Annotated in this window: 47 protein-coding genes and 1 tRNA gene (2 of these 48 running past the window's edge); 25 read left to right on the forward strand and 23 right to left on the reverse strand. The window is 40.6% G+C overall.

Features of this window, described 5'->3' with window-relative positions:
• The 5 genes from ACULLH_RS10870 to ACULLH_RS10890 all read right to left on the reverse strand — a co-directional run.
• Window positions 1-1027: the 5' end (the start) of a S9 family peptidase gene (locus ACULLH_RS10870; RefSeq protein ID WP_454088760.1), read on the reverse strand. It extends 1031 nt beyond the left edge of the window; the window shows 1027 of its 2058 coding nt (coding positions 1-1027); the start codon lies at window positions 1025-1027; the stop codon falls past the left edge of the window.
• A gap of 163 nt (window positions 1028-1190) precedes the next feature.
• Window positions 1191-1715 carry a DUF4136 domain-containing protein gene (locus ACULLH_RS10875; RefSeq protein ID WP_454088761.1) on the reverse strand — a complete coding sequence of 175 codons (525 nt, stop codon included), beginning with the start codon at window positions 1713-1715 and terminating at the stop codon, window positions 1191-1193.
• 62 nt (window positions 1716-1777) lie between these two features.
• Window positions 1778-2779: a GTPase ObgE gene (gene obgE / locus ACULLH_RS10880; protein ID WP_454088762.1), complete on the reverse strand. Its 1002-nt coding sequence runs from the start codon at window positions 2777-2779 to the stop codon at window positions 1778-1780.
• Window positions 2776-3315: a hypothetical protein gene (locus ACULLH_RS10885; RefSeq protein WP_454088763.1), complete on the reverse strand. Its 540-nt coding sequence runs from the start codon at window positions 3313-3315 to the stop codon at window positions 2776-2778. The genes obgE and ACULLH_RS10885 overlap by 4 nt, the downstream gene beginning before the upstream one ends.
• Complete coding sequence (locus ACULLH_RS10890; RefSeq protein WP_454088833.1) at window positions 3308-4426, reverse strand: adenylate kinase; 1119 nt, start codon at window positions 4424-4426, stop codon at window positions 3308-3310. Before ACULLH_RS10890 ends, ACULLH_RS10885 begins: the two co-directional genes overlap by 8 nt.
• Window positions 4427-4544: 118 nt before the next feature.
• On the opposite strand from ACULLH_RS10890, the gene ACULLH_RS10895 reads away from it, so the two are divergent.
• The 9 genes from ACULLH_RS10895 (at window position 4545) to ACULLH_RS10935 (ending at window position 11612) form a co-directional block, all read left to right on the forward strand.
• Window positions 4545-5705 (forward strand): 5-(carboxyamino)imidazole ribonucleotide synthase, encoded by a 1161-nt coding sequence (locus ACULLH_RS10895; RefSeq protein ID WP_454088764.1) that lies wholly within the window; start codon window positions 4545-4547, stop codon window positions 5703-5705.
• A gap of 52 nt (window positions 5706-5757) precedes the next feature.
• Entirely contained in the window at window positions 5758-6249 is a 492-nt protein-coding gene (gene purE / locus ACULLH_RS10900; RefSeq protein ID WP_454088765.1) for a 5-(carboxyamino)imidazole ribonucleotide mutase, read from the forward strand.
• Window positions 6250-6308: 59 nt separating this feature from the next.
• A complete protein-coding gene (locus ACULLH_RS10905; RefSeq protein ID WP_454088766.1) occupies window positions 6309-8336 on the forward strand; it encodes a M3 family metallopeptidase in 2028 nt (675 codons plus the stop codon).
• A 56-nt stretch (window positions 8337-8392) separates the two neighbouring features.
• The gene (locus tag ACULLH_RS10910; RefSeq protein WP_454088767.1) at window positions 8393-8896 is read left to right on the forward strand and encodes a GbsR/MarR family transcriptional regulator; all 504 of its coding nucleotides are present in this window, start codon (window positions 8393-8395) and stop codon (window positions 8894-8896) included.
• Between the two features lie 86 nt (window positions 8897-8982).
• Entirely contained in the window at window positions 8983-9276 is a 294-nt protein-coding gene (locus ACULLH_RS10915) for a hypothetical protein (RefSeq protein ID WP_454088768.1), read from the forward strand.
• A complete protein-coding gene (locus ACULLH_RS10920; protein ID WP_454088769.1) occupies window positions 9266-9619 on the forward strand; it encodes a hypothetical protein in 354 nt (117 codons plus the stop codon). The genes ACULLH_RS10915 and ACULLH_RS10920 overlap by 11 nt, the downstream gene beginning before the upstream one ends.
• A 3-nt stretch (window positions 9620-9622) precedes the next feature.
• Window positions 9623-10015, forward strand: a complete 393-nt coding sequence (locus tag ACULLH_RS10925; RefSeq protein WP_454088770.1) for a hypothetical protein — start codon at window positions 9623-9625, stop codon at window positions 10013-10015.
• Between the two features lie 2 nt (window positions 10016-10017).
• Entirely contained in the window at window positions 10018-10938 is a 921-nt protein-coding gene (locus tag ACULLH_RS10930; RefSeq protein WP_454088771.1) for a TIGR01777 family oxidoreductase, read from the forward strand.
• Between the two features lie 119 nt (window positions 10939-11057).
• Window positions 11058-11612: a sigma-70 family RNA polymerase sigma factor gene (locus ACULLH_RS10935; RefSeq protein WP_454088772.1), complete on the forward strand. Its 555-nt coding sequence runs from the start codon at window positions 11058-11060 to the stop codon at window positions 11610-11612.
• Between the two features lie 229 nt (window positions 11613-11841).
• On the opposite strand, the gene ACULLH_RS10940 is transcribed toward ACULLH_RS10935, so the two are convergent.
• Window positions 11842-12666, reverse strand: a complete 825-nt coding sequence (locus ACULLH_RS10940) for a hypothetical protein (protein WP_454088773.1) — start codon at window positions 12664-12666, stop codon at window positions 11842-11844.
• A 126-nt stretch (window positions 12667-12792) separates the two neighbouring features.
• Here ACULLH_RS10940 and gcvP point away from each other — a divergent pair, with 126 nt between their 5' ends.
• From gcvP to ACULLH_RS10970, 6 genes are all read left to right on the forward strand, one after another.
• Window positions 12793-15645, forward strand: coding sequence for an aminomethyl-transferring glycine dehydrogenase (gene gcvP / locus ACULLH_RS10945; protein WP_454088774.1), 2853 nt, complete (start codon window positions 12793-12795; stop codon window positions 15643-15645).
• A 164-nt stretch (window positions 15646-15809) separates the two neighbouring features.
• Window positions 15810-16868 carry a 3-oxoacyl-ACP synthase III family protein gene (locus tag ACULLH_RS10950; RefSeq protein WP_454088775.1) on the forward strand — a complete coding sequence of 353 codons (1059 nt, stop codon included), beginning with the start codon at window positions 15810-15812 and terminating at the stop codon, window positions 16866-16868.
• Between the two features lie 174 nt (window positions 16869-17042).
• Entirely contained in the window at window positions 17043-17591 is a 549-nt protein-coding gene (locus ACULLH_RS10955) for a methyltransferase (RefSeq protein ID WP_454088776.1), read from the forward strand.
• Between the two features lie 50 nt (window positions 17592-17641).
• Window positions 17642-18487: a glycosyltransferase gene (locus ACULLH_RS10960; protein ID WP_454088777.1), complete on the forward strand. Its 846-nt coding sequence runs from the start codon at window positions 17642-17644 to the stop codon at window positions 18485-18487.
• A gap of 92 nt (window positions 18488-18579) precedes the next feature.
• The gene (locus ACULLH_RS10965) at window positions 18580-20067 is read left to right on the forward strand and encodes a serine hydrolase domain-containing protein (protein WP_454088778.1); all 1488 of its coding nucleotides are present in this window, start codon (window positions 18580-18582) and stop codon (window positions 20065-20067) included.
• A gap of 114 nt (window positions 20068-20181) precedes the next feature.
• Entirely contained in the window at window positions 20182-21162 is a 981-nt protein-coding gene (locus tag ACULLH_RS10970; protein WP_454088779.1) for a 2-hydroxyacid dehydrogenase, read from the forward strand.
• Between the two features lie 20 nt (window positions 21163-21182).
• Here ACULLH_RS10970 and pafA read toward each other — a convergent pair whose 3' ends face one another.
• On the reverse strand, window positions 21183-22859 hold the full coding sequence (gene pafA, locus ACULLH_RS10975; RefSeq protein ID WP_454088780.1) for an alkaline phosphatase PafA: 1677 nt from the start codon (window positions 22857-22859) through the stop codon (window positions 21183-21185).
• 119 nt (window positions 22860-22978) lie between these two features.
• Here pafA and ACULLH_RS10980 point away from each other — a divergent pair, with 119 nt between their 5' ends.
• Window positions 22979-23716, forward strand: coding sequence for an MlaE family ABC transporter permease (locus tag ACULLH_RS10980; RefSeq protein ID WP_454088781.1), 738 nt, complete (start codon window positions 22979-22981; stop codon window positions 23714-23716).
• Window positions 23716-24483, forward strand: coding sequence for an ABC transporter ATP-binding protein (locus ACULLH_RS10985; RefSeq protein ID WP_454088782.1), 768 nt, complete (start codon window positions 23716-23718; stop codon window positions 24481-24483). Before ACULLH_RS10980 ends, ACULLH_RS10985 begins: the two co-directional genes overlap by 1 nt.
• A 56-nt stretch (window positions 24484-24539) precedes the next feature.
• Here the strand turns inward: ACULLH_RS10985 and ACULLH_RS10990 are convergent, their stop codons facing one another.
• From ACULLH_RS10990 to porV, 9 genes are all read right to left on the reverse strand, one after another.
• A complete protein-coding gene (locus tag ACULLH_RS10990) occupies window positions 24540-25997 on the reverse strand; it encodes a DUF389 domain-containing protein (RefSeq protein WP_454088783.1) in 1458 nt (485 codons plus the stop codon).
• 3 nt (window positions 25998-26000) lie between these two features.
• Window positions 26001-27080, reverse strand: coding sequence for a mannose-1-phosphate guanylyltransferase (locus tag ACULLH_RS10995; RefSeq protein WP_454088784.1), 1080 nt, complete (start codon window positions 27078-27080; stop codon window positions 26001-26003).
• Window positions 27081-27099: 19 nt separating this feature from the next.
• Complete coding sequence (locus ACULLH_RS11000; protein ID WP_454088785.1) at window positions 27100-27723, reverse strand: SprT-like domain-containing protein; 624 nt, start codon at window positions 27721-27723, stop codon at window positions 27100-27102.
• 68 nt (window positions 27724-27791) lie between these two features.
• The gene (locus tag ACULLH_RS11005) at window positions 27792-28469 is read right to left on the reverse strand and encodes an SDR family NAD(P)-dependent oxidoreductase (RefSeq protein ID WP_454088786.1); all 678 of its coding nucleotides are present in this window, start codon (window positions 28467-28469) and stop codon (window positions 27792-27794) included.
• An 84-nt stretch (window positions 28470-28553) separates the two neighbouring features.
• Window positions 28554-29591 (reverse strand): M28 family metallopeptidase, encoded by a 1038-nt coding sequence (locus ACULLH_RS11010; protein ID WP_454088787.1) that lies wholly within the window; start codon window positions 29589-29591, stop codon window positions 28554-28556.
• A 94-nt stretch (window positions 29592-29685) separates the two neighbouring features.
• Window positions 29686-31320 (reverse strand): 2-oxo acid dehydrogenase subunit E2, encoded by a 1635-nt coding sequence (locus ACULLH_RS11015; RefSeq protein ID WP_454088788.1) that lies wholly within the window; start codon window positions 31318-31320, stop codon window positions 29686-29688.
• A 4-nt stretch (window positions 31321-31324) separates the two neighbouring features.
• Window positions 31325-32323, reverse strand: coding sequence for a pyruvate dehydrogenase (acetyl-transferring) E1 component subunit alpha (gene pdhA, locus ACULLH_RS11020; protein ID WP_454088789.1), 999 nt, complete (start codon window positions 32321-32323; stop codon window positions 31325-31327).
• An 81-nt stretch (window positions 32324-32404) separates the two neighbouring features.
• Window positions 32405-32896, reverse strand: coding sequence for a cytidine deaminase (locus ACULLH_RS11025; RefSeq protein WP_454088834.1), 492 nt, complete (start codon window positions 32894-32896; stop codon window positions 32405-32407).
• Between the two features lie 78 nt (window positions 32897-32974).
• Complete coding sequence (gene porV / locus ACULLH_RS11030) at window positions 32975-34123, reverse strand: type IX secretion system outer membrane channel protein PorV (protein WP_454088790.1); 1149 nt, start codon at window positions 34121-34123, stop codon at window positions 32975-32977.
• Between the two features lie 378 nt (window positions 34124-34501).
• Between porV and gldJ the strand changes: the two genes are divergently transcribed.
• The 8 genes from gldJ to ACULLH_RS11070 all read left to right on the forward strand — a co-directional run bounded on the left by gldJ (window position 34502) and on the right by ACULLH_RS11070 (window position 49072).
• On the forward strand, window positions 34502-36160 hold the full coding sequence (gene gldJ / locus ACULLH_RS11035; protein WP_454088791.1) for a gliding motility lipoprotein GldJ: 1659 nt from the start codon (window positions 34502-34504) through the stop codon (window positions 36158-36160).
• 505 nt (window positions 36161-36665) lie between these two features.
• Window positions 36666-37274: an RNA polymerase sigma factor gene (locus ACULLH_RS11040; protein ID WP_454088792.1), complete on the forward strand. Its 609-nt coding sequence runs from the start codon at window positions 36666-36668 to the stop codon at window positions 37272-37274.
• A gap of 257 nt (window positions 37275-37531) precedes the next feature.
• Complete coding sequence (locus ACULLH_RS11045; RefSeq protein ID WP_454088793.1) at window positions 37532-38575, forward strand: FecR family protein; 1044 nt, start codon at window positions 37532-37534, stop codon at window positions 38573-38575.
• A 129-nt stretch (window positions 38576-38704) separates the two neighbouring features.
• Window positions 38705-42175: a TonB-dependent receptor gene (locus tag ACULLH_RS11050; RefSeq protein ID WP_454088794.1), complete on the forward strand. Its 3471-nt coding sequence runs from the start codon at window positions 38705-38707 to the stop codon at window positions 42173-42175.
• Window positions 42176-42179: 4 nt separating this feature from the next.
• Complete coding sequence (locus ACULLH_RS11055) at window positions 42180-43874, forward strand: RagB/SusD family nutrient uptake outer membrane protein (RefSeq protein ID WP_454088795.1); 1695 nt, start codon at window positions 42180-42182, stop codon at window positions 43872-43874.
• 138 nt (window positions 43875-44012) lie between these two features.
• The gene (locus ACULLH_RS11060) at window positions 44013-47285 is read left to right on the forward strand and encodes a VCBS repeat-containing protein (protein WP_454088796.1); all 3273 of its coding nucleotides are present in this window, start codon (window positions 44013-44015) and stop codon (window positions 47283-47285) included.
• Window positions 47286-47344: 59 nt separating this feature from the next.
• On the forward strand, window positions 47345-48619 hold the full coding sequence (locus ACULLH_RS11065; protein WP_454088797.1) for a UDP-N-acetylmuramoyl-tripeptide--D-alanyl-D-alanine ligase: 1275 nt from the start codon (window positions 47345-47347) through the stop codon (window positions 48617-48619).
• Between the two features lie 81 nt (window positions 48620-48700).
• The gene (locus tag ACULLH_RS11070; RefSeq protein ID WP_454088798.1) at window positions 48701-49072 is read left to right on the forward strand and encodes a thiol-disulfide oxidoreductase DCC family protein; all 372 of its coding nucleotides are present in this window, start codon (window positions 48701-48703) and stop codon (window positions 49070-49072) included.
• A 7-nt stretch (window positions 49073-49079) separates the two neighbouring features.
• On the opposite strand, the gene ACULLH_RS11075 is transcribed toward ACULLH_RS11070, so the two are convergent.
• The 7 genes from ACULLH_RS11075 to ACULLH_RS11105 all read right to left on the reverse strand — a co-directional run.
• Window positions 49080-49154 (reverse strand) — tRNA-Val (locus ACULLH_RS11075).
• Between the two features lie 30 nt (window positions 49155-49184).
• Entirely contained in the window at window positions 49185-49589 is a 405-nt protein-coding gene (locus tag ACULLH_RS11080) for a 6-pyruvoyl trahydropterin synthase family protein (RefSeq protein ID WP_454088799.1), read from the reverse strand.
• A gap of 291 nt (window positions 49590-49880) precedes the next feature.
• A complete protein-coding gene (locus ACULLH_RS11085) occupies window positions 49881-50921 on the reverse strand; it encodes a hypothetical protein (RefSeq protein WP_454088800.1) in 1041 nt (346 codons plus the stop codon).
• 17 nt (window positions 50922-50938) lie between these two features.
• Entirely contained in the window at window positions 50939-52552 is a 1614-nt protein-coding gene (locus tag ACULLH_RS11090) for a SusD/RagB family nutrient-binding outer membrane lipoprotein (RefSeq protein WP_454088801.1), read from the reverse strand.
• A gap of 27 nt (window positions 52553-52579) precedes the next feature.
• Complete coding sequence (locus tag ACULLH_RS11095) at window positions 52580-55813, reverse strand: SusC/RagA family TonB-linked outer membrane protein (protein WP_454088802.1); 3234 nt, start codon at window positions 55811-55813, stop codon at window positions 52580-52582.
• 518 nt (window positions 55814-56331) lie between these two features.
• Entirely contained in the window at window positions 56332-56781 is a 450-nt protein-coding gene (locus ACULLH_RS11100) for a helix-turn-helix domain-containing protein (protein ID WP_454088803.1), read from the reverse strand.
• A 355-nt stretch (window positions 56782-57136) separates the two neighbouring features.
• Window positions 57137-57671, reverse strand: the final stretch of a protein-coding gene (locus ACULLH_RS11105) for an FG-GAP-like repeat-containing protein (RefSeq protein WP_454088804.1). 2789 nt of this gene lie beyond the right edge of the window; the window shows 535 of its 3324 coding nt (coding positions 2790-3324); its start codon lies off the right edge, out of view — the gene reads right to left on this strand; the stop codon is at window positions 57137-57139.

Genomic DNA, 57671 nt, shown 5'->3' on the forward strand with positions numbered 1-57671 from the left:
TTACCGGTACAACTATTCCCTTTTCACCTTCATAGGAAAAATAATCGATGGAATAGTTTCTTGTTCGGGAAAGCCCTAGGCCTTGAACATCATAATAATCGTTCGTGAAAACTTTTTCAACGGCCTTATCTTCCTTTAAATCGTACAGAACAATCTCGGCCTTATCGCTTTCCAAATTTGAAAGTACATAGGCATCGTGTGGATCCTCTGTTGCATAGTTAAAATTCAAAATATTGAAATTGTCCTTCCAATTAAGGCTCTTCAGCAATTTATATCCTCCATTTCCATCTTCATAATACACATCTTGCTCTACGCCATCCCTGATTCTTACGTAGCCCTTAAGATTTCCATCCTTATCGAAGTTATATCCAAAAATTGGATTGGCCGGGTCATCATTACTAAAAAGTTGGGTAAGCTCCCCGGTATCCAAGTTTACCTTGTATGGTTCAAATACCTGAGGGTTGTTTTTGTTCATTGACACAATAATGTGATCCTTGTCCTCTCGAAGAAGCTCTGTAAACTGGGCTCGAACGCCATCGAACGGTGTAAGGTCTTTCATGTTAGTGCCATCCAGATCAACGGCATAGATGTGATAATTTTCATCACCTCCTTTGTCCATGGAATAATAAAGTCTTCCATTGTTCAGCCATCCGTAGCCTCTAACCAATTCATCTTTTTCTTCTATAGCTCTTTTTGATACTCCTGTAGCGATATCCTTGACATAGATATGTTGTTTACCATTCTCATCGCTCTCACGGTAGGAAAGGTATTTACCGTCTGGTGAAAATCTAAAAGTAAATGCCTTGGGATTAGCGAAATAATCCTCTACGGTGTAACGATAGTCACCATCATCCAAAGATGCCAATGAAATAAGTTCATCATTCGAGCTAACCAATTCGGGTTTGCCAGGTAGGCTTTGTTCTCCCTTTTCGGAGTCTGCCGCGGGTGCTTGGGCATATGAGGCCACTCCTGTAAAAAAGAACAGCAAAGAGCCGCATAACAGCTTAAAATTCAATGTTGTTTTCATAGTGTTGCATTAATTGTTTTTGATTGAAATTTGAAGTTAATCTTTAATAAGACCGATTTTTTGTGCTTTTGTTACATGTTTAAGCAGGTAATAAAAATAGAATCTCATGTATCGCCCGGAAACAAGATTATGGTAAGCGGTAAATTAGCTCTGGTAAGTGGAACTATTTTTTTTCAGGAGGAAATTTGGAAAACACCTTTTTGACCACAGCTCTCAACCTTGCTTCCCTTACGTTCGGGGAGGCATTTTCACGATACCCGCTCTCGCTCGTCGCTTGCCAAAAAAGGGCATCTTTTTGTGCATCTACAAAATCAAATTGTATTTGTCTTTGAATCCCGGAATTCCCCAGTGGCAATCCTACAGACACGCCACCACCTACATTGCGTCCACCACCGCCTAAGCCCACACCTACAGAATTATTGGGCGCCGCACGGTACTCACTGCTTAGGATATTGATAAAAAAGTCTGGTTCTTCAGCAAGGAGATATCCCTTTGATTGCAGTGTTGAATCCAAAATACGGACTAGGCGTTTCTCATCAAGTCCACTTAATCCCGATTCAATATCAGTGAAATAATTATAGCTGGTATAGTTTGAAAAGTTTGTAGTCTTATCATAGTCGTAATTTACCCTTACACCACCGCAGGAAATAAATAAGGAGCAAACCAAAAATGAAATAAGATATCGCATGACCAATTTCAAATACCTTTAAAATTAATCAATATTCAGGTTCAAAAGGGATTTGGGTAAGGTTATTCGTTCAATAGCTTCCACAGCTTATCCTTGAGCTCTTGGATTCCCTGCTGGGCTACTGAAGAAATAAAGAGGTAAGACACATTTTTTAGATCCTTATCCAGCTCGACTCTCATTTCGTCCATAAGTTCTTGATCAAGCATATCGCTTTTGGAGATGGCCACCAATCTTTCTTTGTCCAGAAGTTCAGGATTGTAACGTCTTAGCTCGTCCAATAAGATTTCATATTCCTTGGAAATATCATTGCTATCCGCCGGAATCAGAAAAAGCAATGTGGCATTCCGTTCAATATGACGCAAAAAATAGTGCCCCAATCCCTTGCCTTCGGCAGCACCTTCAATGATTCCAGGAATATCTGCCATCACAAAACTCTTGAAGTCGCGATATTCAACAATGCCTAAATTGGGTTTTAAAGTGGTGAATTCGTAATCCGCAATTTTTGGTTTGGCCGAGGTCATCACAGAGAGCAATGTGGATTTTCCTGCATTCGGAAAGCCAACCAGTCCAACATCTGCCAACACCTTTAACTCTAAGGTAACTTGGGATTCTTGTCCCGGGATACCTGGCTGTGCATATCGGGGAGTCTGATTGGTCGGGCTCTTAAAATGCCAGTTGCCCCTACCTCCTTTACCACCTTCGAGGACTATCTTTTCTTCTCCGTCCTCAGTAATCTCAAAAAGAACTTCATTGGATGCTGTGTCTCGAATAACGGTACCTAAAGGCACTTCCATGTACACGTCCGCACCATCTGCACCGGTACTTCGATTTTTACTTCCATGTTCACCGTGACCTCCTTTAAAGTGTTTTTTGAACCTATAATGGACCAAGGTCCAAAGGTTCTTATTGCCTTTTACGATGACGTGGCCTCCTCGTCCACCATCTCCACCATCGGGCCCACCTTTGGTGATGTATTTTTCCCGGTGTAGGTGCACAGAACCTTTGCCTCCGTTTCCAGAAGCTACATGAACTTTTACATAGTCGACAAAATTACCTTCGGTCATTTTTTAGGTTTCAAAGCAGTCACTTCGTCATAATATTCTTGAATTTCAAGATATTCCTTGGAAGATACATCTTCAACGACAATATCTGTTTTTTCCAAAACTTTCATTACCTCATCCCTGTTCTTGAAAACATCACTAACTACTTGTTGTTTAAATATCTGACCATTGCCAGTGTCTCGCCAAAAAGATTGTTTGTTAAAAATCAAAAAATCCTGTTCTGAGGAGCCATTAATTCTGGGTGCAATGCCAATGTAATGTGTGTATATTATTTGTTGGTCCTTTAGGAATATATGTCTTTCAAAATCCATGAGTTTAGGACTTACATGTGCCGTCACAATTTTTCTAAGACCATACCTTTCAGCATATTTCTTTAGCCAGATATTGGATGCCTGATTTGCCTCGATAAGATAACTATCCTCTTCTTCGACAGTTTTGTTGTAGATGTTTACTTGGTTCTGAATCTCATGTTGCCAGTTGTTATTTTCACACGATGTCAGGAGAATTATAAAAAATATAAAAAGACATTTTTTAAACATTGTGAAATAATTGGTCTATAACCTTCGCCAATCGTTCCGTAATTTCCTCGATATCCCCAATTCCGTTAACCGAATGAAATTTATCCTGCTTCTGATAATATTCTTTAAGGGGAGCGGTTTCTTGGTTGTATACGTCAAAACGGTTGCGAATCTTACTTTCGTCCTGATCATCAGGTCTTCCACTATCCTTGCCCCGTTCCAACAAACGATTTACCAAAATATCATCATCCGCCTCCAAAGCAATCGTGGCATCAATTCGCATCTTTTTGGATTCCAAAAAGTTATCCAAGGCCTCAGCTTGAGCTTCGGTTCTCGGAAAACCATCAAAAATGAACCCTGATGCTTCAGGATTATTCTCCACTTCATCCTTCAACATGCTTATGGTAACTTCATCTGGCACCAAATCCCCTTTGTCCATGTACGATTTGGCCAATTTGCCCAGTTCCGTTCCATTTTTAATGTTATATCTGAACACATCCCCTGTGGAAATATGTTTCAAATTGTATTTTTCTTTTAAAAATCCTGCTTGGGTTCCTTTACCTGCCCCTGGCTTTCCGAAAAGCACTAGGTTAATCATATCTACTTGGTTTAATTGGTACACTTCTCTTAAATTTCTTCCTAACTCCTTGTAATCCAGCCCATATCCTACAATAAAGGTATCTGGAATTTCCAATCCTACATAGTCAATTGCATACTCGCCGTTGTACACATCAGATTTATAGAACAAGGATGCAATCTTAAATTCCTTGGCGTTGGTCTTGGAGAATAGATGTACAAGTTGCTTCAACGTTCTTCCCGTGTCGATCACATCCTCGAGAATAATGATGCTTCTCCCCTCGATATTCTCAGGAACATCCAGCAAGGTCTCCACGATACCCGTAGAGGTCAATCCTTGATACGAACTTAATTTTACGAATGAAACTTCACACGGATGGGGGTAAGCCTTTAAAAAATCTGATGCGAACATAAAGGCTCCATTAAGGACACCAACAAAAATCGGCACCTGGTCCTTATAGTCGTCAGCAATTTGAGCGGCCATTTTATCAATGGCCTCCAAAATCTGACCCTCCTTTAAATAGGGTTTAAAAACCTTGTCGTGAAGCTTTATCAACTTGTCATCCATTTAAATAGGTTGGCAAAGATAACATTTTTAAGGTCTCGAATCCCTTTGGTTTTTTATCCCTTCGCGGAATTCATGTATTTTTGCTTTCATTCCAAATCAGGGGCCAATGCGTTTTTTTTCTTCCAACTTTAAACTTGGAATTTTAGGAGGGGGTCAATTGGGCAAAATGTTGCTTTATGAGACCCGTAAATGGGACATCCAAACAAAGGTCATGGATGCTTCGGCCGAAGCACCTTGCAGCATAGCATGTGACGAATTTGTCCAAGGTAGTTTACTCGATTTTGATACCGTTTATGCCTTCGGAAAAGATGTGGATGTGCTTACCATCGAAATCGAAAATGTAAATGTTGATGCCCTGGAAAAATTGGAAGATGAAGGGGTTAAGGTATTTCCTCAACCAAAAGCGCTTCGTATCATACAAAACAAGGCTACCCAAAAGCTTTTTTATACGGACAACAACATTCCAACATCTCCCTTTACGCGTTTTGCCTATACTTCAGAAATAGAGGTTAGCATTTCAAATGGTGGATTAAAATTTCCATTTGTTTGGAAAAGTGCGCAGTTCGGGTATGATGGACAGGGTGTGAAGGTGGTTCGGCGATTGGAAGATTTGGAAGGATTACCCAATGTGGAATGCATTGCTGAGGAAATGGTTCATTTTAAAAATGAGCTTGCAGTTATAGTTGCTCGAAGCCAAAATGGTGAAGTCGTAACCTACCCCGTCGTGGAAATGGAGTTTCATCCAGAAGCCAACCAAGTGGAATATGTAATCTGTCCTGCACGTATCAGTGAGTCTGTATCCAAAAAAGCACGTGAAGTAGCCTTGAAGGTTTCGAAATCGATACAACATGTTGGACTGCTTGCTGTTGAAATGTTCCAGACCCAAAACGATGAAATCTTAGTCAACGAAGTAGCTCCTAGGCCACATAATAGTGGACATTACAGCATTGAGGCCAGTTATACCAATCAATTTGAACAGCACATTCGGGCCATTTTAGGATTACCTTTGGGAAAAACGGAGAGCAAAGTGGCGGGAGTTATGGTAAATTTGGTAGGTGCCGAAGGACATACGGGCAACGTAGTTTATGAGAACATAACATCCATATTGGAAATGGAAGGGGTAACTCCCCACATATATGGCAAAAAACAAACACGTCCTTTCCGAAAAATGGGTCATGTAACGATTGTAGACAAGGATATGTCCACTGCACGTAAAGTGGCTCAAAATGTCAAAGAAACAATCAAAGTAATCAGCAAATCACAATAATCAAGCTCCAAATCCCAAGTTTTGTTGTTTGGAATTTAATATTTGAAATTTTATGAAAAAAGTAGCGGTTATTATGGGAAGTACCAGCGACCTCCCAGTTATGCAAGATGCAGTGGATATTTTAAAAGGATTTGATATTGAGGTCGATGTGGACATTGTATCTGCACACAGAACCCCTGAAAAACTGTTCGATTTTGGAAAGAATGCCCACAAAAATGGCTACTCTGTGATTATTGCAGGAGCTGGGGGAGCTGCCCACCTACCGGGAATGGTGGCATCCCTTTCCCCATTGCCCGTTATCGGAGTTCCCGTGAAAAGTAGTAATTCCATTGATGGGTGGGACTCCGTATTGTCCATTCTCCAAATGCCTGGAGGTGTACCCGTGGCGACAGTGGCCCTTAATGGAGCTAAAAACGCCGGAATCTTGGCCGCCCAAATTATTGGCAGTGCCGATAAATGTGTTTTGGACAAGATTGAAGTCTACAAACAAGGACTTAAAGAAAAGGTCATCAAAGGTGCCGAAGAAGTCCGCAATAAAAAATAAGAATCCCCAAACATCCGGTTCTAGATTGCTCTTGGACGGATAAATGCTTCATAAATAAAATGAGTAACCCTCTTTTAACCCAATTCGACAAAGCTCCGTTTGAGCAAATCAAAAACAAACATTTTAAACCGGCTTTTTTGGAAGCCATTGAAGGTGCCAGAAAAGAAATTGATGGCATTGCAAACCATTCGGATGAGCCCACATTTGAAAATACGTTGGAAGCTCTGGATTTTTCAGGCAAGCAATTGGATCGTATCTCAAGTATATTCTTCAATCTGAATTCCGCAGAGACCAATGAGGAAATTCAGAAAATTGCGCAAGAGGTATCTCCGCTGCTATCGGAATTCAATAACGATATCACCTTAAACGAAGCCCTTTTTCAACGTATCAAATCCGTTTATGCGCAAAAGAGCGATTTAGATTTGTCCACAGAACAACAAACCTTGTTGGAAAAGCGATATAAAAGCTTCAGTCGCAACGGTGCCAACCTGGGTGAAGCCGATAAAAAACGTCTGCGCGAAATTGATGCCGAGCTTTCCAAACTAAAATTGAAATTCGGGGAAAATGTATTGGCGGAGACCAACAAATATGAAATGTTGTTGATCGATGAATCCGACTTGGAAGGATTGCCAGAGGGGGCCAAGGAAGCTGCTGTTCAATTGGCAAAATCAAAAAACAAAGAAGGCTGGTTGATCACTTTGGATTATCCGAGCTACATCCCATTTATGAAATATGCCAAGAACCGAAAATTGCGAAAAGAATTATCGCTGGCATTCGGCAGTAAGGGATTCCATAATGACGAGCTCGACAATAAAGAAAACGTATTGAAGATTGTTGCGCTTCGCCATGAACGGGCCAATCTCTTGGGCTATAAAACCCATGCGGATTTTGTGCTCGAGGAACGCATGGCAGAGACTCCTGATAAGGTTTTGGGGTTTTTGAACGAATTACTTGAAAAGGCGAAACCTGCCGCGGAACGGGAATTTGCAGACCTAGAAGCATATGCCAAAGATTTGGACGGTATTGACCGATTGGAAAAATGGGACAGTGCCTATTATTCTGAAAAATTGAAACAGAAACTGTTTGATTTGGATGATGAAAAGCTCATACCCTACTTTAAGCTTGAAAATGTTATCGAAGGTGTTTTCAAAGTGGCTGAAAAGTTATTTGGGTTGAAATTCAAAGAGGTTTTTGATATTGAAAAATATCATGAGGAAGTCAAGACTTTCGAGGTTTATGACGAATCTGATAATTTTATTTCCCTTTTTTATGCTGATTTTCATCCTAGACCAGGTAAACGCGGTGGAGCATGGATGACCTCATACAAAACCCAGTATCATTTGGATGGCAAAAATAGCCGTCCGCACATCTCGAACGTGTGCAACTTTACCAAACCCACCGAAACCAAACCTTCTTTGCTCACCTTCAATGAGGTAACCACACTGTTTCATGAGTTTGGACATGGTTTGCACGGTATGTTGGCCAATACAACCTATCCAAGTTTGTCAGGAACCTCCGTTTATTGGGATTTTGTTGAACTGCCCAGTCAGGTCATGGAAAATTGGTGCTATGAGAAAGAAGCGCTTAAATTGTTCGCTTTCCATTATGAAACTGGAGAGTTGATTCCTATGGAATTGGTCCAAAAGATTAAAGATTCAGCGACCTTTCAAGAAGGGATGGCCACTTTACGACAATTAAGCTTTGGATTCCTGGACATGGCATGGCATGGAACAAATTCTTCCGAAATAAATGATGTGAAAGCATACGAAACCAAAGCTTTTGAAGGTACAAACCTCTTTCCGGAAACTCGGGAAACCTGCATGAGTACCGCTTTCTCGCATATTTTCCAAGGAGGTTATTCTTCTGGGTATTATAGCTATAAATGGGCAGAGGTCTTGGATGCGGATGCTTTTGCCTATTTCAAGGAAAATGGGATTTTCAACAAGGAAGTTGCGGATAAGTTCAAGGAGCATGTACTATCTAAAGGCGGCACGGAAAATCCAATGGTTCTCTATAAGCGTTTTAGGGGAGCAGAACCCAAAATTGAACCTTTGTTGGAACGTGCTGGGTTATTGGAGTTAAAATAAATTATTAAACTTTCAGAAATAATTGAAAGTTTAAAAAATAATATTATCTTTGCTCCATGGAATATGTAGAAGCAAAACAGAAATTTATCAGCACCTGGGGCAGTTTGGGTACATTATGGGGCATAAACAAGGCTATGGCACAAATACAGGCATTACTGTTTATCTCTCCTAACCCTCTGAGCACTGAGGAAATCATGCAAGAGCTTCAAATTTCAAGAGGAAACACCAGTATGAATGTTCGACAACTTATTGATTGGGGCATTGTGACCAAAGAGCTAAAAACTGGAGAGCGCAAAGAATACTTTTCTACAGAAAAGGATGTTCATGAACTAGCTCGCATTATCGCCAAAGAACGCAGCAGAAGGGAAATTCAACCTGTAATCAAAACACTAAAAGAAATCAGTTCCATAAAAAGTGATGGAAACGCATCAAGCGAAGAACTGATCAAACAAACCAAAGCTCTTCACGAAATGGCCGAAACAGCAGATCGTCTGTTGGCCAAAACCGTGGAACTAAAACAAAACTGGATAAGCAGTGCCCTGCTCAAACTGATGAAATAATTTTTTTATTATAAATTTTCAATTTTTTCTGAAACTACAAAATATTTCGAATTATGATAAAGCTATATAAAACAAACTTAGTACTGGTGGCTATAACACTAGCACTTTACCTAACCCTTTATCTAGGCATGCTGTTTTCCATAGTTTTGGGTTTTGCCCAAGTAATTATGAGTTTCATCATAATATACCATTTCAAAAAGTTGGGTGAGTTCAGCAAGCTGCTTTTTATTACGTATCTGATTCTAACCTCGACCATATTGTTTTTGATTGCAACAGACAACTATGGCGACATCAACTTTATCATGCAATTTGCCGTAATCCCTATGCTACTGGCATTCTTTCATTTATATATCACTTACCGAATAAAAAATGAACTATAATATCCTAACATATGTCATATATCTCCCCATTATTGTTTTCATAATGATAAAGGTGGGGTGGTTATTTTTCAAAAACGGCGAGGTCTTCTTGTTCCATCTTTTTCACACGGATATCCCGCTCGCAAAAAGTATCAACAAACTTCTTTTGATTGGGTACTACTTTACCAATATTGGATATGCCATAATCACCATTGCATACTGGAAAAATATAGGAAGTGTGCTAGGGATGCTCAACTCTCTATCCTTGACACTGGGCAAGATAATCTTGCTTTTATCCCTTTTGCACTACAACAACATTTTTTGGCTCAAATACATACACAAATCAAAACTCTTAAATCAATAAATTATGGACAACACAAAAATCATTATCGGCTACATCATCTATTTACCAATAGTAATTTCTTTAACCATCTACACTTCCAAAATTTTGTTTAAAAATGGAAAGCTATTTATGATCGATATCTTCAAAGGAAAGGATGACATCGCACTAGCCACAAATAAACTCTTCGAAATCGGGTTTTATTTAATCAACATAGGGTTTGCTTTGTACATAATGAAAATCCATGGTTATGTAGCAAACTATGAAATGAGCAATCAAACGCTAATGGAAATTCTCAGCAAAAAAATTGGTGGTTTCACCATTTATCTGGGTTTGATGCTATTCTTTAATCTTTACCTGTTTTTTAGGGGAAGAAAAAAATCAAGAGAGTTTATCAAAGAACCCAAAAAAGTTAGCTAGTCATGCAAAAAATCATTATCGCCGGCGGAACAGGTTTCTTGGGAAATATTCTCATTAAAAATCTAAAATCCTATGCAAAAGATATTGTAGTATTAAGTCGTAAGCCACAACGTTCTTATGAAAATATTCGCTTCATCAAATGGGACGGAAATACACTATCCTCATGGTCCGTGGAAATTGACGGATGCGACGTCCTTATCAATCTAGCCGGCCATTCTGTTGATTGTCGGTACAATAGCAAAAACAGGTCGGAAATATTGGCATCACGTGTTAATTCCACCAAAGCCCTTGGTGCAGCCATTCAAAAAGCCAAGAATCCACCCAAGCTATGGATAAATTCCTCAACAGCGACCATCTACAGACATTCTGTTGACAAACAAATGGACGAAAGGACTGGAGAAATCGGAACAGGGTTTTCAGTTGATGTCGCAAAAGCATGGGAAAAGGCCCTTTTTTCATTTGACACTACAAAAACCAGAAAGGTGGCTTTAAGAACATCCATAGTTCTTGGAAAATCCAATGGAGCTCTTGCTCCCCTCTCGAACCTTGTAAAATTAGGATTTGGAGGTAAACAAGGGAATGGTAATCAATTTGTAAGTTGGATTCATGAAAAGGACTTTGCAAAAAGTATAATGTTTATTATCAAAAACAAAGATATTTCGGGACCAGTGAATATCGTAGCTCCTAAACCTACCACAAATAGGACTCTAATGGAAAATATTCGAGATACAATAGGTATTTCCTTCGGAATTCCGCTCAGTAGAACCCTATTGGAAATCGGTGCTCGGATTATCAAAACAGAAACCGAATTAATACTTAAAAGTCGAAACGTAATTCCACAAATCCTGCTTGACTCAGGTTTTCAACATGATTTTGGTACTTTAGAAATCGCTTTGGCTGATTTACTGGGACGGAAATCATAATATTAAGCTAAATTCTGTTTTCATGAACTTTTCGTGATACTTTTTGAAGTCGTTTGTAATGGACAAAACATAGAATCATTAACTAAAATCCATTACATTTGGTACTTCTTGAAAAAAAAATGGTAGCGTACAAACTTCAACCTGAAAACTGGGTAGATCAATATGCAGATTACCTGTTCAACTATGCGGTTGCCCGTGTAAGCGATTCGGAAATTGCAAAAGATTTAGTACAAGAAACATTTTATGCTGGCCTTAACTCGGCCAAAAATTATAAAGGCGATGCTGCCGAACGTACTTGGTTGATAGCTATTCTTAAGAGAAAAGTAATCGATTATTATCGAAAGATAAATTCAAAAAAGGGTAAAGCAGAGGTGCGTGTCAATTACAGCGCAAGCTCGGATTCTGAAGGTGATTGGCTTGAAGAACAGGTCGCGGACCCTTTTAGCAAAGACGGTGACAGTTCCATCGAAAACGAAGAACTCGGACTGGCCATTCAAGAATGCATTTCAAAATTGCCCAAAAAGCAATCTTTGGTTTTTAAAATGAAGACCATTCAGGGAATGAGTACCGAAGATATTTGTAATGAACTTGGAATTAATCCGTCCAACCTGTGGGTGATGATCCATAGAGCTCGAACCGCTCTTATGGGTTGTTTGAATCAAAATTGGTTTTAGTTATGAAGATTACATGCGAAGAGGCATCAGAAATATGTAACAAATCGCAATATAAAGAAGCAAGTTTTTGGCAGATCGTTAAATTACGCTGGCATATTCTTATGTGTAAAACTTGCGCAAAATTCACCAAGCAAAACACTGCTTTGACATCACTTTGCAATCGAGCAGGTCTTAATGTCCTGTCTGAAAGTGATAAAGAGGGTATGAAAAAGGATTTGAAGAAACATCTTTAAGTCAAAACTGTGCACAACCACAATATTCCACACCATAAAATCGGGATTCCTTCTACCCAAAACGACACTAGATAGTTCTTTTGCATATGCTTCCCGAAAAGGAATACCCCAATTAAAATTAGGCTTACAACAAATCGCGACCCTATCTCGACTGGATGTGGTTCATCTTTAAAAAATGTGAGAAGGAAACCAACTATGGTCAAAACTACCCCCAGCTTCTTTGTTCGCTCAATCCCCAACACTTGAGGTAAAGTCTTCAATTCGGTGCTATCCCATTTTAGATCCCTGATCTCGAAAGGCAGAAGCAGCACCAACACCAGAATAAAGCGCTGACTAAACAGCACCCATATATCCCATGACATGGGAACATCTTGCTCTATCACCGGCAAGTACACGGTAAATCCTACCCAAACCAGGGCTACAATATAAATTTTGAACCCTCCGAGGTTTCTTAGGTTTTTGGTTTTGGGCAAAAGTGGTATGGCATACAAGGTGGAGATCAACGATAAACCCAATATCGTAAGCCAAATTTTCTGGTTTAGATGAATCAGAAAATATAGTGCTGGTATGAAGCAAATAAAACTGAAAATCTGAATGCTTCTGTGATAGGTATTCGAAACTATAAGGTACTTTTCAGCTTCAACTCCATATTTTACAAAATTGTAGCACACAATTGTTCCAAAAAAAGTAAACCCAAAAAGCGAAAAATTCAACGGAACACCCAATAGAAGTGTGGTGACCAGCATCAAAGCAACAACCGCCAAACCCACATGAACACTGGCGTTAAGATAGAAATCAAAAATACTTTTCAATAATTTCATCCCAAAAAAATCCTATTCCCAACCTATCCGTTAATTGTTGGTTAACAACTTTGATGTGGCTGCTTTCAAAATTGCTCAATTTCATCGAATTAATCCCTAATTTTGTGCACTTTATTGCATTTAACTATGAATACAGATGTGTTTGCCTTACGGCATATCGGTATTACCGAGAACGACCTACAAACGATGTTCGAAATCGTTGGAGTAGATACTATGGAACAGTTAATTAATGAAACTATTCCTGATGAAATTCGATTGAAAAAACCTTTGGATCTTCCTAAGGGAATCAGTGAACATGAGTTTCTAAATCACATTCAACAACTGGCGGATAAAAACAAGGTTTTTAAGTCGTACATCGGGTTGGGCTATCATGAAAGCCTAATACCATCTGTAATCAAAAGAAATATCCTGGAAAATCCCGGTTGGTATACCGCGTATACCCCATATCAAGCGGAAATTGCCCAAGGAAGATTGGAAGCCTTGCTAAATTTCCAAACCACTGTCAGCGACCTTACCGGAATGGAGTTGGCCAATGCCTCGCTTTTGGACGAGAGTACTGCCGCGGCTGAGGCTATGACCATGTTATTTGATGTCCGTTCAAGACAGCAAAAAAAGAATGGCACGGTCAAGTTTTTTGTGTCTGAGGAAGTATTGCCGCAGACGTTAAGCCTGCTTCAAACAAGGTCCATTCCTTTAGGCATTGAATTGGTTATTGGAAACCATGAAGAATTTGATTTTTCATCAGAGTATTATGGTGCGCTATTACAATATCCTGGCAAACATGGACAGGTCAATGATTATGCGGGATTTGTAGAAAACGCGAAAGCCAACGAGATAAAAGTTGCCGTTGCTGCTGATATTTTAAGTTTGGTTTTGCTTACCCCTCCCGGTGAATGGGGTGTAGACGTTGTCGTGGGCACCACACAACGTTTCGGTATTCCCTTGGGATATGGAGGTCCTCATGCGGCCTTTTTTGCCACTAAAGAGGAATACAAAAGAAGTATTCCAGGCAGAATTATAGGGGTCACCAAGGATACTGATGGCAATAGAGCCCTTCGTATGGCGCTCCAGACCAGGGAGCAGCACATAAAAAGGGATAAGGCAACATCCAACATTTGTACCGCACAAGTACTATTGGCCGTAATGGCAGGTATGTATGCCGTCTACCACGGTCCAAAAGGTTTAAAATATATTGCTGACAAAGTCCATAACCACACAAAAGCGGTGGCCCAAAGTTTGACCTCCTTGGGACTGGAACAACTAAACACTTCCTTCTTTGATACCATTAAGGTCAGGGTTGACAATACAGCACAATTAAAGGAAGTTGCAGAAAGTAAAGGCATAAATCTCAATTATGTCGATGATAACCTGGTATCCATTTCGTTGAACGAGGCTTTCTCGGATGATGACCGAGAACTTTTGGTTTCCTGCTTTAAAGAATCCCAGAAAATTGGGAAGGAAGCTTCAAACACTTCCGATATGGAAGAGGTAATTCCAAAGGCATTGCAGCGCCAATCGGCGTACCTAGAACACGAAGTGTTCAATTCCTATCATTCCGAGACCGAATTGATGCGCTACATCAAAAAGTTGGAGCGAAAAGACCTTGCGTTGAACCATTCCATGATTTCATTGGGCAGTTGTACCATGAAATTGAATGCCGCCTCCGAAATGTTGCCCTTAAGTTGGGCCAATTGGGGGAATATCCATCCCTTTGTGCCATTAAATCAGGCCGAGGGGTATCAGATAGCATTAAAAGAGCTCGAATCGCAATTGACCACGATAACCGGTTTTGCAGCAACATCATTGCAGCCCAATTCTGGCGCGCAGGGTGAATATGCCGGGCTAATGACCATTAGGGCCTATCATGAATCCAGGGGTGAAGGACATCGCAACATTTGCATCATTCCTGCTTCTGCACATGGAACCAATCCGGCTTCTGCAGTTATGGCGGGTATGAAGGTTGTTGTAACCAAAACTGATGATAAAGGAAATATCGATGTTGCGGATTTGACCGACAAAGTCATCCAGCATTCTGAAAATTTAGCTGCTTTAATGGTTACCTATCCCTCAACACATGGGGTATTTGAATCTTCCATCGTTCAGGTTACTAAATTGATTCATGAACATGGCGGGCAGGTTTATATGGATGGCGCCAACATGAACGCACAAGTTGGATTGACCAATCCGGCCACCATTGGTGCGGACGTATGCCACCTAAATCTACACAAAACCTTTGCAATTCCACATGGCGGTGGAGGTCCAGGAGTAGGTCCTATCTGCGTTGCAGAGCAATTAAAACCTTTTCTACCTTCAAATCCGGTGATTAGCACTGGGGGCGAAAAGGCAATTACAGCCATTTCGGGCGCACCTTGGGGAAGCGCCCTAGCATGTTTGATCTCCTACGGATATGTAAAAATGCTTGGAGCTGAAGGTTTGACTGAGTCGACAAAAGTGGCCATTTTAAATGCCAACTATATCAAAGACCGACTCAAAGGAAAATTTGATGTGCTTTATACGGGTGAGCGAGGACGTGCCGCGCACGAGATGATTATAGATTGTAGACCATTTAAAGTCCATGGGATTGAGGTAATTGATATTGCCAAGCGACTTATGGATTATGGTTTCCATGCTCCCACAGTATCTTTTCCTGTAGCAGGAACCATAATGATTGAACCTACCGAAAGTGAGAGTTTGGCCGAATTGGACAGGTTCTGCGAAGCGATGCTTTCCATTCGGGAGGAAATCGATGAGGCGAGTTCTGAGGATGCAAACAATGTGCTAAAGAATGCACCACATACCCTCGAGATGGTTACTGCCGATAATTGGACTTTTCCGTATAGCAGACAGAAAGCTGCATTCCCATTGGATTTTGTAGGAGAAAACAAGTTTTGGCCTTCAATTCGTAGGACGGACGAAGCCTTTGGGGATCGTAATTTAATCTGTACATGTGCACCAATCGAAGCATACGCTGAAGTGTAGCCGAAGAAGCATATACATTGATAAAAAGCCTTGATTTCAATCCAATTTCAAGGCTTTTTGCAGTTGTGGAATTTATAAAAACAAGTTTGAACGTCGTAGGTAATATTCGGCACGCATAACAAATCGAGAAACCAGGATTATCTTAAATCATCAAAACCTTAACAATGCGTATAAGTATCACTGGAACCGGAAGCTATATTCCATCCGTCGTAACCAAAAATGAAGATTTCTTGGACCATGAATTTTTAGAGACTGATGGAACCGGATTTAACTATGAAAATGCAGTGATCATTGAAAAATTCAAGGCCATTACCGGTATTTTGGAACGACGCTATGCATCACCTGACCTAAACACTTCTGACCTGGGGTATTTAGCCGCAGAAAAAGCCATACAAGATGCCGGAATAGACAAGGAAGAACTGGATTATATCATTTTTGCACACAATTTTGGGGACGTAACCTCCGGAAAGGTTCAAGGAGATACCTTGCCAAGCCTCGCTACGAGGGTAAAGCATCTGCTAAAAATCAAAAATACCAAGTGTGTAGCCTACGATATGTTATTCGGGTGTCCCGGGTGGATTGAAGGTGTTGTTCAAACGTATGCATTTATCAAAAGTGGATTGGCCAAAAAATGCTTGGTCATAGGTGGAGAAACACTTTCCAGAGTAGTGGATGAACATGATAGGGATAGTATGATCTATTCTGATGGGGCCGGAGCAGCAATTATTGAAGGTGATGGTACTTCTGGTGAAATATTGAGTCACGCATCGGTAACTCATGCCAATGGTGAGGCATACTATCTATTTTTCGACAAAACCTATAAAAATGATGGTTGCCCCAACACCCGTTACATAAAAATGCACGGTAGAAAAATATATGAATTTGCCTGCACTTATGTCCCTCAGGCCATGAAAGACTGTTTGGACGAAAGTGGCGTGGATATCCAAGAAGTGAAAAAAATATTTATCCACCAGGCCAATGAAAAAATGGACGAAGCCATAATAAAAAGATTTTACAGGCTGTATGGACAACAACCACCAGCGGATATAATGCCTATGAGCATTCATAAATTGGGCAACAGCTCGGTAGCTACCATTCCTACCTTGTATGATTTGGTTCGTAAGGGAGAACTGGATGACCATGAAGTAAAAAAGGGAGATGTTGTTATCTTTGCAAGTGTTGGTGCCGGAATGAACATCAACGCCATTGTTTACAAAATCTAAAAGACAAACCCCAAATTCCAAAGGAGATAGATTCCTATTCCGCAACTGAGCAACATCAACCATTTGTATCAATTCGTGAAATTCGAGTCAAATCTTTAAACTGACATAATCCTCCACATGTCTTGATTCATAAAAATTTTAGGAATTGTAATTTGATTTTTGGAATTTTAACCAATGTACGAGAACAACTTTCCGAACAAACGATACAAACTCACTTTAGCATTTTTACAAAAGCACATTAAGCTCTCAGAGTCTATTTTGGATTTGGGCGTGGAGAATCCGTTTGCAGAAATCATGAAATCCAAAGGATATAAAGTGGAAAACACGGGTGGCGAGGATTTGGATGTCAATTTTGATATAGTTTCCACATCAAATGCGGAAGTCGTCACTGCTTTTGAGATTTTTGAGCACTTGGTGGCCCCTTTTAATGTACTTCGTGAAATAAAGGCACATAAATTGGTGGCAAGTATTCCAATGCGGCTATGGTTTTCTTCTGCCTATCGAAGCAAAACGGACCCATGGGACCGTCATTACCATGAATTCGAGGATTGGCAGTTCGATTGGCTCCTTGAAAAAGCAGGATGGAAGGTCATGGATTCAGCCAAATGGACCAATCCAGCCAAGAAAATTGGCATAAGGCCTTTGTTGCGACTTTTTACCAACAGATATTATATCGTTTACGCGGAAAGAAGCTCCAAATCACAAGCATCAAATTCCAATTAACAGGAAATTATGATTGGAATTTGTAATTTGTTTTTTTGGAATTTTTTTGAATGAATATCAGCATTATCATTCCCGCACACAACGAGGAGGCTTTTCTGGCCAAATGTCTCGATTCCTTTGTGGCCCAAACCCGTATTCCAAGTGAGCTTGTTATTGTGGACGATAATTCGAGCGACACCACGTTTAAAATTGCCAAGGACTATGCCCAAAAGTTCGAATGGATCAAAGTATTCCAACGAAAGTCATCCAACGAGCATATTCCAGGGAAAAAGGTGGTGGATACCTTTAATTTTGGATTATCCCAAGCCTCAAATTACGATTTAATCGGAAAGTTTGATGCTGATATTATTCTTCCCCCAAATTATTTTGAAACGATGGTAAACCACTTTCAATCCAACTGGAAACTGGGTATCTGTTCGGGCCTACTTCATATTGAAAAAGGTCTGGATTGGGTTTACGAGGACATCGCTGACAAAAACCATATTCGTGGTCCCATCAAACTATACCATAAAGTGTGCTTTGACGAAATTGGTGGACTGCGACCAGGAGTCGGATGGGACACTGTGGATGTATTACTGGCGAAATTCCACGATTTTGAAACCCTGACCGATCCATCGCTACAGGTAAAGCATTTACGACCAACGGGACATGGCTACAGTAAAAAGAGCTATCGCTCCAAGGGGGAAGCGCTTTACAAGATGCGTTATGATATCATTTTGATGAAAATAGCCGCGTTAAAAATGGCGTGGCAGGCCAAAAGTCCAAGCTTATATTTTCAGACCATTTTAGGTTATTTAGGCGGATTGATTCGTCGTACACCTCGATTTGTAACAAAAAAAGAAGGCGCTTTTATCAGAAAATACCGCTGGAAAGGTATTCTTTCCAAAATCTCCTAACTAGCTTCGCCATTAGATTATGTACATTGGACTTTTCTAAATTTGATTAAGTTTACTTTCAATCATCACGGATCAGCAATAATAAAACCGATATGAGAAACTTAGTTCATATTTTTCTTTTTCTACCATGTTGGTTGGTAAGCCAGTCATTGGAAATAGATTCATTAGACAATTACATCTCCAAATTGGTGAATGAATATCGCATACCCGGAATTGCCATAGGGGTTGTACACAACGATACTGTTTTATTTAAAAAGGGATATGGAACAACCAAGATTGACAATGGACTTCCCGTTTCATCACAAACTGTCTTCCCTATACTTTCCTGCACCAAAGCGTTTACGGCAACATGTTTAGGTATGCTTGTTGATGAAGGCAAACTAAGCTGGGATGATAAAGTTGTGAAGTATTTGCCCTCTTTTAAGTTGAGCGACCCCTGGATAACCAAAGAAATAACTATTGGAGACCTATTAAGTCATAGATCTGGACTTAGGGCCTTCGATGGCGATCTATTATGGTATTCCACGGATTATTCAAGGGATGAAATCATTGAAAAAATACAATACTACCCTATCAAAGAAGATTTCCGTTTAGATTTTGGCTATCAAAACGTTATGTATTTGGTTGCTGGTAAAATAGTGGAAAACGCAAGTGGCTTAAGCTGGGATGACTTTGTAAAAACCAAGATATTCAACCCTTTGAACATGAATGCCAGCTCTACTTCGCTTATAGAATTACAAGCAGCATCCAATTATGCACACCCTCATATCGCAAACAAATCCATCACTCCGAGAAGTACTGACAATGCAGGCCCCGCAGGTTCAATCAACTCAACCATTGATGATATGTTACAATGGCTCCAGATGTGTCTTAATGAAGGAAAGTGGAATGGAAATGAAATCTTAAAAAAACAAACATTTCAAACTATTACAAGTCCAAAAATATTACTGGACAATGAATCCCCTTCCGGTTATGGTTTCGGATGGTTCGTTGATTATGAAGAGGGGCAAAAAGTGCTATACCATGGAGGAGGCATGCCAGGGTATAAATCCATAATGGCCTTCTTTCCTGCACATAAGATTGGAATTGTTGTTTTGACCAATAAAATTACAATGATCAACGAAGGACTTGTTGGTATGATATCGAGCTATATTGCCCATCCGGAAAAGGTGGATTGGTCCGATAATAGAAAATATTTTACCTATTTCAATTATTCCTGGGATACACCAAAAACTATCAATCACAAACCCAATCTACCTGACAATTTCGAAAAATACGTTGGATTATATAAGGATGACGTCTATGGTATCGCTGAAATAAAAAGGGCAAATGAAATGGGGATATTGGAATTGTTGCCGAGTAAAAAAATGCTCTCTGGACATCTTTATTTTCATAACGAATCGGCTTTCAAAGTACAATTTAAAGATGAATTCTTGCCAATAGGTAAAGTTATATTTCAATTGGGTAAAGATCAAAGTATTGAAGGGTTTACATTGGATATTCCCAATGATGATTTCAATTTTGACAACTTAAATTTTGTCAAACTCGGAAAGAACTCTACCAAACAAAACCCTCATTAAGTTCCATTCCTTTGTTATCAAAACAAGAAGAGATTTCGTATTAAAATAGTGCTGGATGGGGTTATATAAAAGTTTTAGTCAATACCTTTAGCCACCAATCCAACCAAAAAAGACATGGCCCACAAAAAAGTACTCTTCTCACGAATTTTTCCCAAACTGGCCACACAACTTTTACAAGATGCAGGTTTCGAAGTGGTCTCTTGGGATAAAGAGGATTCCATGCCATATGACCAGATGATTGAAACGGTCCAAAGTTGCGATGCCTTATTTTGCACGCTAACGGACAAGATTGACAATAATTTCCTGAATGCATGCTCCCATTTGGATATTATCACCCAATTTGCGGTTGGCTATGACAATATTGATATCGATGAGGCCACCAAATTGGGCATTCCCATAGGTTATGCTCCCAATGCCATGAATGAAGCCACTGCGGATATCGCATTTGGTTTGATGATTGCCACGGCCCGCAAGATGTTCTTTATGAACCAAAAAATAAAGAATGGTCAATGGGGTTCCTTTGATCCTGTGGGGAATTTGGGACTTGAATTAAAGGGCAAGACACTTGGAATTGTCGGATTAGGCCGAATCGGAATGGTCATGGCCACAAGGTGTAAAGGAGCTTATGACATGGACATTCTATATCACAATAGGAGTTCCAATGAAAAAGCCGAAAAAGAACTGGGAGCCCAGCTGGTCGATTTTGACACCTTGATATCCAAAAGTGATGTGGTTTCAGTGCACTGCGCGCTAACTCCTGAAACCAAAGGCATGTTCAACAAATCCGTTTTCGATAAAATGAAGCCCTCGTCCCTATTTATCAATACGGCACGTGGAGGAATCCACAACGAAACAGATTTGATCGATGCACTAAATTCTGGGGAAATATGGGGTGCTGGCCTAGACGTGACCAATCCAGAACCTATGCAACCAGACAACCCTCTGTTAACCATGGAAAATGCGTGTGTCCTGCCTCATATAGGCTCTGCGACCATTACTGCCAGAAATGAAATGGCAAGAATGGGCGCTACCAACATCATCAGTTTTTACAAGGAAAAGAAAGTACCTTATATAGTTAATCCGAAAGTGCTCTAATTACATTTGGAACGCTTTCCTCAATCCAGCACTTCGGCAATAGGCTCCCCAGTATTACCATTTGGAAATGCAATTCCCAATAAGGCTGCTATAGTCGGTGCTATATCCGGGATTTCGGTTCTTACTACCGTGCTTCCCTTTTTTATTCCCTTTCCGTATAGCAAAAGGGGTACATGGGTGTCATACATCAAAGGTGATCCATGAGTGGACCCTGTTGAGTGGTAATGCGCAAATCCAGGTTGTTTCACGAGCAGTACATCCCCAGAGCGCTTTTGGTTCCATCCATTCTGAAGTAAGTGGGGTATTCCTTCGGTGTACTCATTTTGCCAAAGTTGATAGGCCGTATAGGTCTCGTTGATCCCCTCATAGCCCAAAAGTTCCATAGCGATATCTTCTTGAACCGTTTTTAGGTCCATATCCAAATTGGCAATGATCTTATGGTCCAAAAAGACTTGTGAATCCGACAGATGTTTTATCACATCGGTTGTGCCATACTGATATTTTACATACACCAGGAATTTGTTCCGCACACCATCCAAATCCAAATATCCAGCAGGAAGTTTTTGATCTCTCAAGTACGAAGGAACATGTACCGCCCCATGGTCAGCGGTCAAAAACACGGTATACTCCCCTGTACCAACCTTTGCATCAAGTTGATTCAACAATCGTGCTAGGTCAACATCCAATCGTAGGTAGGTGTCCTGTATTTCTTTTGAGTTCACACCATATTTGTGTCCAACGTAGTCCGTACTCGAAAAACTTATGGCCAAAAAATCGGTTGTGGAATCCATACCTAAATTTTCATTTTCAAGCGCTGCCAAAGCAAAGTCCATGGTAATACTGTTGCCATATGGAGTGTACTTAAGAATTTCAAAATCCCGGTCCTTGGCCAATAGATTGGGCGTGCTATGTGGAAAGACCGGAGCAGTTTCGTCTTCGAACAGACCTTCATAGGAGTTATTATCAAGCCCACTTTCTTGGTATAGTGAAATATCCTTTAAAGTTGTCCATGGCTTTTTATAGGCCTCTACCCTATCAGATGTATTAAAATCCACCACCCATTGAGGCAAACTTTGCATATAATACGTACTGCTGATCCATTGTCCGGAATCTCCCCCTTCAAACCAATAAGCAGCATTGGCCGTATGGCCGCCGGGTAGTACCGCACCCCGATCTTTCAAGGCCACGGCGATAACTTTTCCTCTATTTTGGGTATGCAATCGCAATTGATCTGTCATGGTTGTGGTCAACATACGATGCGGTGACATTTTCCCCGCCTCCGAAGTCGTTCCCACGGACTTATAATTGTTATCAGAAGCGCAATAAACTTCTTGGTCCAAGATTTTGTCATACCAGTCATTCCCAATGATGCCATGAGTGGCCGGTGTGGTTCCGGTATAGACCGATGCATGGCCCGGTCCCGTTTTGGTCGGGGCATAGTTAAAATGATGGTTCTTACAATTAAATCCATCATTGATCAATCTTTTGAAGCCCCCGTCGCCATAGTGGTTCCAAAAGCGGGTCAGGTAATCATATCGCATCTGATCTACGATGATTCCCACTACTAATTTTGGCGACTGGGCAATTTCTTGAGGTTGCGGTTGAGGTTGTGGTGCCTTTTTTGCCTTGCGCTGACCTGTGGCTGGATTTATAGCCAAGAACAGTGATGCAGCAAGTAACAGCGTAATTTTTCTCATGGATTGTATTTGACTTAGCGACGACAAAACTATTCAATTATCCTCTTTAAATAATTTAAATGATGGTTAAAAGCACATCAATATTCTTATTTTTATGGCCGCAAGTCAATTTTTGGTGCATGAACTACCTTGAAGCGATTGGAAAATACTTCATCATGATATGGGAAGTATTTAAAAAACCAACCAAATGGCCAATCATGAGATCCCTTATCTTAAAGGAAATCGATGAGTTGATCTTTGGTTCTTTGGGTATCATCATATTCATCTCCTTTTTTATTGGAGGTGTTGTCACCATTCAGACTGCATTAAACCTCAATAGCCCGTTGATTCCGAAGAGTCTTATAGGTTTTGCCACGCGGCAGTCCGTGATTTTGGAATTTGCACCGACTTTTACTTCAATCATCATGGCCGGAAAGGTGGGTTCCTATATCACATCGAGTATTGGCACGATGAAGGTCACAGAGCAAATTGATGCTCTGGAGGTGATGGGAATCAATTCGGTCAATTATTTGGTTTTTCCCAAGATCATAGCCATGTTGGCCTATCCCTTTGCCGTCGCCATTGCAATGTATGTAGGTATTTTGGGTGGATGGATTGCCGGTGCTTTTGGAGGATACGCCCCAAGCGGTGAATTTGTAAAAGGACTTCAGTTGGATTTTATTCCTTTCCATGTAACCTATTCTTTCATCAAGACCGTTGTTTTTGCCTTTATCATTGCTACAATACCTTCGTTTCACGGATTATATATGAAAGGTGGGGCATTGGAGGTAGGAAAGGCCAGTACCACAGCATTTGTTTGGACCAGTGTTGTGATTATTATTGTAAACTATATTCTAACACAACTTTTGCTGGGGTAATGATCGAGGTAGAAAACATACACAAATCATTTGGAGACAATCATGTGCTGAAGGGAATCAGCACACGTTTTGATCAAGGCAAGACAAACCTTATCATTGGGCAAAGTGGGTCTGGAAAAACTGTTTTCTTAAAATGTTTGTTAGGTCTTTTTGAGCCCGAAGAGGGAAATATTTGCTACAATGGCCAATACTATTCTGAGTTATCCAGAGACCAAAGACGTGATCTACGACAAGAAATGGGTATGGTATTCCAAGGAAGCGCGCTTTTCGATTCCATGACCGTTGAGGGCAACGTAATGTTTCCGTTGAGTATGTTCACCAACCAATCCAAGGCCGAAATGCAAGACCGTGTCGATTTTGTTTTGGAACGGGTAAACTTAGTTGATGCCCATACCAGGTTTCCTTCTGAAATTTCTGGGGGTATGCAAAAGCGGGTCGCCATTGCCCGAGCGATTGTTATGAATCCCAAATATTTGTTTTGTGATGAACCCAATTCCGGATTGGACCCAAAAACTGCCATCCTGATCGATAATTTGATTCAGGAGATTACCAAAGAATATAATATTACCACGGTCATCAATACGCATGACATGAACTCGGTAATGGAAATTGGGGAAAAAATTATCTTCTTAAAAGATGGCTTTAAGGAATGGGAAGGCACCAACAAGGAAATCTTCAAAACGGATAATGAAGCAGTAACCAATTTTGTGTATTCTTCCGAGCTTTTTAAAAAGGTACGTCAAATGTATATCGAGGAACGGAATTAACAGATATCCAATATCAGAGCTCAGATTTCTGATGTCTGATATCTGACAACTGAGATTTAATCCGCTTCTTTCATGACTATGGTGCTATCCTGAAGTCGAACTTTTAACCAGGCCAGCATTTTTTTGGCATCTACCTCCTTTTGGTTTGGTCTAATCCCATTTTTCCACTTTACTTCAAAAACGGGAACGGTATCCTGTTTTTTAAAGTCGGTCTGTATTTGATACGAAAAACCTAAACCTTCAATATTCTCATAATTGGCTCGTGCTTCCGCGCTTATATTGTTGAAAGGAATTTGCTTTCCAGCATTTTTGGTCAACGTAGCTACCTCTTCCTCCAGAAGTCTGATCTGTTCATCTTTATTTAAAAGTTCCGCCTTGTTTTTCTCGTACAGCTCGCTGACATAGTTGAATTTTTCCTCCGAATCGTCCTTTCCTCCCTGTAAAATTCGGAATTCGGCATCCTTTAATCGGGAAAACTCATTTTTTTGGACACGCCAGGTATTGATAACATTCTCTGGAATCAACTCGTCTCCCATACAAACCAGTTCTATGAGGGAAGCTCCATCGCTGTTAAACTCCAGTTTTGTAAGATTATCCACATATCTTCCCGAGGCATTGAATTGATACACTTCAATGGTATTCCCCAAGAATTCCTGGGCCTGCTTTTTGAATAGGGATTCCTGAAAAACTTGGTAAAAAGTAAATCCCGCAGGGACCATCACCAAAATACCTGTAATGGAAGCCACGCGTGCAATGAATCGCCTGCGTTGCGAATTGGCATAACGCACCATGGGAAACCTCAAAAATTTGATTACCAAAAATGTGGCCAGACCGATAAATATGGTATTTATGATAAACAGGTACATAGCTCCCGCCGCGTACCACGGTTTTCCGATTGCCAAACCGAATCCAACTGTACACAGGGGAGGCATAAGTGCTGTGGCTATCGCAACACCGAAAATAACACTGGCTATGGTTCCCTTTTTGGCTCTTGCGATTACCAAAGCAAGACCACCAAAAAATGCAATCAAAACATCTCGAATATCGGGCCTGGTTCGCGCCAAAAGCTCGGAAGATTCATCCCGCAAAGGAAAAATAGCAAAGAATAGATAGGCCGTAAGTACGCTCAGGACTACCATTACGGTAAAGTTCTTAAGAGATCTGCGCAAGGTATCAATATCGTTAATTGCCAGGGACAATCCCATCCCCAAAATGGGACCCATTAGAGGAGAGATTAACATCGCTCCAATGACAACCGCTGTGGAATTGGCATTCAATCCAATAGAAGCTATAAAAATAGAACAGACCAGAATCCAAGAGGTGTGCCCTTTGAACGGAATATCCTCAATAATCGATTCCTTGGTAGCTGCGGCATCTGTATTCGATCGAATCTCCAACAGTTCTGAAAGAAACTTTCGAACACTGCCCAAAAGCCCCTTGAAATCTTTTTTTACCTCGTCCCCGCTATCTTGGTTTGGAGAGTTTTCGTCCCCTGCAAATAAATGTTCGCTCATAATTTAAGCATACTGGTCACCAAATTTCTCTTTTACTTGGTTAAGCACTTCTTTTATGTTCTGTTGTTTCGATTTTGGGTAGATCAACAGTACTTCTTCTTTATCCACAATTATATAATCCTCCAATCCATCAATCACTACAATTTTTCCCTTTGAGGATCGAATCATATTTCCACTGGCATCTTGCAATAGTGTCTGACTATTTACAACTGCATTTTTTTCTTCATCCTTATCCAACTTGTCGTACAAGGCACCCCAAGTACCCAAATCATTCCAATCAAAGGTTGCGGGTAATGTGTAAATGGATTTGGATTTCTCCAAGATAGCATAATCTATGGAGATGTTCTCTGCCTTAGGATAGTTTTCCTTTATAAAATCGTGTTCCTCAGCGGTATTGTAACAAGAAAGTCCCTGCTCGAACAGAGCATATTGTTCGGACTGATAGTTTTTAAACGCATTTACGATCGTATCCACTCCCCACATAAAAATTCCGGCATTCCAAAGAAAATTACCCTGAGCTAAAAATTCTTTGGCAGTTTCGTAGTCTGGTTTCTCTCTAAATTGGGACACCTTTTTAAGGTTTTCGTCACTACCTTTTTCAAATTCGATATACCCAAAACCTGTATTGGGAAACGAGGGCTGTATACCCAGTGTACACAGGACTTCTTCCTTTTCACATTTATCAAAACATGCTTTAACATCATTTTCAAAAGCCTGTTCATCCTCTATCCAATGATCACTCGGCGCAACGATCATCACCGCATTGGGGTTCATCTTCTGAATTTTAAGGGATGCATACAAAATACAAGGGGCGGTATTACGCATGGCCGGTTCCAATACTACTTGATCTTGTTTCACCTTAGGTAGTTGTTCTAAAACCAAATCGTTGTAGCGCTCATTGGTAAGAATCAAAATATTTTCGGTAGGAATAAATCGGTTAAGGCGATCGAAGGTTTTTTGGATCAAGGTTTTTCCAGAGCCCAACATGTCGTGAAACTGTTTGGGGTTGGATGATGTACTCACTGGCCAAAACCGGGATCCAACTCCCCCTGCCATCAGTATTGCATAATAGTTTTTATTCATTTTATCCTATTTCTCTTTATTAAAAAGGTGGTTCAATCGGTGTATCCCTAATCAATTCCACTTCGGCATTTGGTTGAAACAAATATAGTCTGCCAGATGCCAATTCCACACATTCATACCGTTTTACCCGTTTTTTTCCTTTTTTGAAAAGTTTGCCATTGTACAATCGAAAAGTGCTCCCTTGGGGCAATTCATAGACATAGCTGTTTTTGCGTTCTTCTTCATCGAAGGCCTTTAAAGCAATTGACAAACGCGCATCGGTACTACTGCTTGCTTTTGGATTCTTGAAATGATTCGCTATTCCCGGTAACAATTGTGAGGGGAACACCTCTGGACGTATAAAGGGAATCATCAAATGCTGAAAAGTGCGTTTCCACTCCAGGCCATGGGGTTTTATTCGTCGACCATATTTTTCGAAGGCCACTAAATGTGCAATCTCATGGATCAACGTAATCAAAAAACGGTATTTGTTCAGTGAGGCATTCACAGTAATCTGGTGCAAGCCGTTAGGCAATCTTCGGTAATCACCATGTCTGGTAACCCGATGGTTTACCACTTTTAGATGCACTCCATGCGTTTTGATCAATTCAAAACAGGAATCTACGGCACGTTCAGGCAAGTATTTCTGTAAGGTGGTATTCACTCAAACGAAAATAGATGTTTTTATGCATTAAGAAACTCGCTAACGGAATAAATTGGACCATGATAAAGTCAAGGTGTACTGTTGCTCACTTGTAGTAACTTTCCATTATAAAGTTTATGGCCTGTCAACGCAAAATTCTTGACATACGAAGCCATTTCCAGTGCAGTTACAGGAGCTTGGTATCCTGGGAATGCTTCGGCCAGCATTTCCGTTTGTACCGCACCGATGGCCAAGACATTAAAGCTGGGACCGGTTTCCTTAAATTCCTCCGCCCAAAGTTCGGTCAAAGTAATTACCGCTCCCTTGCTTGAACTATAGGCCGAAAGTCCCTGAAATTTTACACTTCCCTGTACCCCTCCCATAGAACTGATGGTTACAACATGACCATCCTTACCCATTTTGGGCACCACGGTTCTTGTCATTTCGGCAACTCCAAACACGTTTACTTTGTAAACAGCTTCAAATTCCGAAGGTGAGGTTTCCAAAAATGGCTTGTTTAACAAACTTCCAGCATTATTTATCAATACGTCCACCTTGTCCCATTGTTGAAGAAAATCGCCAACTCTATCATAGTCTTTCGGGTGGGACAAATCGAAAGGAAAAGCATGCACATTGGACAGGTTCAAGTCAACAACAGGCTGTGCATTTCTGGACAACGCCAAAACCTGATGTCCTTCTTTTGCAAAAAGCGGTACCAATTCGAACCCGATTCCCCTGCTGGTCCCTGTAATGATGATGTTTGCCATATTTCGTTTATTATGTAATTCCCGTGAAATCAGGAACCCTTTAAAGTCCTACCTCGAAGGTCCTTCGACAAGCTCAAGATGACATCATTTTGAAGTAATTTTGATTTCCTGTGTTGGTGCATTGGCAATTCCTTCCAAAACAGGAATCATCTTATTTACCAAAGTGGCCATATGCTCCAAATCCATAAGTTCTACCTCATCACCTACCTTATGATAGTGCGCAAAGTTGGTAAAGTCAAAAGTGCAATAGGTATGCGATGGCACTCCAAACTGTTTATGGAATGGGTAGTTATCCGAACGCTGAAAAAGATTATACTCCTTTGCTGTTGGTAAAAATCCAACCAAATTTTCCTTGGCATAAGCATTGCTCACCTTCGCCAAATTAGAGTTTTCATAACCCGTGATATACACAAAATAGTCCTTACCATTCAAAGGAACTCCTGTCATTTCAAAATTGAGCATCGCATATAAATTTAGGTCTTGCTCCTTCATTTTTTTTGCCAGATGTTCCGAACCCAATAATCCTTTTTCTTCAGCGCTGAAAAGGGCGAAAATCAAACTTCTTTTATTGTTCTTTTTAGTTCCAAAATAGCGGGCCAATTCCATTACAGTTGTGGTACCTGAAGCATTGTCATTCGCGCCATTGGCAATATAATCTCCATTTTCCGGGGCAATGGTCCCAATATGATCATAATGTGCACCGATCAGAATGTATTCATTTTTCAATTCTGGGTCATTTCCTTCAACAACCCCAACCACATTGTAGGAGGTTTTTTTAAAGTTGGTAAGCGTATCCAAATAGGATTTAAAATAAGGCTTGACTTGGTAGCTCGTAAAGTAGTTTTTGATGTATTTGGCCGCCATTTCTATGCCCTCGCTACCAGAATCACGTCCCTTTAGGTCGTCCGAGGCCAAATAGTTCATAATATCACCAACACGTTCGGCATTGGTGAAACCCTCTTCGGAAGCCTTGACTGTTGCATCGGAGTCAGTTTGAACCACTTTTCCTTTCACACCATCCGGTCCCGATACAGAAGCAGTAGTGGTATTGGTCTCCACCAATTGAGTTGAGCCGCATCCTATGGCAAATAAGATTCCGAAGGCATAGCTTAGTTTTTTCATCACGTCCGTTTTTTGAATTTTTTAAAGATAAAAAAAGCATCCTAAAAGGATGCTTCGAAATTATATTTGGTATTGGACAACGTTTAACCTGAAATTAGGCCAACATCGTCACTGGGTTTTCCAAATAAGCTCTTAATGTCTGCAAAAACTGGGCTCCCACAGCACCGTCAACAGTTCGGTGATCACATGCCAAGGTAACCTTCATGGTGTTTCCAACCACGATTTCACCATTTTTCACAACTGGTTTTTCCACAATGGCCCCTACGGACAATATCGCCGAATTAGGTTTGTTTATGATTGAGGTAAACTCCTGTATGCCAAACATTCCCAAGTTGGAAACGGTAAACGTACTACCCTCCATTTCATCGGGCTTTATCTTTTTGGTACGTGCCCTTCCTGCCAAATCCTTTACGGCAGCTCCTATTTGGGTAAGTGTCAATTGATCGGCAAATTTTACCACAGGAACCACTAATCCTTCATCAACAGCAACCGCAACACCCATATGTATATGGTGTTTGAAAATAGTCGCATCATCGGTCCATGTGGTATTTACCTGAGGATGTTTTTTCAACGCCATGGCACAAGCCTTCAAAACCATATCATTAAACGATACTTTGGTGTCGGGCAAATTGTTTATCTGCGCTCTTGAGGCTTTGGCATTATCCATATCCACTTCAATGGTAAGATAGAAGTGGGGCGCCGTAAACTTAGAGGCACTTAAGTGCTTGGTTATCGCTTTGCGCATGTTGGAGTTCTTCACTTCTTCCATGCCCTCTTCACCAACAGGTAAGTTTATAGGAGCAGCAGCCACTGGTGCAGCAGTCTCTGCAGGAGCCGCAACAGCTGGTGCAGCAGCAGGTGCTTGTGATGGCTGGAAGTTTTCTACATCCCTTTTCACAATTCTACCGTGGTCTCCTGAACCTTTTACATCGGCTAGATTAATTCCTTTTTCCCCTGCAATTTTCTTGGCCAAGGGAGAAGCCAATATGCGTTGTCCATTTTGGGAAGCAACAACTTCAGGAGCAGCTTCCTGCGCTTTGGGCGCTGCTGCAACTGCTTCTGGTTTTGGTGCACTTTCAGCAACGGCACCGATTGGGGCACTTAGAACTGCGCTTACATCGGTTCCGGCAGGTCCTATTACGGCCAACACCTCATCAACGGGAGCAGATTCACCTTCTTGAATACCAATATGTAAAAGAGTACCTGAGTAGAAGGATTCAAACTCCATTGTGGCCTTATCTGTCTCGATTTCGGCCAAAATATCACCTTCCTCGACCTCATCACCTACTTTTTTCAACCAAGAGGCAACCGTTCCTTCTTCCATGGTATCGCTCAACCTTGGCATTTTAATTATCTCAACACCTTCAGGAATTTCTGCACTTTCAGCAACGGGTGCTGCCGGAGTTACTAGTGCACTTTCCTTTTCCGCTGGAGCTTCAACAACAGCCGCCTGTGCTCCACCTCCATTCAACAAAGCAGAAATATCTTCCCCTTCTTCTCCAATAATGGCCAAAAGTGAATCAACCGGTGCGCCATCTCCTTCTTCTATTCCGATATGAAGCAATGTACCTTCATGGAAGGATTCAAATTCCATTGTGGCCTTATCCGTCTCAATCTCGGCCAAAATATCACCTTCCTCTATTTTATCCCCTACTTTTTTGAGCCATTTTGCCACGGTACCTTCTTCCATGGTATCGCTCAATCTAGGCATGTTGATTACTTCTGCCATTTACTTATAATTTATGTTGTAAAAATGGATAATCTTCTTGTTCGTATACGGTATCGTACATCTGTTCTATTGGAGGGAAATCTGACTCCTCCGCGAACTTCTCACATTCCTTAACCAAATCTTTTACCCTTGCATCTATTTCCTTGATCTGTTCTTCAGAAGCATATCCTTTTTCGAGGATGACATCCTTCACCTGGGTAATTGGATCTATCTTTTTGTACTCCTCAACTTCTTCCTTGGTCCTGTAATGCTGCGCATCGGACATAGAATGTCCTCTGTATCGGTATGTCTTCATTTCCAAGAAAGTTGGACCACCTCCTGTACGGGCGCGCTCAATAGCTTTGTCCACTTCTTTAGCCACTGAAGCTGGATCCATTCCATCAACATCGGTACAGGGCATTTCGTAACCCAATCCTAATTTCCAAATCTCGGTAGAATACGCTGTACGTGCTACAGATGTTCCCATGGCGTAACCATTATTTTCACAAATGAACACTACAGGCAACTGCCAGAGCATAGCCAAGTTGAACGCCTCGTGCAAAGAACCTTGACGAACTGCACCATCACCCATATAACAAAGGGTTACGGCATCTCTTTTAAAGTATTTGTCGGCAAAGGCCAATCCAGCACCTAAGGGAATCTGCCCTCCCACAATACCATGTCCACCATAAAAACGGTGCTCTTTGGAGAATATATGCATGGAACCTCCATTACCTTTGGAAGTACCGGTAACCTTACCATAAAGTTCAGCCATGACCTTTTTAGGGTCAACACCCATTCCTATGGGTTGAACGTGGTTACGGTAGGCCGTTATCATTCTATCCTTGGTCAGGTCCATGGCATGCAAAGAGCCCGCCAAAACAGCTTCTTGACCATTGTACAAGTGAAGAAACCCTCTTACTTTTTGTTGAATATATACTGCCGCAAGTTTGTCCTCGAACTTTCTCCAGAACAACATGTCCTCATACCATTTTAGGTAAACTTCTTTGGTGATTTTTTTCATCAACGATTGTATTATTTGAAATTCCCCAGCTTTGGAGAACAGCAAAAATACATATATATCTGTTTTGTAAAAAGATTTGGTTTAAGAATCACCCAAAAATGAACTGCTAAATGCTAGGGGCAATATATCGTTGACGGAATTGCATTTGAATATGGGTCCAATCTCGCCTCGTAACAATATTGAAATGGGAGACTGTTGTTTCTGTTCGTACTCGATGATGGATTGCCTACAATTCCCACAAGGTCCTGCCGGTTTATCTACCACATAATTTTCCGAAGTGGCACTGATCGCAATAGTCTTTATGACCACTCCAGGGAATCTGGCTCCGGCTTGAAAAACAGCAACACGCTCGGCGCAAAGTCCGGATGGATACGAAGAATTTTCTTGATTATTGCCTATCACTATCTCGCCATTTTCCAACAAAACGGCCGCCCCTACTTTAAAGTTGGAGTATGGGGAATATGCACTTTCTCGGGCCACTTCAGCCTCATGTAACAATTTTTGCTCGATTTGTGACAGCTCATGGGTATGTTCATAAATGGTAAGTTCGAAACCTATTTGCTTTTTCTCCATGATATCCTTTAGGTGATAACCAAAAATAAGAAAACCTGTCAATTGACAGGTTTTCTTTAAACTCTTATTGCGCTTCGACTAATCATTGACATATTCCTCGCCAAAATTAAAGGTAAGGGAAAAGCGCAGGGTATTTTCCAATGGGTTTCTGACCTGCGAAGTGGAGAACAAATACGAAAGGTCTATTTGTGCCGATTTGAACTGAAAACCAGCTCCAAGGGTAAAGAATTTCCTTGAACCTTTATCCTCGCTTTCATTGAAATATCCACCACGAAGCATAAAGGCATCCATATATTTATATTCAGCTCCCAATGCCCAGGTAACTTCCTTCAACTCCTCACTAAAACCGTCGGGAGCGTCTCCCAAAGATTCGAAAGCTCCGCTAAAGAATCCTATTTGTTGGTATTCATCGTTATCCTCCGCTGTGATCTGACCGTCTCCAGTAAAATCTCTTGGGGTGGGCACCAATAATTTGTTGAACTCGGTATGAAGTCCCAACACATTGTCCTGGTCAAAGATGAAATCGAAACCAGCACCAAATTTTAAGTTGGTGGGTAAAAAGTTTTCCTGTCCACCTGCGTCGTATTGAATCTTCCCTCCGAGGTTGGAAATATTGAATCCAGCCCTCCATCTACCGTCAAAGCTTTCATAGGCAATTTCCCTTGAACGGAAAAAACCAGCAATGTCCACGGCAAAAGCATTCGCTGCTTGAGAATCTTGGGTCCCTTCCTGAAATCTAAGGTTGGAGCTAATAAATCTACCTCCAACAGCCATAGAAAAGGTTTGACTGAGCTTCAAAGAGTAGGAACCATCAATGGCAAATTCATTAGGTTTTACCAAAGTTGGGTCCAACTGATCAAAAGTTTGGCGGAGTTCTATCTCGCCAAGACCGAAATATCTCAAACTAAATGCAAAAGCACTTCGGTCATTAATTTTGTTGTAGTAGTTGGCATTTAGCAAGGAGACATCATTTACGATGCTTTCCAAATAGGGTGTGTAACTGACCCCTATTCCGGATTTATGGTTTGCAAAAGCAAATTTTGCAGGGTTCCATTGTTGTGAATATGCATCGACAGATGTCGCCACCCCCATATCTCCCATACCAGAAGCCCTGGCATCAGAAGCAATGGTCAAAAACGGAACTGCTGTTGTAATTACTCTTTCTTGCTGTGCGCTGATTCTTGGGGCAAGAACAAGCAACACTACTAGTATTAGTAACTTTTTCATTTTAAGCGTTTAGCGTTTAGTTAAATCACGTCCATGGTATAGCATAAAAATAAGACGTATTACATGTAAACGAACTTTTCCATCAATTCTTATAATCAATACCTATTTTTTTAACCTAAAATTTAGAATGAATACCGGTATGCTAGATTTACCACGATTCATTTCATGCTATAAAACCGTTAAAACTTCAATGTTTCATACTATTTTCAGTTCCTTATCGTTTAAAAAAGTAGATCAAGCCTGCAGATTAATTTTCCAGGCACAAAATATAATGGCCAAAACATCGTTTTAATGCCATCAGATGGATTTTAAGTAAAATCAAAACAAGTTAAAGCTGCTAAGGAAAACCCTTAGTTATAAAGTACTCAAGCCCAAATTATGAAAAAACACTTTATCAAAGTTGTACTTTCTTGCGCTGTCGTGGCGGGAAGTTTTTCAAGCTGCAAAAATTCCTCATCCGGTTCGTCAAAGAATGTTTCCAGAGCCACAGGTTGGAAAATCAATGCAAAGGAAGGAGGATTTCAACACAATTCTGATTTTAAAGAGCAAGAAACTCCTCCGGGAACCGTGTTTATTGAGGGTGGAACCTTTACTAAAGGAAAGGTTCAGGATGATATCATGCATGATTGGAACAATACACCAACCCAACAACATGTACAATCATTCTATATGGATGAAACCGAGGTGACCAATGTAATGTACTTAGAGTACTTGGATTATTTAAAGGCAGTATATCCTCCTGAAAACCCAAATTACAAGAACATTTATACTGGGGCTTTGCCAGATACTTTGGTCTGGAGAAACCGTTTAGGTTTTAATGAGACCATGACCAACAACTACCTAAGACACCCAGCCTATGCGGAATATCCTGTTGTGGGTGTAAACTGGGTACAAGCTGCTCAATATGCCGAATGGAGAACAGATAGGGTAAACGAAGCAATGTTGGAAAGAGAAGGTTATTTAGCCCAAGATGCAAAATACCAGGTATTAAATGGTGAAATTGAAGGGACCTTTAGCACAGAAGCCTATTTGAACAACCCTGAATCCGTTTATGGAGGTCAGATAGATTCACTTCAAGGAAAGCAAAAAAGGGATTCCATAAACACCTTTGCGAAAAGAAGTAGCGGTGTTATCATGCCTGAATACCGTCTCCCCACAGAAACTGAGTGGGAATACGCTGCCCAGGCTTTGATAGGATCCAGAGAATATAACAACTACCGGGGTAGAAAGAAATATCCATGGGAAGGTGATTACACCCGTAACGGTCAGCGTGTTGGTCGTGGAGATCAGTTGGCCAACTTTAAGCAAGCCAAAGGTGATTATGGAGGAATTGCAGGATGGTCTGATGATGGGGCTGATATTACCGCTGAAGTAAAATCATACAAACCAAACGATTTCGGTCTTTATGATATGGCTGGTAACGTATCCGAATGGGTGGCTGATGTATACCGTCCTATTGTTGACGATGAAATCAGTGACTTTAATTACTATAGAGGTAATATCTTCTTGAAAAAAGCCATTGGTGATGATGGCAAAGTGAAAATTTTACGTGATGAAATTAAATACGATACACTTCCCAACGGTAAAATTGTCGCCATTAATCTTCCAGGAGAAATAGAAATGGTTCCGGTAACCGAGGAAGAAACATATTTGAGAACCAACTTTGATTCCAGTGATAATCGCGGTTATCGAGATGGTGATCCAGGTTCTTCAAGATTCTTTGAAAGATTCAGTGACGAGTCGGACAACAGAAAAATGTATGATTCTCCCAAGCACAAGGTAGAACGTGATTCTACCGGAAAGCTAATCAGACAATATGATACATCCAACTACCGTACCTCGTTGATCAATGATGAAGTACGAGTTTACAAAGGTGGTTCATGGAGAGATAGAGCTTTTTGGTTAGATCCTGCACAGCGAAGATATCTACCACAATATATGGCTACCGATGATATCGGATTCCGATGCGCCATGTCAAGGGTTGGATCTAAATCCAAATCCAAAAACAAGACGATAAGGCACAAAAAAGCCAAGTAAGGAAAAATAATTCTAGAAGAGCCTCGATACAATTTATCGGGGCTTTTTTGTTTCCATTAAAGTCATACTGGCTCCCGTCTTTAACTAGATATTCCCCACCATTTTAATTCATGTGCTCCCATCAATTGCGGTTACGAATAAATCGTTGTAGGACAAGCGCTGTTAAAAATTTAACAAATTCAAGGGCCTGTTGTATCGATTTTTACATAATTTTAGCTGTTATATTTATAATTCTGGAATTTGATGTGGACCAAATTCCTTCTATCATTCAAGAAAAGACTAACTATATATACTCAAACTCAAAGAATATGAAAGCTAATTTATCCAGACTTCAATTGTCTGTTCACGCTCCATAGGAGACAGGTTATTCAATATCATTAAAGGCCTCTTGTTTATGTCATGTTTTTAGCTAAATCATGCAACAAAAGGTTTGTGGACGCCATTGGTGCATCCTTAAATACTGCTACAGTAAAGAATATTTGTCTTACCTGTAACCAATATAGCCGTGAACGCTCAAAATAAAGATGAACATATACTTTGGAATGAAATTAAAAAGGGCAATGTTATTGCCCTAGGCCAGGTATATGACCTTTATATACAGGTGCTCTTTTCCTACGGGTTCCAGTTATCCAAGGACAAAACTTATGTCATGGATTGCATTCACGATCTATTTTTGGACCTTTATAAATACCGTGAAAAACTTTCCGATACCGACAATATCAAATACTACCTGCTTACATCACTTCGAAGGAAGGTAAACAGAAAGTACAAACAAAATTTGGTTCACTTTGCCGAAAAAGAAGCTTTTGAAAACCACTTAAACATGTTGCAACATGTGCTGTCTCCCGAAGAAAGAATTATAGCACTGGAGAATGATTCCAAAAAGGGGAAAATATGGCAAAAGGCCAACGATTTCTTGACCAAAACCCAAGTAAAAGGTTTACAGCTAAGGTTTAAGGAAGGAAGACCTTACGAAGAAATTGCGGAGATCATGGATGTCTCTGTAGAAACTTCACGTACCATTATCTATCGGGCGATCAAATCTTTGCGAAAAAACATGATTATGCCCTCGGTACTCTTTGGATTATCGATACTTGCCCTATTCTTAAGCTAATTACTTCCTGGTATCCCATCCTGTTTCTTAGCTTCAAAACTTTTCACACCTAAATTTATTTCTATGCTGAAATTGGCATCAACGCCAGTAGAAATCGAGTTTCCCATAAAAAAAACACCCTTAAATTACCATTCCAATAAAAAAATATTAAAAAAATTGTCTATAAAACAAAGATTCGGTACTTATACTAGTATATGCATGTTTAAAGCGTGGTCAGAAATATCAGGTTGTACCACATAAATGCATGAGAACCAACCATGGAGAAAGGAAACAATATCCAAGAACTGAACACTAGGGAACGTGAGCATTTGAAAAAAAGAATCACCGCTTCAATTTTCAAATACCAACGCTATAGAAGAAACGTCAAATACGCAATCGGGCTAACATCGGCCGCAGTTGTCGCATCATTTGTTTTCGGAGTTTACTTCAACAATCTTCAAACCCCCTCCATAGAAACCTATGTTGAAACTTCGAATATTCATGTTGATACTTCCACAGACAAGGTTACACTTATGCTCGAAGAGGGCAAGAGTGTTGATATTGAAGGTGACAACTCCAGTCTTGCCTACTCCAGTACAGGTGAAAAAATTAGCATCGGAAAAAATGATGAGCTGAGCCAAGCCAATAAAAGAAACAACAAAGTCGTCTACAATACACTTATTGTTCCTTATGGCAAAAGATCACAGATTAAGTTGTCCGATGGCACCCAAGTTTGGTTAAACTCAGGGTCCAAGCTTGTTTATCCAGTTACTTTTAGCGAAAAGAAAAGGGAAGTTTACCTTGAAGGCGAAGGCATTTTTGATGTTGCCCATAACGAACAGCAGCCCTTTATGGTTTTATCCAAAAACCATGAAATAGAAGTTTTGGGAACGCTTTTTAATGTGAGCAATTACTCGGATGATGACAGTATCAGTACAACACTAAAAAATGGTAGTGTTCAAATCAAGTACAAGACCGATTCTTTTTTCAAAGTTCATGAAGTCTTGAAAATCTCTCCTGGAACCAGAGCGGTTTATGGTAAAAACTCTACTGCCATGTATGCCAATAAAGTGGACGTTGAAAAATATTTCTCCTGGAGAGACGGGGTTTTCATCTTTAAGAATGACAACCTAAAGCATATCATGAAAAGACTTTCGAGATATTATAATGTGGATATATCGGTCAATGACAAACAACTGGAAGCTCAAACATTTTCGGGATATCTCGACCTAAAGGAAAATGTTGAAAATGTGGTCAAGATAATTAAAGAAACCTCAGATTTTGAGTACACTATAAATGACAACCAAATATTGATTAACTAAAACCCGATTACTATATGAAATGAAAGACTAAAACAAAAAAAACCAGAAGATGCGCCAACACCTTCTGGCAAGCTAAAAACATTGCTGAAACTCTAACTCAGCAACATTAACTAATAAAAAAACTAAATTATGAATAAAATTGCTAACCCTAAGCCTTTAGGGAGAATAATATCCTTGAGGTCTTATCTCTGGAATATTATGAGAATTTTTCTTCTTTTTATTGCCATTGGTCTTAGTTCAGTTTATGCGAACACAAGCTACGCACAGACCAAAATGAGCATTGACGTCAACAATGTTACACTTGAGGACTTGTTTAACGAGATTCAATCCAAAAGTGAATTCATCTTTTTTTATAAAGATGATATTATTGACCAGCAAAGAAAGGTCACGCTTAATCTTAAAAATGCCAAACTATCACAAATACTGAATAAAGCGTTCAGCAAAACAGATTTAAGCTTTAAAATTGATGATAGACAGGTAGTTATAGTTAAAAGACCCATAGAGCTGTCCACACCTGAAAGTCCTGAGGAAGTTCAGGTTACCATAACCGGTACCGTAAATGACAATCTAGGAGCTCCACTACCTGGAGCCAACGTTGTGGAAAAGGGAACAACAAACGGCACACAAACTGACTTTGACGGAAATTATTCCATCACCGTTGGTGCAAATGCTGTCCTTGTGTTTAGCTATGTTGGTTTCGCAACTCAAGAGATTACAGTGGGTGATCAAACTTCAATTAATGTAAACATGGCAGAAGACGCCAGTTTATTGGATGAAGTTGTTGTTTTAGGATATTCCACGCAAACAAGAGGTGATTTGACCGGTTCCGTGGCATCCGTTGACTTGACCGAAGCCACCAAAGCTCCCTTGGTAAATGCTGCTGAGGCATTGGAAGGTAGAGTAACCGGTGTATCCGTCATCAATGCAGGTGCTCCAGGTTCCACACCAACGATACGAATTCGTGGATTTGGTTCTACTAACGCAAATGGTCCTCTTTTCATTATTGATGGAGTTCAAACAACCGATGCTTCCATCTTAAATTCCATCAATCCTGAGGACATAGCACAGATGAACGTTTTAAAGGATGGTGCAGCATCCATCTACGGAGCACGGGCATCCAACGGTGTCGTAATTATTGCCACAAAGAATGGCGGATACAATCAAGATTCAGCTACCATTTCGTTGGATATGTATACTGGTTTTTCCAGGGCAACAAACCTTCCTGATGTATTAAATGCACAGCAACACGGAGAAATGATCTTCGAGAGTTTGAGCAACGATAATCTGACTCCTTCCCACCCACAATACGGCAATGGTGCCTCCCCAGTAGTTCCTTCGAGCATTATTGGTGCACCTACTCCCGTGACGACAAGATCTGGTGGATCTTGGTTGGATGATGTTTTCCGTAGCGCTCCGACGCAAAACGTTTCACTCAGTATGGAAAACGGTACCGAAAATGCCAAATACAATGTTTCCCTTGGATATTTGAACAGACAAGGAACACAATTGGAGTCCTTCTTTAGAAGAGGGTTACTTCGTGCTAATTCGGAATTTAAAATTGGAGACAAAATACGAGTTGGAGAACACTTAAATGTTTCATTTGCCAACAGCAGTACAGCTAAAATCCCTGATGCTTCACTTGGAGGCAATCCCGTAATGCTTGCACAACGTAATAGCCCATTGTTGCCTGTAAGAGCGGATGATGGAAGCTTCGCAGGTACTTATTCCAATGCTCTTGGTTTATCCAACCCGACCAACCCTGTTGCCGATCTATCCAGAGCATCTGACGATTTCTACAAGACCATTCGGATTTTAGGAGACGTTTATGCCTCTTATGAATTTATTGATGGCCTTACTTTTAAGACCACCATTGGAGGTGACTTGGAATTACAGAATTCTAGACAGTTCTTGGCAACAAACCCAGAACACTCCGAAGCCAGGTCTACAAACACGCTTACAGAGTTCGATTATGATTCTTATAACTGGGTTTGGACGAATACACTAACGTTCAACAAAACATATGGAGACCATTCCATCAATGTTTTGGCCGGTTTGGAAGCTGTTGAAAACAGAATCAAGCAAAAGACCATCAATGTAACAGGATTTTTGTTTGAAACCCCTGATTTCTATCTATTGGACAGAGGTTCTGGAACTCCAAACTTTGGTTTTGTAGGTGATGTGACCAACTCCCTATTTTCAGTCTTTGGAAGCTTGAATTATTCTTACTCCAATAAATATTTGTTGACAGCAACGTTAAGAAGGGATTCCTCCTCTAACTTCCTAGGTGACAACCGAAGTGATACATTCCCTGCAGTAAGTGCAGGATGGTTGGTAAGTGAGGAAGATTGGTTCGACAGTGGTTTTGTCGATCGGTTTAAATTAAAAGCATCATGGGGACAATTGGGTAACCAAGCTGTTCCAGCGGCTAACCCTACCATCAATGTTTCTTCCATTAATCCAGCACAGTCCAATTACGCCTTTACGGGTTCAGGAACTCCAACAACAGGAGCAATTGTAGGAGCCATTGGAAATCCAGATTTACGATGGGAAACCTCTGAATCCACTAATATTGGAGCAGAATTCGGACTTCTTGGGAATACATTGAATTTTAGTATTGAATACTTCAAAATCGAGACCAATGACCTTATCGCCCAAGATTTGAGCGTTATCAGCACAACAGCGATTGACGCCAACGCTCCATTCGTGAATTTGGGTAACATCCAAAATACAGGTGTTGACATTACCTTAGGGTATCAAAACAGCACTGATTCTGGTTTTTCATATGGAATCGACCTGAATGTATCAGCTTACAAGAACGAGGTAACTAATCTTAGCTCAGATTTCCAGGTAGGTGACACCCGATTTAGAGGTGGGGCAGTTACCAGAACCGAGGTTGGAAGACCAATTTCGTCTTTCTTCGGATTGCAAGTGGATGGTATCTTCTCTAGCGAGGCTGAAGTGGGTAGTGCTGCCGACCAAGGCTTTGCCACTAACACTGATGGTGTAGGTAGATTCAGATATCGCGATGTCAATGGCGATAATGTGATCAATGATGATGATAGAACATTCATCGGATCCCCACATCCAGATTTTACTTATGGCATCAATCTTAACTTTGGCTACAAAAATTGGGATTTATCTGCCTTCTTATCTGGTGTATCTGGCAAAGATGCCTACAATTACAGCAAAATTTTTACGGATTTCCCTACCTTCTTCAATGCCAATAGAAGTGCAAGGACCTTGGATTCTTGGTCTCCAAGTAATACTAACGGAGCCTTACCGGCTCTTAGCTCAGTTATTACCAATAATGAGACATCACCGAATTCATACTTCGTTGAAAATGCATCTTATTTGAGGTTGAAAAACCTTCAGATAGGTTACACTATGCCCGATACTGTTTTAGACAAAATAGGCATTGATAATGTTAGGCTTTATTTGCAAGCATCAAACTTATTCACGATTACGGACTATAATGGATTAGATCCTGAAATTCCTATAATTGTGAGAAATGGTGCTATTGATAACCTTACCCAAGGTGTAGACGTTTCGGCTTTCCCGCTGGCTCAGATTTTCACTTTTGGAACTAATATTAAATTTTAAAAAAATGAAAAAGAAATTCTTATATCTAATAGCATTCTTTGCATTGACATTTTCATGCAACGATGACTTTACGATACAACCTGCTGTTGGTGCTTTGACAGATGATGCCATTGCCAATGAGACAGGGATAGATTTATTGCTGACAGGGGCTTATTCGGCCTTGGATGGTGTTCGTTTGAACCAAAGTGGAAACATTTTCGCATTTAGCCCAGACAATTGGTGGTTGGATGTAATGTCGGATGATGCACACAAGGGAAGTACAGATAGTGATCAGGTTGAGCTATTTCAACTTGAGACCTATGATATCCAAACCAGTAATCCATATGTATTGGCTAAATGGTTGTCCCTATATGCCGGTGTAAATCGTTCCAATGCGGTTTTGGCGTTGATTGCCACCATTACCGAAGGGGACTTTACAGGTAAAGCCGCTGAAGCTCGATTTTTAAGAGGATACTATAATTTTGAACTGCAAAAGTTGTACGGTAATCCAGCATATATTTCTGAGGAAAACTATGCTGCTACCGAGTTCAACCAACCAAACCCCGGACCAATTTGGGACCAGGTAGAAGCAGATTTTCAATTCGCCATCGATAACCTTCCTGATACCCAAGCAGAACCAGGAAGACCAACGTCCTGGACTGCCAAGGCGTTCTTGGGAAAAACCCATTTGTTTCAGGCAGAATGGGCAAATGCTTTGACCCAATTGCAGGATGTAATCAATAACGGACCATATTCTTTGAATACAGAGTTCTTGGATAATTTCACTTCCGCCGGGGAAAATGCTGGTGAATCAATATTTGCGATTCAATTTGCTACCGATGGAGGTCAATCCCTAAATGGAAACCAAGGGGGAACATTGAATTTCCCAGGTGGCGGTCCTTTCGACTCATGTTGTGGATTTTATCAGCCAACCCAGGATTTGGTAAACGCTTACCAAACCGATGGTGCAGGACTTCCTTTGTTGGACACTTTCAATCAGACCGATGTTGACAATGATCAAGGAATTGCCACTGCTGATCCATTTGTACCACATGCAGGCCCACTTGACCCAAGATTGGATTATACAGTTGGTCGAAGAGGCATCGATTACAATGGCTTCGGCACAATGGTTGGGGCTGACTGGATTCGAGCTTTACCTTCTGATGTATCTGGACCGTATTTACCAAAGAAGAACATTTATCAAGCCGATGAATTGGGTGCAAACCAAGGAACAGGAGCTTGGGGACAACAGCATTCGGGTATAAACTATAATGTTATACGCTATGCAGATGTTCTTTTGATGGCTGCTGAAGCCGCGGTGGAATCGACCGGAGATCTGGCAACCGCACTTGATTATGTTAATCAGGTTCGAAACAGGGCTAAAAACATGACATATGTGCTAAATGAAGCTGGCGATGCTCCTGCGGCCAATTACCAAATTGAGCCATACGCAGCTTTCGCAGATGTGGCTGCTGCACGTCAGGCCGTTCGTTTTGAAAGAAGATTGGAATTGGGTATGGAAGGACATCGTTTGTTCGACCTTAGAAGATGGGGCGTTGCTGAAAGCACCATCAATACCTATGTTACCAATGAAGATAGAACAATACCAAATTTTGACACCAAAGTAGCCACGTATCAGTCGTTTATGGATTTACTACCTATTCCGGTAAATGCCATTGACTTGAGTGGTAATATTCTAAGTCAAAATCCTGGGTATTAAGAATTAGTAGTTTGGTTAGTTTAAATAGTTAATTAAGTTTAAGTTGACTAAAGAAAACAGGGTGTAAAAGCCCTGTTTTCCAATTTATTATATATTCATTCAATGAAGTGTATCGGTAGCATATCTTTATCGTTGATCTTGGCTATTTTTTTGTGTTCATCCTGTTCAAAAAACGCTGAGAACAACGAAGCATTGTTGTTTTCAAAAATCAGCAAACATCAATCCGGAATTGACTTTTCCAACAACCTTGTAGAAACCGATTCACTCAATTATTTCAACTTTGCCTATATCTATATGGGTGGAGGAGTCTCAGCGGGAGATATCAATAACGACGGCTTGGTCGATTTGTATTTCACCGGAAACATGGTCCCCAACAAACTTTATCTGAACAAAGGGAACCTTCAATTTGAAGATATTTCCGAAGCCGCCGGTGTAGCAGGCGATAGCAGATGGTATACCGGAACTACTATGTCAGATGTGAACAATGACGGTCTTCTGGACATCTATTGTTCGGTAGGTGGAAAATTTGGTAATAAAGAAAATCAGCTGTTCATAAACAACGGGGACAATACCTTCACCGAAAAAGCAGCAGAATATGGCATTAATGACCCCAGTAATAGTGTTCAAAGTACGTTTTTTGATTACGATCTAGACGGCGACCTGGACCTATACGTGGCCAACTATCCTCCCACCCCATTTAATGCCCCTAATTTTTACTACGCCTTCAAACAGAAATTTCCAAAACCTTTGGAAACCGATAGACTGTTCAAAAATGAAGACGGTAAATATGTGGATGTAACGGAAGAGGCCGGTCTAAAGACCTTTGGTCTGTCATTAAGCGCTACGGTCGGAGATCTCAACCAAGATGGGTGGCCAGACCTATATGTGTCCAATGATTTTAGTTCACCCGATTATCTATACATCAACAATAAGAACGGAACATTTTCCGAACAAGTAAAGAAAACCACAAAAAATAACTCTTTCTATGGCATGGGAACCGACATTGCCGACTTTAACAACGATTTGTTGCTCGATATTATGCAAGTGGACATGACTGCGCAAATCAACAGAAGGGCAAAGGCCAATATGGCAAGCATGAACCCAGAATTGTTCTGGAGTACGGTAAACTCAGGGTTTCATTACCAATATATGCAGAACACCCTGCAATTGAACAATGGCAACCTTCATGATTCCCTTCCAGATTTTAGCAATATTTCACGGTTCGCCGGTGTATCCTCGACCGATTGGAGTTGGGGGCCATTATTTGCAGATTTGGACAATGATGGCTGGAAGGATCTTTTTATCTCCAATGGTACGCGCCGAGAAATTAACAATCGGGATTATTTCAAAGAAATTGAAAAAAAGGGGATTCCCAAAGACAGTATGCTGGCAAAAAGCCTGGCCATACCCTCCGAAAAAATCGATAATTATGTTTTTAGGAACAATGGTGACCTTACCTTATCTCGAATGAACAAGGAATGGGGAATTGAACACAAAGGATTTTCCAATGGCTGTGTCTATGTCGATTTGGATAATGACGGAGATTTGGAAATTGTCACCAATAACATAGATGACCTCGCATCCCTATTTGAAAATAAAAGCGCAGAACAAAATAACTACACTACCATTGAATTTAAAGGACCAGAAAAGAACGTATTTGGACTTGGCGCCAAGGTTACCTTATTTTCCAATGGAATCTCCCAATACCAAGAAATGACTTTAACCCGTGGATTTCAATCCTCCGTGGCCCCAAGGCTTCATTTTGGATTGGGAAAAGCTGAAAAAGTAGATTCTATAGCAATCCAGTGGCCCGATGCCAAAAAGCAGCTTGTTAAGAACCCAAAAATCAACAGTAAACTCATTATTGATTACGCCAACGCCCCAGCCTTTGACCCCACCAGCCCTCAATTAACCAAAACCCCGGCGTTTCAAACAGAAAAGGACAGCCTTAAAATCGTAAATCACACACATGTAGAAAATTACTTCAATGATTTTGAAAAAGAGATTTTACTTCCCCATCAAACCTCGCTGCTAGGTCCGAATATTGCAACCGGCGATTTGAACAATGATGGCCTGGACGACATTGTAGTAGGTAGTTCTTCGCAGAACACCACTGCGGTGTATGTTCAATTGAAAAACGGAAGCTTCAAAAAAACAGACTCCCAACCTTTTGCTGTGGACAGCGGTTCCGAGGATATGGGCATACATATTTTTGATGTTGAAAAAGATGGTGACAATGATATTTACATAGCCAGCGGGGGCAACGAGTTTTCCCCAGATTCGGAACAATTACAGGATAGACTCTATATCAACAATGGACAAGGTACCTTTATCAAGTCGGAAACTGCGTTACCCCGAATGATTACCAGCAGTTCGCGAATTCACAGCCATGACTTTGATAAAGATGGGGATTTGGACCTCTTCGTTGGAGGGCGACTTGTTCCAGGTAATTATCCTTCGCCAGCCAACAGTTACATCCTAGAAAACAGGAGCAGTTCAGAAGGTGCCCAATTTGTTGATGCAACGGAAAAAATAGCTCCAATGTTGTCCAAAATAGGCATGGTCACTGACGCGGTCTGGACAGATTTTGACGGCGATTCATGGACCGATTTGATTCTAATAGGGGAATGGATGCCCATAACCCTTCTCAAAAATGACAGTGGTTATTTTTCTGATGTAACAGAGAATTTTGGGATAAACGACACCACAGGATGGTGGTTCAGCATAAATGAGGGAGATTTTGACCATGATGGCGACATGGATTATTTGGTTGGCAACTTGGGCAAGAACTTCAAATACAAAGCCTCTGAGAACGAAACATTCGATATTTACCTCAATGATTTTGACCAAAACAATACCAAGGATATAGTCTTGAGCTATTACAATTATGGCGAAAAGTTTCCAGTGAGAGGACGAGAATGCTCATCCCAACAAATGCCTGCGATCAAGGAGAAATTTAAAAATTATGAGTCTTTTTCGAATGCGACGTTGGAGGATGTTTATGCCAAGGAAACTTTAGACAATTCATTACATTATCAGGTAAAGTCCTTTGCCAGCATTTATTTGGAAAACAGGAATGGTAAAATGATTCCACACCAGCTTCCCAATGTTGCCCAATTATCCTCTATCAATCAAATTATTATCCGGGATTTTGACAATGACCAAAATTTGGATGCGTTGATTGCTGGTAACCTTTATAATTCGGAAGTCGAAACCCCTAGAAATGACGCGAGCCATGGGCTTTTCTTAAAAGGAGATGGAAAAGGTTCTTTCAATCCGATTCCAGCAAAAGACAGTGGTTTCTTTGCGCCAGGTGACGTAAAAGACATGAAATCGATGAAAATAGCGGAAAAAGAATATATCGTAGTCGCCAAGAACTCGGACGCACTTCAATTTATTGCCATCAACTGATTCATACAATTTGATGCTCGCTTTAGCCTAACATCAGGGCTTTTTTATATCTTCGATTTATGACATTGGAACAACTTCATGCGATTTTCCTATCGCACCCCACGGCTTGCACCGATACCCGAAAAATAACCGAAGATTGCCTTTTTTTTGCCTTAAAAGGTCCAAATTTCAATGGAAATAAGTTTGCTCAACAAGCTTTGGAAAAAGGGGCTGCCTATGCAATTATGGATGAAGCCTCCCACAAAGCCTCGGACAACTGTATACTTGTGGAAGATGTTTTGGAAACGCTTCAAAATCTGGCAACATTCCATAGAAATTATTGTAGTGCCAGAATTGTATCTTTAACAGGAAGCAATGGCAAAACGACCACCAAAGAACTGATTCATTCCGTTTTATCCAAAAAATATAAAACCGTCGCTACAGAGGGCAACCTTAACAACCATATTGGAGTACCCCTTACTTTATTGTCCATTCAACCCGAAACCGAGCTTGCCATTGTGGAAATGGGGGCCAATCACCAAGGAGAAATTGCTTTTTTGTGCAGTATTGCCCAACCCGATTTTGGATACATCACCAACTTCGGGAAAGCGCACCTTGAAGGCTTTGGAGGTGTTGAAGGTGTTATCAAAGGGAAAAGCGAAATATATGGGTATCTCATTCCCAACGAAAAGCATGTTTTTCTGAACGCTGATGATCCCATTCAGCTCGAAAAATTATCTTCATACGTTAAAAAAATAGGTTTCAGTACCGACAACCCAGCATATTTCAATATTAAGATGTTGGAAGCTGACCCTTTTGTGGTCATCGAGGCTGAAGGCACTACAATCTCCACCCAGCTCATTGGCAGCTATAATTTTCCAAATTGCGCAGCTGCAATTACTATGGGAAAGTACTTTAACGTGCCTATGGACGACATTAAGTCCGCTTTGGAAGCATACGTCCCCGACAACAATCGCTCGCAAATTATGGAGCAAAAAGGGTTCAAAATCATTTTGGATGCCTACAATGCGAATCCTTCGAGCATGACAGTGGCGCTGGAGAATTTTAAAAACCTAAAGGAGGATGTCAAAACATTGATTTTAGGTGATATGTTCGAGCTTGGCCCCGAAGCATCAAATGAACACCAATCTATTGCGGATTTGGCACATGAGCAGGGTTTTACCGAAGTTTTTTTTGTAGGCGAAAACTTTTACAAAACACAGACCAATTTCAAAAAGTTCAAATCTTTTGCAGATTTTCAAGAATATCTTGAAACCAATTCGCTAAAAAAAGGGGCTCTCCTTATTAAAGGCTCCCGGGGAATGGCCCTAGAACGGGTTTTAGAGCTTCTATAGGCCCTATTTATCTTAAAGAAAACATAATATCATAATGTTGGGGCATTTTGTTCGACAAAATGGGCATAAATGTTTCTAACCATGAAAAATAATGTGATTGTCTTTGACGGCGAATGTAATTTGTGCAATGGTGTTGTAGGGTGGTTATTGAAGTTTGCACCCAACGGACTTTTCCAAATGGTAGCTTTTCAATCGCCATTAGGGCAGGAACTTCTAAAGCATCATGGTTTTCCAAATCAGCAGTTGGAAACCGTCATCCTATTTGATGAAAATGGCCAGCATGTACATTCGGACGGATTTCTCCGTATTCTTTCCAAAATACCCAAATGGCAGCTGGTTGGTTCTACCCTTTCATATGTCCCACGGATAGTTAGGGACAACATATACATTATAGCTGCAAAAAATAGGGTGAAATGGTTTGGCAAATCCCAAACCTGTGCGGTAAGCTTTTGAAAATATGTGGGATATACTGGATTCGAACCAGTGACCTCTGCCCTGTCAAGGCAGCGCTCTAAACCAACTGAGCTAATATCCCATAAAAATGGAGTGCAATATCGTAAAATTGTTACCAATCACCATATTCTGCAGAGTTCTTTTGTGTTTCATGCAGTGTTATATGAAGTAAATGGCCTTTTTTAAGCTTGGGTTTTAAGATATCATAGATAACTTTCACAAAATACTCCGTGGTTGGGTAAAGTTCTTCAAATTCGGGACAGTCGACGTTTAAGTTTTTATGGTCAAACCGTTCTTCAACTTCATCGCGGATAAGATTTCCCAAAACCGCTAAATCCATTACAAAACCTGTGTCAGGGTCCACTTCACCCCTAATCCTGACCTCCAAATCAAAATTATGGCCATGTATATTGTTGCATTTTCCAAAAGTCTCAATGTTCTTTTCATTGCTCCAATTGGGATTATGCAATCTATGTGCAGCATTAAAGTGGGCTTTGCGACAAATTGTAGCTATCATTCAATACCAAATTTCTGCAAAGATACTTCTAAAGCCAGCATCTTGCCAAACTATCCACTTGCTATATCATCTTAAAAGGCATAAAAAAAGCCATCCTAAAAGGATGGCTTTCTGGTCATAAAGACCTCACTTTTTGAACTTGACGGTTATTGTTTAGAAAGTTCAAAAGGGTGTGCATTTCCAATTAAAATATCTAAACCCCGATAATCCATCAGACACATCGCTTATCTCGATTTGTTATCAGGCAATCTGAAAAGAGGCCGAAAATCAGCCTCTTTTATTCAGAATGAATTATTGTTTTACCATTACAACATTGTTGGATATACAGCAATCTGTTTCAAGATTGAACGCAACCTGCTGTGGATCCAAACATTCCAAAGATAAGCCTGTGCCTCCGGCACCGGAATAGACGGCATTAAAGCCGAAAGCATTCCAAGCGGCCACTCCATTGGATTCGTTCGCAATAGAAGTAGTTCCTGTACTCAAATCCACATCAAGTATAAGGTCATCAGACCCTAACGCTGTGTAAATTCCACCAACTACCGTTAGTTGATTACTTGCCGGTCCTGAAACTATTTGAATACCGGTTTCGGTCGGGAAGCCGAATCCTGAATAGGTATGGCTTACCACGTCGTATGTTCCAGCAAATGAACTTGTATCTGACAAAGCTGGACAAGCGATGGTGAAATTAAATTCAAAAGCCTGCAAATAACCTGCTTCATCAAGAAGATCATCGGTAACACTACCTCCTCGCGCAACATATAGACTTCCGTCCGGCGCAGAGTTGATTCTATCCTCTGGACCTACTGTAACCTCATCACCATCGGCATCTAAATAAACACCATTTTCAAGGGTAACCTCAATTAAATCCAATCGCGTACTACCGCTAAATACATTCCCTTCGTTATTGGTTACTTTAGCAGTAAAGAAAAATTGGTCTCCAAAGTTAAGATCTGCCACAGTAACTCCTAATAAGGATGCCAAGTCTTCGGCATTGAATGCAAGAGAGGCTGGGAAGGAAGTTATATCCTGTACATTCACAGTATCTGTTACGGTTCCGGATAAACTCGCATATAGGTCTAGATCGTACAAGGTTGCAGTCCCGTTACCATCAATCAAATTGAAGCTGTAGGTAACATCGCTTACGTCACTAACACCAACAACAACAGGTGGGTTAACCTCTGCAAACCTAACGAACCCTCCATTTCTAAGGAAATCGTTCAGATTATTCTTATCATCATCCTCACATGATGTAAAGGAAGCTCCGGCCACGATTACAACGGCCAAGAATGCTAAATTAATTTTTGAATATATTTTATTTATTAATTTCATTTTTCATGATTTAAAGGTTAATCCAATACTGCAGGATTCGTATCCCAGAAGGTTTTAACTGAAATCTCCTTTTGACTAATGTTAGAGTTGGTATTTACCACAGTTGCTGGATATAAGAACGTTCTAGGGAAAGCTCCTGGAGTTCCAACATGACCTGAAATATCACTTGGCATTCCAGTTCTACGGTAATTGTTGTAAGCCTCTATTCCATTACCCCAAAGCGCAAGGTAATACTCTTTCATAATAACATCCAGCCTTGCTGTATCATCAGCAGCGGCATCGTATTGTCCCAAAACAAAGGTAACATAGTCATCAACATCTGTCTGAGTTGCAGCAAAAGCCGGTGTAACTTGGCCAGGGATAAAGTTCAATACTTTGTCCATAGACCCTCTAATACCCTCTTCCAACAACGTTCTAGGATCTCCCGTAGTACCTGACATCAATGCAGATTCTGCCTGCATAAACTTAACATAAGTTGAAAGCATGAAAGGGAAAATACCTGCTCCACCACCTCCTGCGTTCACAGCAACAGATGTAAAAGTATCAGCATCAAAAGCTCCTCCAATCGGATATAAACCGTAGGTTGATCTTTTCAATCCATCCGGTGGCACACCATCATCATCACCATGGTCACGTGTCCAATAGAAATCACCTAGATGGCAAAAGTTAAATCCAGGTTCACCCTCACATGGCAAATCATCACCTGTTGGGGTTTCGGCAACCTGCCTGTAGAAATAATATCTCAATCTAGGATCTTCAAACCCTTTATCAGCCTTTAATAAATTCACGTAGTAGCTAACCAGATAATCGTCAGCACCATCTGCATCATAAATAAGAGCATAATAAGGATGTCTACTCTCCCCTGTTGTACTCGCCGTGGTTGAATACTGGAATTCAAAATCATCGGCAGCATCTGTAATCAATCCAGAATTTATAAGGCCATTGATTTCACTGCTAAAGTCTCCAATCAAACGCATTTGTAAATACATCTTGAACTTAAGTGTATTGGCCAACCTTACCCATTGTGCCTTGTTACCACCATAAAAAAGGTCGTTTGGCATAACAGATCCAGTTGCATTAATTGCAGCAACCCCTTCATCTATAACAGTAAACATGGCGTTGTAAATAGACTGACCACTGTCAACATTCGGGTTTGCATTTTCATTACCCTGAAGTGCTTCCGTAAAAGGCACATCTCCAAACATATCCACTAATGTTACATAGATATACGCTTGTATGATTTTAGCAACTCCTATGAACCCTTGAAGACCTCTTTCCTCAGCCAACGGTATCATCACATTGATATCCTGAAGCGACTCTCTATATAAATCGGTCCAAAGATTGTCAAGATTACCTGAACTTAAAGAAAAGGGTCCTACATACGCCCCAAACAAATGTTGCATTCTTACAAACTCTGCAGCACGAACGTTGATACCATCCTCATTGTCCTCATTATAGGCTATGGCATTTACAAATCGTAACTGCACATTGTTCAACAACAATTCGGGGTCAGCACTGGAAGGTGTTAACTCACTTGGGTCATTAAGCTGATTCAAATCTACCGTTTCACAGCTTATACCGAGCATCAGCATCAAAATGCCAATGATACTTATTTTATTATAGTTTTTCATTGTCCTATTTTTTTTCTTTTCCACTTATTAGAATGTTGCCTTGATACTAAATCCATATTTCTTAGAAGTAGGAGTTGTTTGAAGATCAAGTCCCAAACCGTTACCAACACCCGTACTAATCACCTCAGGGTCAAAATTGGTTCCTGGTGGAACATTTGGAGCCCAATACCACATGTTCTGTCCTAGTACTGTGAAGGAAAGTGACCCGAATGGTGTTTTTTCCAAAAATTTTCTAGGTAATGCATAAGTCAATGATACTTCTCTAAGTCTTACCACTGATCCATCGTATATTCCTTGACCACTAGGGTCAACAAAGTTCAAGAAGTAAATTTCATTGGCACCTTGTTGAATGGTGTTTGGAATTGGATTTCCAGAACCATCAAGCAACACCTGTCCGGTGTTTGGATCGGCAAGGACACCAGGAATAATTACTGTTCCTTCTCTGTCTTGAGTATCAGTAGTTACACCTCTACGAATAAGGTTACCAATGGTATTGGAGCTAAAATCTCCACCATGGGTGTATTCAAACTGAGTAGTCAAACTCAGCCCTTTGTAAGAAAAGGTGTTACTGTTAACCATTCTCCAGTCTGGGTTTGGATCACCGATTATCTCATTGTCCAAACCAAGGGCATCACTGTCAATGACGTTACCATCCTGCGGGTTTATCAGTAAATTGCCTTGGTCGTCCCTTACAGCAAAACTTCCTCGGATCACACCTAATGGCTGTCCTTCAATGGCATAGTTACCCAAGTTGGAGAATCCAGCGATAAATACATCATCTCCACCTGGAAGGTCTACCACTTCGTTTTGATCGGCGGTAAAGTTGAAATTTGTGTTCCACTGGAATCCTTCACTATTCCTAAGTAAGTTTAAGCCCAAATCCACTTCGATACCTTCCGTATTGATTTGACCAGCATTAATTGTAGTTCTGTCAAAACCTGTTGATGGATCCAAGATCTTACCAAGAATCTGGTCTTTGGAATCCCTCTTATAGACACTTACTTCAAGGTTTATTCTGTTATCCCAAAGGTTGGCCTCAACCCCTGCTTCAAACTCTCTGTGCAATTCAGGTTTTAAATCTGGGTTAGGAAAGATATCCAAGCCAGTACCTAAACCTCCACTCGAGTTTACATTTATCAAAGTACCTGTTCGCGTAGTGAACTGTGCGGTACCCAAAGCCAATGTTGGTCTTGTGTTGTATGGACCAGGGAAACCTGCAGAAGTACCGTATCCGAATCTGAACTTAAGGAAGTTCAAGAAATTACCCTTCATTTCAGGAATTGCTGAAGTAGGGATGAATGACATCGATGCAGAAGGATAGAACAAAGATCTGTTATCTCGTTCAACTGTTGAAGACCAGTCATTTCTTCCTGCTAAAGTAAGGTAAAGGAAGTTCGAATAGTCAAATCCTAGAGACCCATATAGTCCAAGCGTGTTTACCGTTTGTCTAAAGTCTAGGTTCGAACCTAGAGGATCCGCGTTACTCTGTGTAGCAAAATTGGTATGGTCAATAAAGTCGAATACTACTTGGCCCGTACTTACCTGTCCAAACTTTTCAAAAGTTTCAGAGTTGGCGTTAAAACCTACGGTTCCAGTGAATCCAAGTTTTTCTGTTAATTGCACGCTGTTGATGTTCAAAATCAAACTGTGGTCCCAAATGGTATTAACAGCCGAGGTAGTTTTCAAAAATCCTTGCTGTGACAATAGACTTGAAACACCACCTTTGTTTACATAGAACTGCTGATTTTCGGTAAACGTATCCAATCCAACCCGGTAGGTAAGTGCTACCTTATCACTAAAGTCATAACTTGAGCTTATCGAATTGTAAAAACGATTCGTTTTGATTTGCTCCTGTGAATTGGCCACCAACCAATTTGGGTTTTCTTGATCCGCTCTATAGTATACATTAGATCCATCCAAAGGATTCTGGAATGGAAGACCATTCAAATCCAAGTTTCTTGGAACGAACAATGTTCTAAAGAAAATCGAGAAGTTACCTGTACCGTTACTGGCCGAAACCGGAGGTGTGGTAAAGTCACTTGTAGAAAAGTTAAAAGAACCATTGATTCTGAACTTATTGCTCAGCTTAATGGAACCTCCCAATCCGAAATTGGTTCTGTTTATGTTGTTTCCTGGAACAAATCCATCTTCATCCGTATGACCAAAGTTTACATTATAGGCCACATTTTCAGTACTCTTGGAAGCATTGATGGACGTGGTCCTACCTAAACCTTTTCTAAAAAAGTCTCGTACGTTATTTTCGAATGCTCTATAAGGAACATTTACCCCTTGGAATTCTGGGAAAGGTTCCGCAAACTGTGCTTGGTTATAGTGGTGTCTTACCGTAGCATTGCTATCGAACCTTCCACCCCAGTTACCTACAAACCCAACATTGATGGAGTTGTCACCACCTTGACCGTAGATGTTCTGGTAATCTGGCAAGCTTGCTATTTGGTTTACAAATACAGATTGGTTAACACTTACTTCGAATCCTTTGTCAACAAGTTCAGAAGCACCTGTTTTGGTAGTAATCAAAATAACCCCGTTTCTACCAAGGTTACCATAAAGTACCGTTGCACTCAATCCTTTAAGGATACTGATATCCTCAATGTTGTTTGGATCCAGGTCCAAAAATCTACTTGATGCCGAAACGGAACCATTTCCAGTGGTCACGTTACTCTCGGCATTGGTATCCGTGTTAAAGGGAACCCCATTTACTACGAATAGAGGCTGGTTGTTACCTGTGATGGAAACATTACCACGAATTCTGATGTTTGTACCACTACCGGCCAAACCACCAGTTCCGACTACGTTAACACCAGCGGCCTTACCACTTAATACCCTAGCGATATCCGCCTCAGGTCTGTTTTCAACCTTATCGGACCCCACATTGGTTACGGCATAACCAAGAGCCTTCTTTTCTCTTCGGATACCCTGGGCCGTAACAACAACCTCTTCAAGAGCTTGCGTGTCCTCTTCCATTTGAACGTTGATAACACTTGCGGCACCAACCACTCTTCTTGCCGTTCTTTGGCCCAAATAAGTGTAAAGCAATGCTTGACCCTCACTTGCTAAAATGGAATAGTTCCCATCAAAATCGGTCTGGGTCCCAGTAGAAGTGCCCTCAACAATAATGTTGACCCCGGGTAATGGTACGCCCGTATGGTCGATAACTGTACCCGTAATTGTTTTTTCTTGGGACAGGACCGTTGTTGTACACAACAGTAGGGCTAGAATCCCAAACAGTTTCAATACTTTCATAGAATTAAAAGTTTTGTTAGTAATTAATGAGTTAGCGCAACTGAGAAAGGTAGACGGGAGAAGTTGTTTTGATAGCTAATTCAAATAATACTCCCTAGTACGAAAACAAAACTTAATGGAAAGTTTCTATTTATTTAAGGTAGTAAGGCCTCTCACCGCCTTACCTTTACAATTGCAGGAACAAAAGAATTATAAGTAGCTTAAGTAAGGGTACTTTTAAAACGGGAAGGACGTTAAAACCAGTTGCCCCAAACGGGACGAACTCTTTTTAACTTTTATTTGAATGTATCCAGAGATATAAAAGGTTTCTTAAATTTTAACAATTAAAGTTGAAATAGCACATTTCCACTCAATGGAAGTACGGAGCAGCATGCATATGACAAATTCCGAAATCGGATCGATGTTCAAAACTTTTGCCCTTATGCAATATCAATGAAACGCTTCAAAGGCAAAAAAAGATGGCTGGAAGTAAGCAACCGATAGATAGAATAAATAGGGAAGAAAGCTATAAAAAAAGATTACGAAGCATACAGCGCCAAGCTTCTAAAGTCGTTAGGGCTTAGACCTGTTTCCTTTTTAAATGCACCATAAAAGCTGGTCTTGCTATTAAACCCAACTTCATACATTATAGCTTTGACACTTAAAGACGAGTGTTCTAAAAGAAGTTCCTTGGCCTCCTCAATTCTGTATTGGTTAAGCAAAGCATAGAAATTTTTGGACATGTATTCATTTAACACTTGGGATACCTTGTATCTATCCCTATTAATGTGTCGTGAAAGATCACCCAGACCAACCGCGTTGTTCTTATACAACTTCTCGGATTCAAAGGCAATCTTGATCTCATTTGTAATTTCAATGGCCTCATGCAACGTTAATCCCGACTTTTCATATTTCATCGCGGAACCATTGGCATGCTGATCCATCTCAACATTTCCAGAAGAAAAAATATATTTAATAAGTTTTTTCATAGCGGCTAGGTTGAAAACCACTACCATAGTTAAGGCAAAAGACAAAAACTCCAGTTCCAGCCGATAAGGATTAACGTAAACAATCATCGGGAGAAGTTTACTGCTATACTGTATGAACACCCGGAAAGTCCCATAATAACTGGCAACCTACTTATTGGTTCGCTAAAACTCAGCGAATACAATCCAAAGATTTGTTATTTAAATCATAAAGCCTTTATAGCCATTTTTTAAAGTAACCCAATATTTAATCTAGGGGCGCCTCTAAAACGTTCTAAAGTGACAAATTTTTGAATTGGGAACCTGCTCGCTTATGATTTCCTTTGGGAAAGACATTATGACCGTATAAATTTCAGATTCAGGGATTTTCCACCCTAATTATCTGCAAATAATCGTTGTTCTTGGCGGATAGCAAGTAGTTCTTGCCTTTTATTCGAATCATCGCCAAATCTTTAACATCACCATTGGTATAGAGACCTGTATCCGTAGCTGGTTTAGCAGTAAAGCCTCCTGTTCCGTCTCCTTGCAAGAACACTCCATAACCAGCATCGGCCCTTGGTGTTTCAACCTCTGATGCATAAAGGTTTCCAGCAGCCAATATATCCTGCCGACCATCTTTATCAAAATCCTGTATCAAAATTTGATTTATTGGACCCAGTTGAGCCTGATTGGGCAAAATATGTTTTGCAAACTTACCTTCTTTGTTTTCAAAATAGGCGCTAGCAAATGATCTTACTTGATAATGCAAACTGCTTTCCAATTTCTCCTCACCGTAGACGTCGATCAAAGTTGCTGTGGAAAATTGATCGTAGTTCTCGAACTTCTCCTTAATACCAGGAATTTGTTGTGACGAGCATTCACGTCCGCGTAGCGGATACTTCTTCCCTTCGTTG

The organism is Flagellimonas sp. 2504JD4-2, assembly GCF_053642935.1.

Bases quoted from the DNA above. Each gene is read 5' to 3' on its own strand.
- ACULLH_RS11070 (WP_454088798.1), top strand. From the start codon at position 48,701: ATGAAAAATAATGTGATTGTCTTTGACGGCGAATGTAATTTGTGCAAT.
- ACULLH_RS11010 (WP_454088787.1), bottom strand. From the start codon at position 29,591: ATGAAAAAACTAAGCTATGCCTTCGGAATCTTATTTGCCATAGGATGC.
- ACULLH_RS10920 (WP_454088769.1), top strand. From the start codon at position 9,266: ATGAACTATAATATCCTAACATATGTCATATATCTCCCCATTATTGTT.
- ACULLH_RS11025 (WP_454088834.1), bottom strand. From the start codon at position 32,896: ATGGAGAAAAAGCAAATAGGTTTCGAACTTACCATTTATGAACATACC.
- gcvP (WP_454088774.1), top strand. From the start codon at position 12,793: ATGAATACAGATGTGTTTGCCTTACGGCATATCGGTATTACCGAGAAC.
- ACULLH_RS10885 (WP_454088763.1), bottom strand. From the start codon at position 3,315: ATGTTTAAAAAATGTCTTTTTATATTTTTTATAATTCTCCTGACATCG.
- ACULLH_RS10875 (WP_454088761.1), bottom strand. From the start codon at position 1,715: ATGCGATATCTTATTTCATTTTTGGTTTGCTCCTTATTTATTTCCTGC.
- ACULLH_RS10965 (WP_454088778.1), top strand. From the start codon at position 18,580: ATGAGAAACTTAGTTCATATTTTTCTTTTTCTACCATGTTGGTTGGTA.
- ACULLH_RS10990 (WP_454088783.1), bottom strand. From the start codon at position 25,997: ATGAGCGAACATTTATTTGCAGGGGACGAAAACTCTCCAAACCAAGAT.
- ACULLH_RS10950 (WP_454088775.1), top strand. From the start codon at position 15,810: ATGCGTATAAGTATCACTGGAACCGGAAGCTATATTCCATCCGTCGTA.
- ACULLH_RS11055 (WP_454088795.1), top strand. From the start codon at position 42,180: ATGAAAAAGAAATTCTTATATCTAATAGCATTCTTTGCATTGACATTT.
- ACULLH_RS11050 (WP_454088794.1), top strand. From the start codon at position 38,705: ATGAATAAAATTGCTAACCCTAAGCCTTTAGGGAGAATAATATCCTTG.
- ACULLH_RS10935 (WP_454088772.1), top strand. From the start codon at position 11,058: ATGGTAGCGTACAAACTTCAACCTGAAAACTGGGTAGATCAATATGCA.
- pafA (WP_454088780.1), bottom strand. From the start codon at position 22,859: ATGAGAAAAATTACGCTGTTACTTGCTGCATCACTGTTCTTGGCTATA.
- ACULLH_RS11045 (WP_454088793.1), top strand. From the start codon at position 37,532: ATGGAGAAAGGAAACAATATCCAAGAACTGAACACTAGGGAACGTGAG.
- ACULLH_RS11005 (WP_454088786.1), bottom strand. From the start codon at position 28,469: ATGGCAAACATCATCATTACAGGGACCAGCAGGGGAATCGGGTTCGAA.
- ACULLH_RS10960 (WP_454088777.1), top strand. From the start codon at position 17,642: ATGAATATCAGCATTATCATTCCCGCACACAACGAGGAGGCTTTTCTG.
- ACULLH_RS10910 (WP_454088767.1), top strand. From the start codon at position 8,393: ATGGAATATGTAGAAGCAAAACAGAAATTTATCAGCACCTGGGGCAGT.
- ACULLH_RS10930 (WP_454088771.1), top strand. From the start codon at position 10,018: ATGCAAAAAATCATTATCGCCGGCGGAACAGGTTTCTTGGGAAATATT.
- ACULLH_RS10955 (WP_454088776.1), top strand. From the start codon at position 17,043: ATGTACGAGAACAACTTTCCGAACAAACGATACAAACTCACTTTAGCA.
- ACULLH_RS11095 (WP_454088802.1), bottom strand. From the start codon at position 55,813: ATGAAAGTATTGAAACTGTTTGGGATTCTAGCCCTACTGTTGTGTACA.
- ACULLH_RS10905 (WP_454088766.1), top strand. From the start codon at position 6,309: ATGAGTAACCCTCTTTTAACCCAATTCGACAAAGCTCCGTTTGAGCAA.
- ACULLH_RS11015 (WP_454088788.1), bottom strand. From the start codon at position 31,320: ATGGCAGAAGTAATCAACATGCCTAGATTGAGCGATACCATGGAAGAA.
- ACULLH_RS10940 (WP_454088773.1), bottom strand. From the start codon at position 12,666: ATGAAATTATTGAAAAGTATTTTTGATTTCTATCTTAACGCCAGTGTT.
- porV (WP_454088790.1), bottom strand. From the start codon at position 34,123: ATGAAAAAGTTACTAATACTAGTAGTGTTGCTTGTTCTTGCCCCAAGA.
- ACULLH_RS10925 (WP_454088770.1), top strand. From the start codon at position 9,623: ATGGACAACACAAAAATCATTATCGGCTACATCATCTATTTACCAATA.
- ACULLH_RS10895 (WP_454088764.1), top strand. From the start codon at position 4,545: ATGCGTTTTTTTTCTTCCAACTTTAAACTTGGAATTTTAGGAGGGGGT.
- ACULLH_RS11080 (WP_454088799.1), bottom strand. From the start codon at position 49,589: ATGATAGCTACAATTTGTCGCAAAGCCCACTTTAATGCTGCACATAGA.
- ACULLH_RS10995 (WP_454088784.1), bottom strand. From the start codon at position 27,080: ATGAATAAAAACTATTATGCAATACTGATGGCAGGGGGAGTTGGATCC.
- gldJ (WP_454088791.1), top strand. From the start codon at position 34,502: ATGAAAAAACACTTTATCAAAGTTGTACTTTCTTGCGCTGTCGTGGCG.
- obgE (WP_454088762.1), bottom strand. From the start codon at position 2,779: ATGACCGAAGGTAATTTTGTCGACTATGTAAAAGTTCATGTAGCTTCT.
- ACULLH_RS11090 (WP_454088801.1), bottom strand. From the start codon at position 52,552: ATGAAAAACTATAATAAAATAAGTATCATTGGCATTTTGATGCTGATG.
- ACULLH_RS10980 (WP_454088781.1), top strand. From the start codon at position 22,979: ATGAACTACCTTGAAGCGATTGGAAAATACTTCATCATGATATGGGAA.
- ACULLH_RS11065 (WP_454088797.1), top strand. From the start codon at position 47,345: ATGACATTGGAACAACTTCATGCGATTTTCCTATCGCACCCCACGGCT.
- ACULLH_RS10970 (WP_454088779.1), top strand. From the start codon at position 20,182: ATGGCCCACAAAAAAGTACTCTTCTCACGAATTTTTCCCAAACTGGCC.
- pdhA (WP_454088789.1), bottom strand. From the start codon at position 32,323: ATGAAAAAAATCACCAAAGAAGTTTACCTAAAATGGTATGAGGACATG.
- ACULLH_RS10985 (WP_454088782.1), top strand. From the start codon at position 23,716: ATGATCGAGGTAGAAAACATACACAAATCATTTGGAGACAATCATGTG.
- ACULLH_RS11100 (WP_454088803.1), bottom strand. From the start codon at position 56,781: ATGAAAAAACTTATTAAATATATTTTTTCTTCTGGAAATGTTGAGATG.
- ACULLH_RS11085 (WP_454088800.1), bottom strand. From the start codon at position 50,921: ATGAAATTAATAAATAAAATATATTCAAAAATTAATTTAGCATTCTTG.
- purE (WP_454088765.1), top strand. From the start codon at position 5,758: ATGAAAAAAGTAGCGGTTATTATGGGAAGTACCAGCGACCTCCCAGTT.